Source organism: Scytonema sp. UIC 10036, from assembly GCF_009725235.1.
Genome location: NZ_WJFC01000018.1, coordinates 1 through 57671, shown reverse-complemented (window position 1 = coordinate 57671; position 57671 = coordinate 1). Strand labels below are relative to the sequence as shown.

General features: G+C 41.0%; 48 protein-coding genes and 5 pseudogenes (1 of these 53 running past the window's edge). 32 read left to right on the top strand and 21 right to left on the bottom strand.

Going from position 1 to position 57671, the window contains the following annotated elements:
* Nucleotides 1–469 carry the 3' portion of a Uma2 family endonuclease gene (locus tag F7734_RS11190; RefSeq protein ID WP_155744720.1) on the top strand. The gene continues 335 nt to the left of window position 1, outside the view, so 469 of the gene's 804 nt are visible here — the last part of the coding sequence; its start codon lies beyond the left edge, outside the window; the stop codon is at nt 467–469.
* A 276-nt stretch (nt 470–745) separates the two neighbouring features.
* Here the strand turns inward: F7734_RS11190 and F7734_RS11185 are convergent, their stop codons facing one another.
* The 3 genes from F7734_RS11185 to F7734_RS11175 all read right to left on the bottom strand — a co-directional run bounded on the left by F7734_RS11185 (nt 746) and on the right by F7734_RS11175 (nt 7567).
* Nucleotides 746–4744 carry a DUF2157 domain-containing protein gene (locus F7734_RS11185; protein ID WP_155744719.1) on the bottom strand — a complete coding sequence of 1333 codons (3999 nt, stop codon included), beginning with the start codon at nt 4742–4744 and terminating at the stop codon, nt 746–748.
* Between the two features lie 213 nt (nt 4745–4957).
* Entirely contained in the window at nt 4958–5482 is a 525-nt protein-coding gene (locus F7734_RS11180) for a DUF937 domain-containing protein (protein WP_155744718.1), read from the bottom strand.
* A 387-nt stretch (nt 5483–5869) separates the two neighbouring features.
* Entirely contained in the window at nt 5870–7567 is a 1698-nt protein-coding gene (locus F7734_RS11175) for a HAMP domain-containing sensor histidine kinase (protein ID WP_155744717.1), read from the bottom strand.
* A gap of 207 nt (nt 7568–7774) precedes the next feature.
* On the opposite strand from F7734_RS11175, the gene F7734_RS11170 reads away from it, so the two are divergent.
* The 3 genes from F7734_RS11170 to F7734_RS11160 all read left to right on the top strand — a co-directional run bounded on the left by F7734_RS11170 (nt 7775) and on the right by F7734_RS11160 (nt 12207).
* Nucleotides 7775–9295, top strand: coding sequence for a GTP-binding protein (locus F7734_RS11170; protein WP_155744716.1), 1521 nt, complete (start codon nt 7775–7777; stop codon nt 9293–9295).
* 63 nt (nt 9296–9358) lie between these two features.
* Nucleotides 9359–10159, top strand: coding sequence for a DUF4058 family protein (locus F7734_RS11165; RefSeq protein WP_347566166.1), 801 nt, complete (start codon nt 9359–9361; stop codon nt 10157–10159).
* A 245-nt stretch (nt 10160–10404) separates the two neighbouring features.
* Entirely contained in the window at nt 10405–12207 is a 1803-nt protein-coding gene (locus F7734_RS11160) for a protein kinase (RefSeq protein ID WP_155744715.1), read from the top strand.
* Nucleotides 12208–12258: 51 nt separating this feature from the next.
* On the opposite strand, the gene F7734_RS11155 is transcribed toward F7734_RS11160, so the two are convergent.
* Entirely contained in the window at nt 12259–14379 is a 2121-nt protein-coding gene (locus tag F7734_RS11155) for a serine/threonine-protein kinase (protein WP_155744743.1), read from the bottom strand.
* A gap of 101 nt (nt 14380–14480) precedes the next feature.
* Here F7734_RS11155 and F7734_RS11150 point away from each other — a divergent pair, with 101 nt between their 5' ends.
* Nucleotides 14481–15200, top strand: a complete 720-nt coding sequence (locus tag F7734_RS11150; RefSeq protein WP_155744714.1) for a rhomboid family intramembrane serine protease — start codon at nt 14481–14483, stop codon at nt 15198–15200.
* 47 nt (nt 15201–15247) lie between these two features.
* Here F7734_RS11150 and F7734_RS11145 read toward each other — a convergent pair whose 3' ends face one another.
* Nucleotides 15248–15781 carry a pentapeptide repeat-containing protein gene (locus tag F7734_RS11145; protein WP_155744713.1) on the bottom strand — a complete coding sequence of 178 codons (534 nt, stop codon included), beginning with the start codon at nt 15779–15781 and terminating at the stop codon, nt 15248–15250.
* Between the two features lie 353 nt (nt 15782–16134).
* Between F7734_RS11145 and F7734_RS11140 the strand changes: the two genes are divergently transcribed.
* The 6 genes from F7734_RS11140 (at nt 16135) to F7734_RS11125 (ending at nt 26158) form a co-directional block, all read left to right on the top strand.
* Entirely contained in the window at nt 16135–16944 is an 810-nt protein-coding gene (locus F7734_RS11140) for an SDR family oxidoreductase (protein ID WP_155744712.1), read from the top strand.
* Between the two features lie 570 nt (nt 16945–17514).
* Nucleotides 17515–17646: a hypothetical protein gene (locus F7734_RS65205; RefSeq protein WP_279239694.1), complete on the top strand. Its 132-nt coding sequence runs from the start codon at nt 17515–17517 to the stop codon at nt 17644–17646.
* Nucleotides 17625–17777 (top strand): hypothetical protein, encoded by a 153-nt coding sequence (locus tag F7734_RS60640; protein WP_166481843.1) that lies wholly within the window; start codon nt 17625–17627, stop codon nt 17775–17777. Before F7734_RS65205 ends, F7734_RS60640 begins: the two co-directional genes overlap by 22 nt.
* A 915-nt stretch (nt 17778–18692) precedes the next feature.
* Nucleotides 18693–24557 carry a DUF4433 domain-containing protein gene (locus tag F7734_RS11135; RefSeq protein ID WP_155744711.1) on the top strand — a complete coding sequence of 1955 codons (5865 nt, stop codon included), beginning with the start codon at nt 18693–18695 and terminating at the stop codon, nt 24555–24557.
* Nucleotides 24538–25218, top strand: coding sequence for a macro domain-containing protein (locus F7734_RS11130; RefSeq protein ID WP_155744710.1), 681 nt, complete (start codon nt 24538–24540; stop codon nt 25216–25218). Before F7734_RS11135 ends, F7734_RS11130 begins: the two co-directional genes overlap by 20 nt.
* Before the next feature lie 274 nt (nt 25219–25492).
* Complete coding sequence (locus F7734_RS11125) at nt 25493–26158, top strand: helix-turn-helix transcriptional regulator (protein WP_155744709.1); 666 nt, start codon at nt 25493–25495, stop codon at nt 26156–26158.
* Nucleotides 26159–26706: 548 nt separating this feature from the next.
* Here F7734_RS11125 and F7734_RS63330 read toward each other — a convergent pair.
* The 10 genes from F7734_RS63330 to F7734_RS11075 all read right to left on the bottom strand — a co-directional run bounded on the left by F7734_RS63330 (nt 26707) and on the right by F7734_RS11075 (nt 34110).
* Nucleotides 26707–27288, bottom strand: coding sequence for an SH3 domain-containing protein (locus F7734_RS63330; RefSeq protein WP_243146809.1), 582 nt, complete (start codon nt 27286–27288; stop codon nt 26707–26709).
* Between the two features lie 130 nt (nt 27289–27418).
* The gene (locus F7734_RS11115) at nt 27419–27610 is read right to left on the bottom strand and encodes a plasmid stabilization protein (RefSeq protein WP_155744708.1); all 192 of its coding nucleotides are present in this window, start codon (nt 27608–27610) and stop codon (nt 27419–27421) included.
* On the bottom strand, nt 27607–27822 hold the full coding sequence (locus tag F7734_RS11110) for a hypothetical protein (protein ID WP_155744707.1): 216 nt from the start codon (nt 27820–27822) through the stop codon (nt 27607–27609). Before F7734_RS11110 ends, F7734_RS11115 begins: the two co-directional genes overlap by 4 nt.
* 264 nt (nt 27823–28086) lie before the next feature.
* Nucleotides 28087–28569, bottom strand: a complete 483-nt coding sequence (locus F7734_RS61855; RefSeq protein ID WP_207714074.1) for a hypothetical protein — start codon at nt 28567–28569, stop codon at nt 28087–28089.
* Between the two features lie 15 nt (nt 28570–28584).
* Nucleotides 28585–30267 (bottom strand): caspase family protein, encoded by a 1683-nt coding sequence (locus F7734_RS11105; protein WP_207714073.1) that lies wholly within the window; start codon nt 30265–30267, stop codon nt 28585–28587.
* A 116-nt stretch (nt 30268–30383) separates the two neighbouring features.
* The gene (locus F7734_RS11100; protein WP_155744706.1) at nt 30384–31040 is read right to left on the bottom strand and encodes a hypothetical protein; all 657 of its coding nucleotides are present in this window, start codon (nt 31038–31040) and stop codon (nt 30384–30386) included.
* 504 nt (nt 31041–31544) lie between these two features.
* Complete coding sequence (locus F7734_RS63325; RefSeq protein ID WP_243146808.1) at nt 31545–31700, bottom strand: hypothetical protein; 156 nt, start codon at nt 31698–31700, stop codon at nt 31545–31547.
* 244 nt (nt 31701–31944) lie between these two features.
* Nucleotides 31945–32277, bottom strand: a complete 333-nt coding sequence (locus F7734_RS11090; RefSeq protein WP_155744705.1) for a hypothetical protein — start codon at nt 32275–32277, stop codon at nt 31945–31947.
* A gap of 12 nt (nt 32278–32289) precedes the next feature.
* Nucleotides 32290–32994 carry a cadmium resistance transporter gene (locus F7734_RS11085; protein ID WP_155744704.1) on the bottom strand — a complete coding sequence of 235 codons (705 nt, stop codon included), beginning with the start codon at nt 32992–32994 and terminating at the stop codon, nt 32290–32292.
* 456 nt (nt 32995–33450) lie between these two features.
* A complete protein-coding gene (locus F7734_RS11075) occupies nt 33451–34110 on the bottom strand; it encodes a DUF1003 domain-containing protein (RefSeq protein ID WP_155744702.1) in 660 nt (219 codons plus the stop codon).
* A 571-nt stretch (nt 34111–34681) separates the two neighbouring features.
* Here F7734_RS11075 and F7734_RS11070 point away from each other — a divergent pair.
* From F7734_RS11070 to F7734_RS66045, 6 genes and pseudogenes are all read left to right on the top strand, one after another.
* On the top strand, nt 34682–34882 hold the full coding sequence (locus tag F7734_RS11070; protein WP_207714072.1) for a hypothetical protein: 201 nt from the start codon (nt 34682–34684) through the stop codon (nt 34880–34882).
* A 274-nt stretch (nt 34883–35156) separates the two neighbouring features.
* Nucleotides 35157–36044 (top strand): Uma2 family endonuclease, encoded by an 888-nt coding sequence (locus tag F7734_RS11065; protein WP_155744701.1) that lies wholly within the window; start codon nt 35157–35159, stop codon nt 36042–36044.
* Nucleotides 36045–36367: 323 nt separating this feature from the next.
* Nucleotides 36368–37616 (top strand): annotated as a pseudogene (locus F7734_RS11060) (ISAs1 family transposase); the annotation flags it as partial.
* A 90-nt stretch (nt 37617–37706) separates the two neighbouring features.
* Nucleotides 37707–37910 (top strand): annotated as a pseudogene (locus tag F7734_RS66055) (four helix bundle protein); the annotation flags it as partial.
* Nucleotides 37855–37983 (top strand): four helix bundle protein, encoded by a 129-nt coding sequence (locus F7734_RS66050; RefSeq protein ID WP_347566165.1) that lies wholly within the window; start codon nt 37855–37857, stop codon nt 37981–37983. The pseudogene F7734_RS66055 and the gene F7734_RS66050, both read left to right, overlap by 56 nt.
* On the top strand, nt 37925–38119 hold the full coding sequence (locus F7734_RS66045; RefSeq protein ID WP_347566164.1) for a four helix bundle protein: 195 nt from the start codon (nt 37925–37927) through the stop codon (nt 38117–38119). Before F7734_RS66050 ends, F7734_RS66045 begins: the two co-directional genes overlap by 59 nt.
* A gap of 581 nt (nt 38120–38700) precedes the next feature.
* Here the strand turns inward: F7734_RS66045 and F7734_RS11050 are convergent.
* Nucleotides 38701–38838 carry a hypothetical protein gene (locus F7734_RS11050; RefSeq protein WP_155744700.1) on the bottom strand — a complete coding sequence of 46 codons (138 nt, stop codon included), beginning with the start codon at nt 38836–38838 and terminating at the stop codon, nt 38701–38703.
* A gap of 357 nt (nt 38839–39195) precedes the next feature.
* Entirely contained in the window at nt 39196–43242 is a 4047-nt protein-coding gene (locus tag F7734_RS11040) for a magnesium chelatase subunit H (RefSeq protein WP_155744698.1), read from the bottom strand.
* A gap of 441 nt (nt 43243–43683) precedes the next feature.
* Here F7734_RS11040 and F7734_RS11035 point away from each other — a divergent pair.
* From F7734_RS11035 to F7734_RS10990, 10 genes and pseudogenes are all read left to right on the top strand, one after another.
* Nucleotides 43684–44163, top strand: a pseudogene (locus tag F7734_RS11035) (lipid-A-disaccharide synthase); the annotation flags it as partial.
* A gap of 124 nt (nt 44164–44287) precedes the next feature.
* Nucleotides 44288–45622, top strand: coding sequence for a nitrogenase iron-molybdenum cofactor biosynthesis protein NifN (nifN, locus tag F7734_RS11030; protein WP_155744697.1), 1335 nt, complete (start codon nt 44288–44290; stop codon nt 45620–45622).
* Nucleotides 45623–45738: 116 nt separating this feature from the next.
* A complete protein-coding gene (gene nifX, locus F7734_RS11025; protein ID WP_155744696.1) occupies nt 45739–46152 on the top strand; it encodes a nitrogen fixation protein NifX in 414 nt (137 codons plus the stop codon).
* Complete coding sequence (locus F7734_RS11020) at nt 46149–46625, top strand: NifX-associated nitrogen fixation protein (RefSeq protein WP_155744695.1); 477 nt, start codon at nt 46149–46151, stop codon at nt 46623–46625. Before nifX ends, F7734_RS11020 begins: the two co-directional genes overlap by 4 nt.
* A 329-nt stretch (nt 46626–46954) precedes the next feature.
* Entirely contained in the window at nt 46955–47179 is a 225-nt protein-coding gene (locus F7734_RS11015) for a CCE_0567 family metalloprotein (RefSeq protein ID WP_155744694.1), read from the top strand.
* Nucleotides 47176–47493 (top strand): nitrogenase-stabilizing/protective protein NifW, encoded by a 318-nt coding sequence (gene nifW, locus F7734_RS11010; protein ID WP_155744693.1) that lies wholly within the window; start codon nt 47176–47178, stop codon nt 47491–47493. Before F7734_RS11015 ends, nifW begins: the two co-directional genes overlap by 4 nt.
* A gap of 10 nt (nt 47494–47503) precedes the next feature.
* A complete protein-coding gene (locus F7734_RS11005; protein WP_166481842.1) occupies nt 47504–48295 on the top strand; it encodes a HesA/MoeB/ThiF family protein in 792 nt (263 codons plus the stop codon).
* Nucleotides 48296–48395: 100 nt separating this feature from the next.
* On the top strand, nt 48396–48767 hold the full coding sequence (locus F7734_RS11000) for an iron-sulfur cluster assembly accessory protein (RefSeq protein WP_155744692.1): 372 nt from the start codon (nt 48396–48398) through the stop codon (nt 48765–48767).
* Nucleotides 48768–48862: 95 nt separating this feature from the next.
* On the top strand, nt 48863–49162 hold the full coding sequence (locus tag F7734_RS10995) for a 2Fe-2S iron-sulfur cluster-binding protein (RefSeq protein WP_038073675.1): 300 nt from the start codon (nt 48863–48865) through the stop codon (nt 49160–49162).
* Between the two features lie 738 nt (nt 49163–49900).
* A complete protein-coding gene (locus F7734_RS10990; RefSeq protein WP_155744691.1) occupies nt 49901–50554 on the top strand; it encodes a class I SAM-dependent methyltransferase in 654 nt (217 codons plus the stop codon).
* A 134-nt stretch (nt 50555–50688) separates the two neighbouring features.
* Here F7734_RS10990 and F7734_RS10985 read toward each other — a convergent pair whose 3' ends face one another.
* A complete protein-coding gene (locus F7734_RS10985) occupies nt 50689–51456 on the bottom strand; it encodes a DUF4142 domain-containing protein (protein ID WP_243146807.1) in 768 nt (255 codons plus the stop codon).
* A gap of 376 nt (nt 51457–51832) precedes the next feature.
* Between F7734_RS10985 and F7734_RS10980 the strand changes: the two are divergent.
* From F7734_RS10980 to F7734_RS10965, 5 genes and pseudogenes are all read left to right on the top strand, one after another.
* Nucleotides 51833–52104: pseudogene (locus tag F7734_RS10980) on the top strand (ankyrin repeat domain-containing protein); the annotation flags it as partial.
* A pseudogene (locus tag F7734_RS10975) lies at nt 52079–52345 on the top strand (SagB/ThcOx family dehydrogenase); the annotation flags it as partial. The pseudogenes F7734_RS10980 and F7734_RS10975, both read left to right, overlap by 26 nt.
* Nucleotides 52346–52675: 330 nt before the next feature.
* The gene (locus F7734_RS66040) at nt 52676–53275 is read left to right on the top strand and encodes a hypothetical protein (RefSeq protein ID WP_347566163.1); all 600 of its coding nucleotides are present in this window, start codon (nt 52676–52678) and stop codon (nt 53273–53275) included.
* Between the two features lie 66 nt (nt 53276–53341).
* Nucleotides 53342–53554 (top strand): hypothetical protein, encoded by a 213-nt coding sequence (locus F7734_RS66035; protein WP_347566162.1) that lies wholly within the window; start codon nt 53342–53344, stop codon nt 53552–53554.
* The gene (locus tag F7734_RS10965; protein ID WP_155744690.1) at nt 53523–53894 is read left to right on the top strand and encodes a hypothetical protein; all 372 of its coding nucleotides are present in this window, start codon (nt 53523–53525) and stop codon (nt 53892–53894) included. The genes F7734_RS66035 and F7734_RS10965 overlap by 32 nt, the downstream gene beginning before the upstream one ends.
* A 237-nt stretch (nt 53895–54131) precedes the next feature.
* Here F7734_RS10965 and F7734_RS10960 read toward each other — a convergent pair whose 3' ends face one another.
* The 3 genes from F7734_RS10960 to F7734_RS10950 all read right to left on the bottom strand — a co-directional run bounded on the left by F7734_RS10960 (nt 54132) and on the right by F7734_RS10950 (nt 57370).
* Nucleotides 54132–55775, bottom strand: a complete 1644-nt coding sequence (locus F7734_RS10960; protein ID WP_243146806.1) for a fasciclin domain-containing protein — start codon at nt 55773–55775, stop codon at nt 54132–54134.
* 235 nt (nt 55776–56010) lie between these two features.
* Nucleotides 56011–56757 carry a DUF4386 domain-containing protein gene (locus F7734_RS10955; RefSeq protein WP_243146805.1) on the bottom strand — a complete coding sequence of 249 codons (747 nt, stop codon included), beginning with the start codon at nt 56755–56757 and terminating at the stop codon, nt 56011–56013.
* Nucleotides 56758–56902: 145 nt separating this feature from the next.
* The gene (locus F7734_RS10950; protein ID WP_155744688.1) at nt 56903–57370 is read right to left on the bottom strand and encodes a hydrogenase maturation protease; all 468 of its coding nucleotides are present in this window, start codon (nt 57368–57370) and stop codon (nt 56903–56905) included.
* Between the last annotated feature and the right edge of the window lie 301 nt (nt 57371–57671).

Below are 57671 nucleotides of genomic sequence, written 5' to 3'. Positions count from 1 at the left end.
CGATGTGATTATTGAGTTGCTCTCACCTAGCACAGCACACGTAGACCGTGAGGAAAAGAAGCACTTGTATGAGCGTACATTCCACACAGCAAACTACTTCATCTTCGATCCGTTTGACTCCCAATCCCTAAAAGGTTGGCAATTAGACAACAAGCAGCGTTATCAACCACTAGAGACTAATGAGTCAGGTTGGCTGTGGTGCGAAACTTTACAGCTATGGTTGGGGACATGGGAAGGGCAGATCCGTCGCGAACCCGCGCAAGGTACGTGTCACTGGTTGCGGTTGTTTGACCAACAAAAGAACTTAATCTTGCTACCAGAAGAAATAGCGGAGCAAGAGCAGCAACGAGCCGAGCAAGAGCGACAACGAGCCGAGCAAGAGCAGCAACGAGCCGAGCAAGAGCAGCAACGAGCCGAACGCCTAGCAGCACGATTGCGGGAGTTAGGAGAAGATCCAGATGCCATCTAGATTTTCCCTGTAAAACATATATTGATATAGAGTTAACAATGTGAACGATCGCCAAAAGTCTTTAGAGGTGGACAGTAGCAACCTAGCCCTGTTAAGGTGGCTCAGAAAATTTTGATTCAGGTGACAATTCCTCATCTTCGCTCTCTGCGCTCTCTGCGCCTCTGCGGTTAAATAAATGACTTTTGAACCGCAGAGTACGCAGAGAGCACAGAGGTAAGAGGAGAGAGAGCAATTGATTTCTTGAAGTTTTTATTCACCTTGACCCACACAGTGATATCATTCCCATGCTTGTAATTGCTCGCTAGCATTGCGAAGTAAAGAATTTAGTTGTTCGCGACGAGTTTCAAAATTAGCAGCAATGGTTAGGAGTGCAATTCCAACAAGCAAGCCAACAACCCATTTGAAGAATGAATATTGCAAACTCAACAGCACGAGTTGATAGAAGCTTGTGATAAAAAAGGCAGTCACTCCAACATAAAGAAAAGCTCTAACGCGCAATGCCAATCCTGCAAAGATAGCAATGAGACTGAAAATTCCAGGTATGAATGGCGCATTCCGCTCAAAAACAACTGCCCAACCACAAATGATACCGCAACCCAGAAGCCTCAGAAAATGACGGGAAGATTTCTTGCTTGGTAATTTTAAACTGGGGTCAAATTGAGCTATGTACAGCAGTGATAAACCAATAGGTGTAACATACCACAAAGCACCAGTGAAATTCAGGGCTAAAAACCAACGGAACAATGCCCAATTTCCTAAAACTAAACTGATGTATGTCAAGCGGAACTTATTACCCGTTTTGGCAACAATGGCATAAAAACTTGCAGCAACGATTAAACTTATCGGGAAAACTTCTACTCTAGTTTGCCATAAAAATATCAGTGGTAGGAAGTATGCCGATCTACGCCAAGGAGTTTGCTCCCACCCCCAAGTTTCCCAAGGCAAAATGTATATAAAGTAAGCAATGACGGATGCGATCGCACCTTGCCATGGCAGCAACTGTTTCTCTAGCAATTCTATTATTGGAGTTTCTGGTAAAAAAGCCCTCAGACAAGCAATTTGGACTAAACCGAGATAAACCCAGATGGAGGATAAAGGGATTGCTTTTCTGTCAGTACTTTCCGACTGAGTTCTACCTTGAAAAATGGCATAACGGATTAAAAATAACCCCGTTCCCAAACCGAGAGTCTTGGCTTCTACAGTGCTAAAGCAAGCAGCAACTAACAAACTACTGCTAACAAACCAGTGAATGTGAGCCACAACATCGAGTTCTTGACTTGTTAAACGCAAGTAATTCAACAGCCAAGGTGAAAGAACGCGATAGGTGTACATAATACCAGTCCCCAGAACAGACATGGCAATGAAACCATCCCCATAGGCTCCGGACGATGCTTGTAAGAGTTGGTATAACAAAAGTTCGTATGCTGAAACCGAAACTCCAATAAGCCCCAAGTAAACCAATGGTTTGTATTTTTGGTGGCGTCTCCCCACACCAATAGCAATCAAAGCCACAGCAAAGGATGATAAACCAGTCCAGTTAGTCAAGGTTTGCGATCGCAGCAGCACACCAAAAATCCCATAGACTAAAGGCAAAATATGCCAACGGTTTGGTAGTTTTGCAACTTGGTGTCGCCTTTGCCAAAACTCCCCTAAAAGTTGAGTCATCAAACCCAAGGCAACATTGGCGATTGCAATCTGGATAAGAGAATGTTCGCCAAAACCAAGTAACTCGGCAATGAATAATTCCAAACACCAACCAATGCCATAAAATCCCCAATCATTAGGTTGCCGCCAAGTGCGATATACAATTGCTGATAACGCGATCGCACTGGAAATTAAATACAAAAATCCTGGCTCAACGAGGTTTTGGTAGACTAACAGGGAGTGAGTACTCAATAACAATAACTCAGCACTGCACAGCACAATCGCCCACCCATCAAATGCGAGCGCGTAAATTTGTGGCAAGGTTGAAGCAGCCACGGAGGCTTCTTCATTCTCTGTATTTCTCTGATTTTCTGTATCTTTATTACTAAACAAACTCCGCAATATCCACAGGATAGTAAGAATCGCTGCCCCTACCAAGAACCCACCTTGAGATGATAGTCTTGGAAAACCAGGTACACCTTCCCATAAGAAGGCTGCGATCGCACTCAACCCATACCCTACAGTCATTACCGCCCATGGGACTTGTCGCAAATAATAGGTATTGACAAACATCAAACCAGTGGCAACAGCCAAACCAATTAACCGACCCCCAGCTATAGGCAAAGTGAGTAACTGAACAAGCCCTAAAGCACCAATACTCAACCAAATATTAGAAGTGGAACGCCATGCAACCCGGATGTTCGTTTTATACCCCCAACTTGCAAGGCTTGTCAATGTCATTGGAGTCGCCAGCCAAATAAGACTCCACTTTTCACTGCCATTACCAGAACCAATCCAGGCTAGATTTGCATTTCCCCAAAATAGAATGTAGCTGAGCACTGCTAACCCAATACCCATGTGCCAAGCACTGCGCCGCCAAATGTTATCCCCCGGACTCAATAACCACTCTGCGATCGCAATAACTAACAAAAGACTTGCCCAGACTTCCTGAGTTAAACCGGGCAATATGCGATCGACTATCGAGCAAATCGTCAGTACAAGAGCCACCTGAGTCATGTACACCAAATAATCTCTTGTACGAGGATGTCTTTGACTAACTTTCCATAAAGTTATTGTGGATAAAACTAAATTGACAGAACGCAATGTAGGATTTGCCAAACTAACCACAGTCAGTAGAATCCCAAATAGCAATGCTAGCAGTTCCGCAAAATGAGCCAATTTCACCTTTTTGGCACGGTAAAATCTACGTGCCAATAGCAACATAACAATGACATAGGGAAATAACGCAACACTCAATAATTCCCAAGGAGCATTCCGGGAACCTACCAGTTGAGTTGCCAGAGTCACAAGACTTTGCTGGAAATTTTCAGGTACTAACCGCCAACCCAACCAAATCGTCTCCAGTCCAATAACGAAAATGGCTGCCACATCTGCTCTGACACCACCACGTTGCAAGCGACGGTTGAAAAACCACAAACCCAAGAAACTCACTGCTGTTGCTTGCCAAGGAAATGGTGAACCCACCGATACCAACCATCCCAGTAATAATAAGATACCGCCAACGGGTTCCAAGAGAGATGAGGGGTGCAGGGGTGCGGGGGTGCGGGGGGGATGTAACCAAGTCACTAACCAACCACAAATGCCTAGCGCTAATCCGAGTTGCTGAATATCGACTTTGGCAATGAAGAGTGCCCTTCCCAAGAGTACGATTAAGGCATAAATAATGATGGATGTATATAAATTGATACTTGCTTCTTTCTTTGGGGAAGGAGAAAGAACATCACTTTCTGATTTAACAGGAGGCGAAGTTGTTTCAGGGCTATCATCATAGAAGCGACTCCCTTGGCTTGGGGAGTTTTTCTGGTAATGAGCGCGATAAATACTCGCGATCGCTGTTCCTATAGTGGCAAAATATACGGCTACAATAGGAAACCCCAATAATTGCCAACCCCAGTGCAAGTACGACAGCCCTAAGATATTAAATAAAATTGCTTTTGAAATTTTCTTATTAGTTTCAAATACCCGATTGTGACTGGATAAGACGGTGACAGCTGTCAAGACAGTCGAGGCTATAGCAATGACAATCCAGTTCAGGGGATTTTGCCATAGTTGAAAACTATCCATTGCCCAGAAGTTTACTGGTACCAACAAAAGAGTCACAATCAGCAAAGCGCGAGTCGTCAAGCTTAAATTAGATTGTTTGCCAGTCCAAAAGCTAACTCCCCAAAAACTTAAAGTGTAAGCAAGCAAAACCCCATATTGCCCAGAGGAAGGAAACTTATCCCATTGGCTAGCAGCAAGTACCCCAGAGGACAATACAACTAAGAACATCCCTAAAAACAGCAGCCAACGGACGCTCAATTCTTCTCCCAGTGACTGTAACATTTGGGCAAGAATATTGGGTTTTTGAGGGAGTGGTTGTTTAGCTTCAGGTAGAGACGCTACACGTAACTTTCCTACATTATTATGGGCGACTGGTGGTTGTAGTTTCGGTAATGCCTGAGGTTGCGATACCACACGACAGACTAAGTGTTCCTGACAAATCTGCCGAACTTGAGCATCTGATATCAAACCTAAGTCCAGCCATATATCAAGCCCTTGCAGTAAATCGGGATGAGTAGATGGCAGTCGAAGTTCTATTTTAAGCGGAGGATCGAGGTTTGGTGACATAAGCAGCACGCTAGTGGCGCGACACTTACATCATCTTTTTGATTTAGGTAAATGCGCCACTATTTTGTGCCAGTTAATTCACTGAATGATGTAAATTTTTGCGATCGGCTGTCTATCGTCACTCTTTGCTCTGCGTTCTCCGTGCCTCTGCGGTTCAAAAGTTATTTATTGAACCACAGAGGCGCAGAGAACACACCAGAGAAGAGCAGAGGTTTACCTTCCTAGATATCGACTCGCCATTTGCATAGCGTCCATGATATCAACATCACCATCTCTGTCAGAATCAAGGAAAGAATTTAATACAGAATTCCCTCCAGCTTGGGGATTTTGAGCATTTGATCCCGATTTCAATAGATTTAGCACTAAAGGAACCAAAATTGGTAATAGTTGTTGAACCATACCAGCGTTTAAACCCGTGCGCTGAGAAACAGCATCTGCCACTTGCTGCTGTACAAAAGGAGGAAATAAAGAATCGACGGCTTGGGCGTTAGGGGAAGTACCACCGTATTCGTTCACAACATCTTGTGCTGCTTCATTGCCTTCTGTGTTTTGCTTTTCTTGTAACGCAGAACGCACGTAGTTCCCTACAATACCCAAAGCTGACTGCATTGTTGAGGAGTCTGTACCAGTACTGCCACTTATTTGCTGTACTGTGTTAATAATATTACCCAATTGACTGGTGTTACCTTGCTGATTGGGATTGTCAATTGCATTGATAATCTGGTCAAAAAGCCCCATAGGATCGTTTCTCCCTTGTTATGTGACCATCCAAAGAAAATTGTGACATGCAAGTTGTCTTTCACATCCATAGGCATTCTAAAGGAATTGTGAATATACGGTTGTCACTTGTCATTGGTCATTGGTCATTGGTCATTGGTATAATGGTATATTATGCACCTTTCTGTAACTCTGACTTGTAAGTGATTTTGCCACCATGTTTTTCCACTACAATCTGATGGGTAATGGCTAAACCTAACCTATAACCTGCGATCGCGAAAACATCCCCATAGTTGCGAACGACATTAAAATATTAATTATTTTTTAGCCTCACGCAAAGACGCAAAGACGCCAAGGTTTTTCTGTGCCTTTGCGCCTTTGCGCCTTTGCGAGCGATTTTCATAATAGTTATTTAGAATTCATTGGGAGAAAGACTGTAAACTCAGTTCCTTTATCTAACTCCGACTTACAAGTAATTTTGCCACCATGTTTTTCCACTACAATCTGATAAGTAATAGCTAAACCCAAACCTGTGCCAATACCTCTGGGTTTGGTAGTAAAAAATGTTTCAAAGATTTTGCTCTGATTTTCTAGCGAAATACCCGAACCATTATCTCCAATTCGCACAAAAACTAAATTTAAATCGCCCAATTCAGTCGTAATCGTAATTTCAGGCAAAAAATGAGGATTGTCTTTAGTTTTTTCCTCCAAAGCATCAATGGCATTAGATAATAAATTCATAAACACCTGATATAGCAACCCAGGATAACCTGGAATATGCGGAACATCTCCATAGTTACGCACAATATTAATGCCTTTTTTTAAGCGGTTTTGCAAAATTACGAGCGTGCTGTTCAAACAAACGTGTATATCTACAAATTGAATTTCTCCCTCATCTAATCGGGAAAAATCTTTTAAACTTATAGCGATTTCACGGGTTCTATCGGCACCAAATTCTATAGAACTCAATAGTTTTTGCAAATCGACTTCTAAAAATTCTAAATCTATCTCCTCCGCTAGTAATTGGACGGAAATTGGAGGGTTTGGTATTTCAGTTTTGTAAGTTTTTAACAGGGTAAGAATATCATCAGTATAGTTTTTTGCATGAACAAGATTACCAGAAATAAAATTAACAGGATTGATAATTTCATGAGCTACTCCTGCTAGCATCTTTCCCAAACTAATCATTTTTTCACTTTGAATGAGTCGAGCTTGAGTTTCTGCTTGTTGTTCATCCAAAAGTTTCTTGACTTGTTGAATTAGCTGGTTGAGAGAAATTGCTAATTCCCCTACTTCATCTTTTGTAATGACAGGTACTTGTAAATCAAAATTTGCTTCTTTGGTGACTTGTTTGGCAACTGCTGTCACTGCTTTTATGGGGTGAGCAATAGTACGACTTGTGTAGAGAGCCAAAACTGTAGCAAGTGCTGTAGAGAAGAGTATACTTCCAATGATAATTTGAGCTTGCAGTGTCGCTGCCTGATTTTGTGCGACATCAGCTTGTTCTTGATGCTCCTGAACTAATATAGTGAATTTTGTTAATTCATGAATAAATTCATTAAATCGAATGGCAGCAGGATTTTGATAAAATTGCCAAATGAGCGATCGCGCTTCCGACTCTTCTTGCAATTTTCCATTAGACACCAGTTGTTGAAGCAAAAGTTTAAACTGTTGAAAATATTCTGTGACTGTCATCTCGTGCTTTTCTAGAAAAGCGTGTAAATCCTTCTGAGAATTCGTTTGACTAAATTCTTGCAAGCGCTCGAGCAACTTTTCTGTTTCCGTTACATGAATCAATAACTTAGAGTTTTCTGCTTGCAAAATCTGGGGTTGTTTCAAAAGAGGTACAATTTCTTGCTGATGGCTTTGGATTTCTAAGAAAGCACCTTGCAGTTCACTTAACAATCCTCCTTCTTCATCTGCCATTATCATTTGATATCTAGCTTTTTGATAGTAGCGATTGCCAATTTCTAATCCTGCTATTGTCCCCAAAATAGCAATTCCCAGAGCTACAGCATATCCCACGACAATTTTTTGTCGAATACTGAGTCGGTGGAATGCTCGTTTCGCTAAGTTAGAATGGCTTGCTTGAGGTGTTGAAGTCATGCTGCACTCGATATTAATCTTTTTTAGCAATTAGTAGAGCAATAAAAACGAGGAACCACTCCGGAAGAATGATACGCTAAATTTTATACAAAATACCTGACTAGTTTAGCAAATTGTCATTCTAATATGCTGGGAAAAAATACGGAAATCATGCTCAAACCATTAAGATCGAAGCATGAAAATACTTATTAATAGCCCTTTTGCCTTATGCCTCTATCCCGTACAATCGCCTTGATTATTGGTATTATTATCATCCTCGGACTCAGCCTGTGGTTGATTAATTCTCTGATTCAGCTTTATTGGCAATTATCTTGGAGTTCTCCTTTGCTGGGTAACTTACTGTTGATATTAGTCGTTATCTGTATAGCAGCGTTAATCGCTGGATTTGTTTACTATATATTAGTGATTCAGACAGGAGAACAGCGCCAACGCCGCAAGCGCAGGCAGCAAGCAAATATCCAAGTTCCAGACGCCACACCCGAAGCCGCTTCTTCCACTTTACAAGCTGTGCGACAGCAGTTGGAGCAAGTTCAAGATGAAGTCACCCGCCAAGCTTTACTGAGCAAATCGCGAGAACTTGAAACAAATTTAGCCCGTGGTGAAATTCAAGTTGTGGTGTTTGGTACGGGGAGTGCTGGGAAAACCTCTTTAGTGAATGCAATTTTGGGACGCGTGGTTGGTAAGGTTGATGCTCCCATGGGAACCACTCAAGTTGGAGAAACTTACTGTTTGAGGCTAAAGGGATTAGAACGCAAAATTTTAATTACGGATACACCAGGGATTTTAGAAGCAGGGGTGGCGGGAACGGAAAGGGAACAGGTTGCACGAGAACTGGCAACAGAAGCAAATTTACTGTTATTTGTCGTAGATAATGATATTCGGCAGTCCGAATACGAACCGTTGCGTGCTCTGGCAGAAATTGGCAAGCGATCGCTTGTTGTCTTAAATAAAATAGACTTATATACAGATGAGGATAAAGAAGTTATTTTGGCACGTTTGCGGGAACGAGTGCGCGGATTTATTGCACCAAGTGATGTTGTGGCAATTTCTGCCAATCCTCAAGTGGTAGAGTTAGAAGAAGGCGGTATCTTTCAACCAGAACCCGAAATTCTACCATTACTTAAACGGATGGCAGCAATTTTGAGGGCAGAGGGTGAAGATTTGGTGGCTGATAATATCCTCCTGCAATCCCTACGCTTGGGTGAAGAAGCACGAAAAGTTATAGATGCCCAACGTCGCCGACAAGCTACTAAAATAGTGGAGCGATTTCAATGGATTGTTGCTGGTGTGGTTTCCGCGACACCTATACCAGTGGTTGATTTGCTGGCAACAGCTGCTGTTAATGCCCAAATGGTGGTAGAAATTGGGAGAGTTTACGGTTGTGATTTAAATTTGGAGCGAGGAAAGGAATTAGCTCTGTCTTTGGGGAAAACTCTTGCGAGTTTGGGAATAGTTAAAGGAGCGCTGCAGCTACTTTCTGTGGCATTACAGACAAATATTGGTACTTTTATTCTTGGTAGAGCCATTCAAGGCGTGACGGCGGCTTATCTGACGCGGATTGCAGGGAAAAGTTTTATTGAGTATTTTCGCAATGACCAAGATTGGGGTGATGGAGGTATAACTGAGGTTGTACAGCGTCAGTTCCAACTCAATCGTCGGGATGAATTTATGAAGTCGTTCATTCAAGAAGCGATCGCACGAGTTGTTAAACCAATGGCTAATGGCTAATTGCTAATTGCTAATGGCTAATGGCTAATTGCTAATGGCTAATGGAAGAATGACAAATGACAAATGACAGGAGTAATGATTATGCCTTCTCCATTTCCTGGAATGGACCCCTATTTAGAGCATCCTAGTTCTTGGCCCAACGTTCATCATCGACTGATTACTGCGATCGCTGATTCAATATCTCCTCAACTATTACCCAAATACCAAGTTCTGATTGAAGAGCGAATTTATCAAACTATTGGGGAAGATTCGCTCCTCGTTGGTATCCCTGATGCAGTTGTCAAGCCAACTCAGGCAACACCTATTGGTGTGAAGACGAATGTTGCTGTTTCTTTACCAACTCAACCACTAACAGTTATATTACCGTTGTCAGAGAAAGTGAGGCAAGGGCATTTAGAAATCCGAGATATAGCAACAAGTGAAGTGGTGACAGCGGTTGAAGTGCTCTCTCCAGCTAATAAACGATCGGGAGAAGGAAGAAGACAATACGAAACTAAGCGTCAAACTATATTAGAGAGTACGACTCATTTAGTGGAAATTGATTTGCTGCGGCATTGGGAACCTATGCTCGCTTTGGGTAATAATATTCAGACTCATTATCGAATTCTTGTCAGTCAAAGTTCTCGCCGTCCTATAGCCGATCTCTATGCCTTTAATTTGCCAAACCCCATTCCTAGTTTTAAATTGCCTTTACGTAGTGAGGATACAGAACCCTTAATTAATTTACAAGACTTATTGAATGGAGTCTACGATCGCTCGGGCTATGGTTTTGTGATTGATTACAGCCGCGAACCCGTACCGCCTTTAGCGGAGGTAGATGAAGCTTGGATTGATACATGGTTGCGGGAAAAAAAACTAAGGTAACTGATAAAACACGCTATTATTCTTTTTATACTCTAAATTTTTGTTATTATCCTTCAGTATCAGCTATATTCATTTCAATAATAGTAATACATAACACTATATTTTAGGATGATATCCGTAAAAATAGCTAATAGGTGTGTTATTGTTAAATTAGGGCTTTACTTTGTTCATTTATTTACACGGCATTCCGGAAACAGGGGGCAAAAATAGAAAACCTATATAAGCAGTGACTCAGTAGCTAGCTAATGACAAACTATATGATAGGCAAGGTACTACAAGGACGTTACCAAGTTGTCCAGAGCTTGGGGGCTGGGGTATTTGGTGAAACATACGTTGCTGTAGATATCGAAAATCCAGAGAACCCCAAATGCGTCGTTAAACAACTAAAAGTTACTAGCGCACAACCTAGTTACTTACAAATTCTTAGATTGCGGTTTCTAACAGAAACTGAAACACTAAAACATCTCGGACATCACAAGCAAATTCCCGAACTCCTAAGCTGTTTTGAGGAGAACGAACGGTTTTATTTAGTACAGGAGTTTATTGAAGGTCACTCAGTAACAGCAGAATTGCCGGTTAATCCAGAATTGGGTTATCTGTGGAATGAAAGCGAAGTTGCTGAATTTTTACAAGAAGTTTTGAGGATTTTGGATTTTGTTCACTCTCAAGGTGTCATTCACTGTGATGTCAAGCCAGAGAATTTAATCAGACGTGCTTGTGATGGTAAGCTGGTCTTGATTGATTTTGGATCGATTCAGCCGATTGATTTTGGGTCAGAGACAGTACTGCCCATATATAGAATACCTGTCACTTCGTTGGGCTACATTCCACCGGAGCAGTTCATCGGTCAGACGCAGCCTAATAGTGACATCTATGCTTTGGGTATGATTGCTGTACAGGCTTTGACAGGACAAACACCACTGCAATTAAAGATCGATCCCAGTACTCAAGAGATTGTTTGGCGTTCTAGCACTACCCCTGTGAGTGATTATCTGGCTGCAGTTATCAGCCAAATGATTCGCCACAACCACAAAAACCGCTATCAATCAGCCAGTGAAGTCTTGCGATCGCTGACTCAAATGCCAATTGACACTTGGGACTCGCAGACAGTTGTAGATGTAAAGTATAGAGTTTCAGATGCGGATGGCGATAGTCAACCAAGAGTCAGTACTAACAGCAGCTATTCTTCAGCGAAATCGTCTCCACTTTTAACGGGAATGAAGGTGGGGTTAGCAGCTAATTCTTTGGTTATGGGTTTTGGTGTTTATTCGATTATTTACAACACTCCCGCCTACTCAGAAACCGAAACTTTATACAAAGCAACCGAGGAATTTCAGTCGGGTGACTTGCAAGAAGCCATCGCTTTAGCTAAATCCATTCCCTCAAATAGTAATGTTTATCCTGAGGCACAAAGTAGTATTGATGAATGGGAAAAAGAATGGCAAACGGCTGACGCACAGTACAAAATAGCTGAAAAAGCCTTTCATGAAGCTCGCTGGGGTGATGTTCGTCGCGCCGCCTCTAAAATTCCTGATAATTTGTATTGGCAATCAAAAACTGACAAATTAGTCGAGCAAGCACAAGAACGCATTGAAGAACAAACAAAAGATTTACTATCTAAAGCTTATGAAAAGGCGAAATTAAAAGACTTTAGTACGGCGCTAAACTATCTCCGCCAAATTCCTAAAGAAACTTCTGAAGGAGCACTCGTTCAACAGAAGTTAGCTGAGTACAATCACAAGAAAGAAGTTAGAGCTTCTTATTTGTTACAAAAAGCTTATAACAAAGCTTCAGAACAGGATTTTGAAGGGGCTGTTCAATTTCTCCAACAGGTTCCTAAAGATACGCCGATCTATGCGACAGCTCAAGTTAAATTACTTGAGTATACACAAAAGCAACGCGCACAAGCTGAAGGTCAAAAGGTAGCTTCCTCAAAGTTAACGAACACTTCTTTAGATATGGTTCAGCCATTTATAAATAGTAGTTCCACAACAAGTTTACAAAATTTGGACCTGAGCAATGAGTTGCATGAAGTGAATATAAGATAGTCAATGGTCAAAAAAACTTTAGACTCTGTAGAGAGGACTAATGGCACATCTCTACTGTGGAGGTGGGCTGTTGGGCGTCTCTACAGTGTTTTGAATTGGTAATAATAACTGTTCGCGTGCTTGCTCGCGAGCATTGATTGCTGGCTGATAATCCGGCTTAAGTTTAAGGGCTTTGTTGTATGCTGAAATAGCATCTTGATAGAGTTTCAAGTTCAACAAAGCATTACCTTTGCTATACCAAGGTTCGTAATGGTTCGGTTCTTGAGTGATAGCTCGATTGTAAGACGCGATCGCATCTTGATATTTTTTCAATTTATACAATGAATTACCCCGCCCGTACCAAGCTTGATAGTTTCCGCGTCTGAATTGAACAGCTTTATCATAAGATATTACTGCTTCTTCATAACGTTGCATTTGATGAAAAGACCAAGCCCGCCCATACCAGGCTTGATAGTTACTGGGATTATATTTAATGACTTCCTCAAAAGAGTCTACAGCTTCTTGATAGCGTTGCAAACTGTTGAGTAAATTTCCTTTAGACAGCCAAGCCAAGTAGTCATTTGGTTTATATTGTACTGCTTTATCATAGGATGCGATCGCATCTTGATAGCGTCGTAAATTTGCCAAAACATTACCGCGACTGTACCAAGCGCGATCGTAAGCAGGTTTGAGTTCCGTGACATTATCATACGCCACAAGCGCCTCATCATAGCGTCTCAAATTATTGAGAACTAGCGCCTTATTATACCAAGCTTCATAATAGTCTTGCCTTAATTCAATAGCTTTATTATAAGAATCAATGGCTTGGTCATATTGTTTAATTTTTGTTAAAACCTCTCCTTTTTTATTCCAAATTTCCGGCTGATTCTTATCTAATAACAAAACTTTATCCAAAGAAGAAACAGATTCTTGATATCTTGTCAACTGACTCAAAGTAAAGCCACGACCGCGCCATGCTTCCAAATAATCTGGTTTCAGTTGAATAGCTTTATCGTAAGCAGCAAGTGCTTCCTGATATTCTTTTAACTCATATAATGTTTTTCCTTGACCATTCCATGCTTTAGCATAATCCGGTCTGAGTTCTAATGATCTGTCATAGGTTAAGAGAGCATCCTTGTAGCGTTGAAGATCGTAAAGTGTATTTGCTTGTTGATACAATTCTATAGCATTTGTAGAATTAATTGCATTAACCACATAAATAGAGCCTGCTGTGCCTGTGCCTATTAAAGTTACGGCTGCTAAAATTTTTAGGACTAAATTTTTTCGAGGTTTGCCACTCGTTTTTATCGGACTTTTTGCATTTTGTTGATTTCTTGAAGGTAAGCTCAATGCTATAGTTTGCGACTGAGATTTTTTTAACTCTTTCAGTGCTTGCAAAGCCACAGACGCTGAAGAATAGCGCTCTCGAAAATCATAGCGCACCATTTTATCTAAAACTTTTGCCAAATCTTCACTGACTGAGACGCATTCGCGCCATATAATTTCACAAGTGTCAGCGTCTTTATCCAATTCCTCAGGAGACAATCCAGTCAATGCTTGAATACCCAAGATTCCTACAGCATAGATATCGCTGCTAAATTTTGGGTTTCCCTGCGCTTGTTCGCTAGGAATATAGCCAGGAGTTCCAATAGCAACAGTAAATTTTGTGTGGTTATTGGGGCTAACCACTTGAGTAGCAATTTGTTTAACAGCACCAAAATCGATGAGGATTAATTTTCCATCAGAACGGCGTCTGAGGATGTTATAAGGATTGACATCGCGATGAATGACCTTTTGTTGGTGAACAAAGTCTAAAATTGTCAAAATTTCTTCTAAAATGGCAATGACTTGGTCTTGAGAGAGAGGTTTTTCGGGTACAATTTCATGGCTGAGATCCGTCCCTTCAATCAACTCTTGTACGAGATAGAACTCCTCATTCTCCTCAAAGTAAGCTAAAAGTTGGGGAATGCTGTCATGAGTCCCCAATCGAAACAACACTTGAGCTTCCGTATCAAATAAACGTCTCGCTGTTTCTAAAGTAACAGGGTCATTGGCTTGAGGTTTAAGTTTTTTAACAACACATTGCGGAGAACCGGGTAAATGGGTATCACTAGCGATAAAAGTTTCGCCAAATCCACCTCCTCCCAAGTGACTGATAATTTGGTATCTTCCAACCAGTGTGTTTCCTAACATTCGTTTTACCCAGCCTAATCCTGACGATTCTGATTCCAATATTGCCACAGCTAACCACCAAGCACTAACCACTAACTACGAACTACTAACCCAAAATCAGCATGATTCCTATTGGTGATAACGTTTTCTTTTTCGCACGCCGAAAGCCAGTCATTGTTTATCTGCTGATTGGCATTCATCTTGCTTTGTTTTTCTGGGAACTGAAACTAGAGTTAAGCGGTGAGTTGGGCACTTTTGTCAATACTTGGGGTATAGTACCCGCACAGATAAGTGGTGCGATCGCAGCAGGGCTATCTGGCAACCCAGCCGCTTGGATAGTTTTCCTGATGCGTGCGACTGCTTTGCTAACCGGAATGTTCCTGCACGGTAGTTTTAGTCAAATTTTAGGAAATTTAATATTTCTTTGGGTTTTTGGTAGAACCATTGAAAGTATTCTGGGATATGGAAGGTTCTTGCTACTTTACTTAGTGTCTGGTTTTTTAACTGGACTTTTACAAGTGTTAGTTGAACCTAGTTTAACAATACCATTGATTGGCGCAAATGGCGCTATTGCAGCTATTTTAGGAGCTTATGCTCTGAAATTTCCCCAAGGTAAAATTGACACTATTTTACCTTTATTGATAATTTTTATTCCCATACAACTACCAGCCTTTTTCTACCTATTTTGGTGGTTTGTGCAGCAATTATCGTATAGCATTGGCAGCTTAAATATTCCTGGTGGTGTCAATCCCTTAAGCATTGGTTACTGGGCACATGGTGCGGGAATAGTTATCGGTGCAGTTTTTATGAAGTTATTACCGCATAAACGTAACGGTTCGTAGTAGCGCTGTCTTCGCCGTCGAAGACAGCGCTACTACGAACTTATTCATCATGTTTGTTCTGAATCTAAAAGCGTTCCTTCTAAATTAGCTCTTTCCAAATTAGCTCCATTCAAATTAGCATCTTGAAGTTCCGCTTGACTTAAATTAGCATCTGTTAAGTCAGCAACAACTAGATCTGCTCCACTCAAATTTGCTTGCTCCAAATTTGCAGCCGTTAAATTCGCTTCATGTAAATCAGCCTCATTGAGAGTTGCAGTTATTAGGTTAGCAACGGTCAAGTCAGACTGAGTTAAGTTAGCATTATCGAGTATTGCTCCGTCTAGAATTGCCCCATCTAAGATGGCTCCGGTTAAATCGGCTCCACTCAAATTTGCTTGGGCTAAATTCGCTCCATTGAGATCTGCATTTGTCAGACTGGCTTGGCTGAGATTTGCCCCATTGAGATTGGCTCCATCTAGTAAAGCCCGATCTAAAATAACTTCACTGAGATTGGCTCCTTCAAGATTTGCCTCGCTCAGTTCGGCTTCTGTAAAATCTCTAACACCTGCTGCATATTGTGAGAGGAGTTCTGTTGCTTTCATGACTGTTACCTAACTCAAATGGCTCACAACTAATAATGATTTTCTAAAAGACTTTTACTATAAGTCTTTTTCATTAAAATGATACATTATCTTGAAAATACACCCGCAATTGTTCTAAAATACCAAAATTAGATTCTAAAATATTTCTATCTAAAGTCTGAAATAGATCTATCCTCTTCGATTTGTGAAATACAAGTAGGGTGGACAATTCCCACCACTGAGGCTTTTGGAGGGTAATATACACCCAACAGCACTTAAAATTTTTCACGAATCATCTAGGCTAGCTACAGTCTCTGCACGTAGACAGAGACAATAAAGGAGTACTTGAAAAATCAGGAAATGTTATTAATAAAATGACACAGTTATTAGACAAAGTTGTATGGATAACTGGTGCTTCTTCAGGTATAGGAGAAGCACTAACTTATGAGATAGCAAAACAAGGGGCTAAAATTATTTTGTCGTCACGCAGAGAAAATGAATTACATAGAGTCAAAAATAATTGTCTTGGAGAATCCGATAATTATAAAGTTCTTCCTCTTGATTTAAATAAAGCAGAAACATGGAAATCATCTGCCGAACAAGCCGAAAGCTTTTTTGGAAGAGTCGATATTCTCATTAATAATGGAGGAATTAGCCAGCGATCTCTTGCCACTAAAACCAGTATAGAGGTTGAAAGAGAAATTATGGAAGTCAATTTCTTTTCTGCGATCGCATTAACAAAATATATTTTGCCAGGAATGATAGCCAGACAATCGGGACATCTTATTGCTATCAGCAGTCTTGTGGGAAAATTTGGTACACCATTTCGTTCCACATATGCTGCTTCCAAACACGCATTGCATGGGTATTTTGATTCTTTAAGAGCAGAAGTTTGGAAAGAAAACATACAAGTTACGATAATTTGCCCTGGCTATATTCAAACCAATGTCTCGCTCAACGCATTAACAGAAACAGGAGATAAATATAATATAATGGACAAAAACCAAGCAAAAGGATTACCCGCTTCTCAATGTGCCAAAGCAATAGTCAAAGCTATTCAATCAAATAAAGAAGAAATTTATATTGGTGGTACAGAAATCGCCGGAGTGTATCTCAAGCGATTTTTTCCCAATTTATTGTCAAAAATTGTACGTCGAATCAAACCCTATCATAAGGGTTTTTAATAAGAACCTCAGCCTGTAGCAGCCTGTAGCAGATGAATCTGTACAGCATCCTTACTACATTTCTAACCTTAGAGGGGTTGGGTAATATCCTTGAACGGTTATCATTCCAGTAAAAGAATCTGTGGAAACCTAATACAATTGCTCAGCGACAGGAGAAGGTTAATGAAATTGTCAACCCTTCCCCAGAATTTTTTACTGGCGATTGTACTGCTATCAAGCACGTTAATGGTGTCAAGCAGTCAGACGCAAGCACAAAACTCCAACTCTCAACCCTCTCAACTTATAGCCTTTCTCCGTCTAATGAGGTACACCCCCCTTTCATCCCCCCTTGGTAAGGGGGGACAGAGGGGGGTAATTTTTGTACCTCACTAGGTTGGAATTTGCTGTAACTCAGTTTCTGCATCTCAAGCTCAAGTCACACGTAAAGATTTTAAAACAAATGTTAGAAGTGACAGGAGAAGGTGGCACTTCTTGCAGTGAAAGGTTGGGATTAAGTAAACTCAACTTCATGAAAGAATTGTAAATGAGATTTTAGCACTAGGAAAGAGCTATTTACCTTGCCATAGCAAAATGAGCGGCTTTCGAGCTATTGCTGCTCAGTTCGAGCGCAAATTAGAACTGATAGAACGGGCTTTCGATCTCAGTGCTGCAACTGCTGAAGATATTAAAGAGCTAAAAGCTTGGTTCTTAGAAATTGCTTAGAGCTAAAAATATCACAACACTTAGGTAATGAAGGTGTGGGTTCTACAGACCAAGCATGGCTGCTATCTACAGGAGTAGGGCGAAACTTGTCCTGCGTGTTTGAATTCTGCGATCGCACCTTCTACGTATAGCTCCAAACGAAACACTATTATAAATTACATTACTCTTTCTGTATTCAGGGCATCTGTACTTAGGGAAAAGTCAAGTTTTCGATCAAATAAACCTAATATTACGGTGAATGGTAAAGATTTGAAAAAGATTCTTTTTACTATGACGCCTACTTCGGGCTTTAGTTTGTCTCTAGTAGATTCCGAGGGATGACGTTTTTACAGCCTGACGGATAGCATATAACTTGATATATAACTCACTACTTATGTAGTAAATTTTCAGTGTTTTATTAAACCCACAACGGGTAAAGACTCTATTTCATTTAAAAACAACGTTAAGAGGTGCATCTATGATGGGACAGTGGATAGATTTTTAACTTTAGTTTGACATTAAGCATATACCTAATAAAAAGAGCAACAATGATTTATGGCAGGTTACAAAACTCCACCTGGAACAATTGTCAATAATATTAAAAGCCTTTTAAGAGAGAGGTAACTGTCTTAGCGATATATTAAGGACAGACTTATCCAGTCAAAAAGTTTCTCAAAGCATCATAGAGGAAATTATCGAGCAAATTAGCGATCCAGTAGCTGTTTTTAATAATCTGCAAAATACTCCGTTATTTTTGGGCTTCAATCTATGTCAGAGAAAAATCTATATTTACACGTACTTACGATTGCAAAAATTACATCAAAGAAATTTACTGTTTAAGGTTAAGGTAAACGGGCAAACATCGATTGCTAACGCTTTACAAGAAGCATTACCTAACTGTGAGTTGATTTTTATTAATGACAGACTTGCGAGAGCCTTAGAGAGACTTCCTTCTATGAACGGTATACCTAGGTGTGAATTTAAAAGCTGCTTGCAACTTCTGTCCACAAAACCAAATCTGGCAAGTTCTGAAAATCGAGTTAATCTTTTAAGGGAGTTAATAAATCATGTCTAAGGAACTGCGGTATTTGTTGCATGGAAATCAACAGAAGTATGAAGACATTACGACTTCTTTGTATATCACTTCCTCTGAAAGTACACTGTGGCAGAAAATCGGCGAGCAGGTTTTACAAAGAAAAGGAGAGGCTTGGCGCTTGCTCGATTCTATATTAGTTGAGCATATTCCTACAGCTAAACGTCAAAGTCTGGGGATTACGACTTTACAACCCGAACGAGTTGTTGATTTGATTCGAGAATTAGGTTCGGACTGTGTAGATGGTCATTTACTAGAACCATCCGAACGATATGAGTTATTGCGCCACATCAACCAAAGACCGACTAATGAAGACTTATGGAAGGCATTACAAGTACATGAAGCAACCAACGGGCAGCTTGTCCGCATTGAAGCAGATAAGATGTATTTGGAAAACCAAGGCTTTTCTCTTGATGAGCGACTTCAGAATTATGTCGTTTTGATTCGAGAGAACAAGCAAGAGATCGTTCAAGATTGGATTCCACGTTGGACTCCCCAAAGAGCGATCGCTACAATTTTCAAGCTCTCTAATCCTCACGAATACTGGGAATTGATTTTAGATGCACTGCAAAGGATGTCATCTCAAGAAAGAGAATCATGGAGGTCAAAGCTACAAAGTACAAGTTGGTTACCAGGTCGAGGTGGGGGAATCAGCCCACAAGATGTTATAAAATTGCCAGACAATCTAGAGAGACACGAGCAAGCGATCGCCACTTTAGATAGCACAAAAAATCCTGAAAGGATTCTGCCGAATTCCGTTCGGACTAGTAGCGCATATGCTTGGGTTACCCAGTTATTTACTTATTGGAATGTAGAAACTGTCATTAGAAAGGTATTGGCTCAAGCTGAGAAATCGCTCAACTATTGGAGCCGCTTCTCTGTTGTTATTTTAGACGCCATTCAAGATTTGGAAATTCAAAAAGACCTAGAGCAATTACTCAAGACAGAGAAATGGTTGTTCTTAGGAGACAAGCACATTGCACCAGAGCAAGTTATCGAGATACCCAAAGAACTCAAGCAGCATTTAACTGCCCTAGTTGATTTAAGCCCTGATGAGTATACGGAATATTCCCGGCTTCCAGTTGAAATCAAAAATCATGAGAACTTCAAAACATTAAGTAAGCTCTTTTGTCGGTGGTCTGAGAACGATATCATTTCTTTGATTTTGAAACAGCACCAGCCTCACGACTATCTGCATATTACTCTCGATATCTTAAATTATCTTTTCAGCAATTCTCGGCGTCTCAATACTAACAATGATAGTAGTCTTAGAAAAACTGCATGGCTTGCAGACGAACAAGGGAAAGCTGTATGTCCTCACAATGTTCTTTACTACTCATCCATAACATATGAAATTGAAGATTTACTTCTAGCAGTTCCTTCTACATACATTGCTTCTTCACAGTTAGCAACCTCAATCAGCGAGCATGAAAACTGCTGGCAATGGTTGACTCAAGAGTTATTTGTGACTCAAGATGAAGTTTTAGCCAGAGTTGGGGAATTGCTCAAACAGGCTCCAGAGTATCAACTAGGAGAATTTAAGCTTGACGAATATCTTCTAGAAGATGTCTATCAGGTATTTAACAAGCTTGATGTTAGTTTTTTATCAATATGCAATTTGGCTAAAAAAATTAATATAGAAAATTTTAAGAAATATCTACTGCCAAACTTACTAGGCAAGATTGATGAAAAAAAACTTGTGAAGTTATTTCTAACTCTTGCTTCTACCAGTTCTCAACCAGAGGAAAGCATTCTTAAGGTTTTCAATTGTTATCTTGAATTAGCTGTTAGGTACAATACGTTTCAACAGATTCTAGAAAAAATTCGTCTACTAAACCGTAACCGCCAATGGCAGGCTTCTGCCCAACTGACTTGGGGTAGTATGGACAATATCGATCCTGCTTCTGTTTTAGACAACACGCAAGCAGAAATTATAAGTTCTTATCTGAACTTGTTACCGAAAACCAATTTGACTGCCTTATCAACTTTAACATCAGCAGTAGAAGAAACAAATTATAGCGTGCTCAAAAAATACTTCCATGATTGGTATCGGCATTGCCCTTCAGAACCAATTGGTGCGTTTTTATGTTTGCTGTATGGTGGTGAAGGTAATGTCAAGCATCTCGCTCGCGGTTATTTGGGTAAACGAGATTTAGGCAATATACGTCAGAGGATTTTTGAAGATAAACCAATACCAAATCGTGTTTTTCGGATTCATGTAGGTCAAGCAAGCGATCGCGTCAGAGATGTACAATCTTTGTTAGGACAAACTTTTAAAGTTAGCCTTGCCAACACAAAACGTCCTTCCCATCTTTTCGTTAGTAAACTTGCACCTGATGTTACAGACTTAGAACTCATACCCATTCAACCTCAAGAGTTTGCTTCATCAGACTTAGTTCAACTATTGGAAGACTCTACAAGAGTACTGTTAAAAGATGTTTATAGATTAACTCCCTCTTCACTCGATGAGATTTGGGAGGATTTGCTTCTGTCAGATCAGCTTGATATTCAAGTTGCAAAAAACTTTTTGCTAGAAGGTGCTCCATACGTGATGAGGATGTTAGGGGTACACGAGCGGAGTCGTGCAATCAATAGCATCTTAACACGTTGGGATAGCTTGCGCCATTTGAGGGCAGAACTGAGACAGCAAAAAAAATCTACAGAGAAGAGCGAGCAGCAAATTGAAAATCTTATTTCTGAGCTATCCAATTTACTAGAAGGTGAGTCTTCTGACAGCGAGCAGTTGCGAGAGCAATTATGGCAGGCTGTGCGAGCAAAGATAGAACAGCAAGGCTACCGTTTGCAAAGTATTGCCTTTGAGTTATTTCAAAATGCAGATGACGCGGTAGTCGAATGGATGGAAATGTCAAGAACAAAGAACTTGGAGGAAAAGAGAAAGCAGTTTATTATAGTATGCTCTGAAAACAAGCTCTTATTTATCCATGCTGGTAGACCGATTGGTTGTTTTCAACATCATAACCATCCTGAAATACAATATCACGATAAGGGGTTCGATCGCGACTTAGAGAAAATGCTGACTTTCAACATTTCCGACAAAGGAGATGGTGTAACGGGCAAATTTGGGTTGGGCTTTAAAAGCATTTATCTTGCTTGCAGGCAACCTTGCGTGCTTAGTAAGAATTTAGGATTCTCTGTTGCAGGTGGGCTGATACCATCACGGCTTAATCACGAAAAAACTAACGAACTCAGAGAATACTTACAGCATTATATTGAGTTACCCGATGCAACGATTGTAGAATTAGCTCTTGAGCAGAAGAGATATGTCCAAGATGTAGTAAAAGATTTTCAAGAGCTTATTAGCATTTTATTAGTTTTTGCAAAAGGAATAAAAACTTGTAGATTTATTAACCAACAGCATCTAGAAGAGCGTTTATCTTGGAATCCATCTCCTGTCTTAAATGTTCCTGGAGTAGAAACAAGTAAATGTCGCAGGGCAAGTGACGATCGAGAATCAATACTGCTATGTTTTAAACTTCCGGGCGAAGACGCTTCGTTGCTTTTGGGTATTTTTGAGCAAAACGGTCGTCTCTATCCTGCGCTTCCTAAAGATACTCCAACTTTTTGGGTAACAGCACCCACACGAGAACAACTTTTCCTTGGTTTTGTATTGAATGCTGACTTAGATATTACTCCAGGGCGAGAAAGCTTAGTGAAATCATCTACTCGCAATCGGCACTTAGCACAACGTATAGGGCAGGGATTAGGAGAAGTTCTTCATAACCTTAAGCGTGCGAGTGAAGACAACTGGCAGGCACTGGCAGCAACATTGGGTATTCCAAATATTGATAAGTACGAGTTTTGGAGCTTCTTATGGAATACTTTGGCAGTTAGCTGGCAACAGAAAGACCAAAGCGAGGGAATTGACATTATCCGTAATATGTTGACAGGCGATCGCGCTATGGGTTATTTGATTACTCACTGTCAGTCTCTACCCAGTGGCTTGTACGGTTACCATCGTCAACTCATCTCGCTTGATAATGTTAAATATAGAGTCACAGGCAAACTCTTAGAGCAAAGTTGTTTTTTAAAAGTTGCGAACTGGTCTAATTTTCAACAACAGTATCAGGGTAACCTCATTGCGCGTGAGAGATGGGAAGAAGTCAAGAAACTTTTAGAAGCAGCTTTTGATGAACGGCGTTATACCGTCAGAGACTTGCAGCTACTCGACGTTTTGAAAAACGAAATAGGAATGGATGAACCAAAGGTGACACCATACAAGGCTAGTTATATTGGCGAACTTATTTCAAAAGAATTTTTTAATGGCTTCAGTATAACCTCAGAACTCAGTCATCTGCAAAGCTTTTTAGAAACAGTTCGCTTTTTATCTGAGGCTGGTACTTATCTACCATCTCAGAAATTGTTGGACAGCCAATCCAATACTATTGAGGAAAATTTGTTAGTTAGGTTTGCTCCAGACGATCGCATTCTTCACTCTGACTATAACGAGGCATCTCTCAATTTCTTTTATGCTTGTCGATTGAGGAGAGACAGTATTTCCAAAGATGAAATTGTTATGTGGGCGTTACAAGCACAAACTGACGAACAGCGCCAAGCGGTGTATATTTACCTTTTACGAGGAGAAAAACGAGAAGAAATAGCTCCTATTTTGTATTGTAATCGTGAAGGTTCCTGGTTTGGCAGCGAGCGACGGATAATAGACATCCTCGAATACATGGTATTGATAGTCATTGAACGAGAAAAAGTTCTTCTTTCTCCAGAACCTTCCAAAGAGACATCTAGAGAAAATGAAGAGATAGAGGAGTATAATCCTTTCTTAGAAATTCAATCAACTTGCACTCGTAATGATTTTTCTGTAGAGCGATCGCAACAAGAACAGGAAGCATTTGCGCGTGTGCTTCTAGACGGGCTTAATCGCCAATCTTCTTCTTGGAAGGGATATATTTATCACTTTACCCACATTGAGAATGCTGTTTCAATTCTTCAAGGTGAACGCTTGCTAGCAAGGAACAAGTGCAATAATTTTCGAGATTCGGCGGGCGCAAGCTTGATTGCCCATACTAGTAAAGATGTAAAAGATTTTGCACGCTTCTATTTTCGCCCCAAAACTCCTACTCAATGGCATAACGAATCACTAGGTAAGCGAAAAGGAAACATTTATGCTCTGTGTCCCGTACCAATTTTCTTCCGCGTAAATCTTGAACGAGTACTGGAAACACATGGTGGTAAATGTGGTATTAGTAATGGAAACCTTGCTGCTTCAGGCTCTCATTACGGCAATAGTGTAGATTTTTTGAAAGAGTATTTTGATTTTAATCACGTTTACTCTACATTACAGCAAGTTGGTAAAGACACTTATTTGAGAGCATCTCAACAAGAATTTATTATTCATCATTACCTTGACTTTACTAAGCTAAATTTAGAGGACATAAGCCTTATCTGTCGAAACACGCATGATAAGCAGCTTTTACTACATCTTATGGGTAGAGATTCCAAATACGCCCACAGAGTTTTTGAAGAAAAGGATATATTAGATAAAAATTTATTTTATCATGAAAATCCTCATATAAAAATTACAAATCATGGTCAATATTTTGAGGTGGAAATTGAGAAATATGGAAGTTCGGTCAATGCGATCGAGGGTGAATTATATCTTAAATTTACTCAAGAAACCCTGTTAAATCGTGAAATTAGTTCTAAATTTCATGACATCTCTAAAGTTTTGCTAGGGGAATCAACCTCTGTCACAGCTTTCCGTAATATTCAGCTACAATATAAGCCAAATACTCGGATGAGCGTTTATTTTAAAGAATATGGAAAAAATTGGTTAATATACACTAATGAGCCTCGAAATCATTAAGGGAAACTTATTTACCTCCAAGTGCCAAACAATTGTAAACACTATCAACTGTGTAGGAGTAATGGGAGCAGGTATCGCATTAGAATTTCGTTTGAGATATCCAGAAATGTATGAGCGTTATGTAGAACTTTGTAAGAAAAACCTCATTGATATTGGTAAGCTGTGGCTATATAAATCCGAGGAGCAATGGATTCTTAATTTTCCCACTAAAAAGCATTGGAAACAACCTTCAGAGGTGATATTTCTTGAATTAGGTTTGCAAAAATTTGTAGACACATATGTGGAAAAGGGAATTACCTCAATCGCTTTTCCACTTCTTGGAACTCAAAATGGAGGTATTCCTGAAGAAAAATCGCTAGAAGTTATGAAAAAATATCTTGAACAATGTGACCTACCTATCGAAATATACATCTACAATCCCGACTCACCCGATAACATCTTTACTGAAATCAAATCTACTTTCTTCTCACTTTCAGAAGAAGAGCTTACAGAAGTAACTGGTTTGGGAAAGGCTTACCTGAAAAAAGTTAAGAAGGTGATGGAAGATGAGCACATATGCAGCTTATCTAGATTTTTATCAACCAAGGGTATAGGGGTCACTACAGTAGAAAAGACTTTGTTAGTTCTAAAAAATAGAAAAATACAGGAAGGATTAAATTAATTTAATAAATACTAGTAAATGTATTGAATAATCTAGAGCACCGAATACATTAATCTTAAAAAAAGATGTTTTTCGTAAAGATGCTTCAAACAGTGCATCTCTATACTACTAACCAAATATCAAGCTTTACAGCAGTCGGGGAGCGTGTTATGGCGTGTCTGAAGCGAGATTCTCAACGACTCTAAACGATACCACAGACACGTTTGTCAAGTTAAACTTGACAATTTTTTTGATTGTGATGTAAAGTAATACTTGACAGCCGACCAATAAAGCCATGAAAAACCGACTGAAAGAACTTCGACAACTGCACCAGTGGTCGCAATCTGACCTCGCCAGAGAATTAGGAGTTAGTCGTCAGGCAGTCAATGGTTTTGAATCCGGCAAGTTCGATCCCAGCCTTGACATGGCTTTCAAAATTGCCAGCCTGTTCAATGTTGCTATCGAAGACGTTTTCATTTATGAGGCAAAGAATTCCATGCAAACACTAGCTGAACGAGTCAAAAACTTCTTTGGTTTCGAGTTCGGTTTTGAGCGGTTTACTGAAAAAGCAATCAATGCACTCAATTTTGCCAGAAATGAGGCAACGCGATCGCAGAACTCACAAGTTGAGCCAGAACACCTGCTTGCTGGCTTGTTAGCCGATCCAACGACAACAAGTGCTCGTTTACTTCGAGCCAATGGCTGCCTGGTTTCTATTGAAACCGATGAACATTCTTTTGAGATCCGTGAGAATACAAAATTCAGCCCACAAAGTAAATTCGTGCTAGAACTTGCCTTGCAAGTTGTTCGGCTTCAGGGTAAAAAGTCGATTGGGACTGAACACCTGTTGTGGGGTTTAACTCGGCTGGTGGAGACAGACAAAACTGCTTTGAGTGACTTGTTGAAGCGTTACGAAATCGATCTTGAAGCCCTAAATAAGCAACTTGCACAAACAGTTTAATTCAGAACCCCTTCCTAATATTCCTACTGCGGTGTGTTTTCATACAGTCAGAGAAAAATTATCAACTCTTATTTCTCTGTTCGCTGCCTGTTGATACGTCATGAAGAGCAAACGACAGTTCAAGACTTTCAGATTATTCTTCCGTGGTATGAAACCAGCCTGCTCCCTAATATTCCTACTAAGATAGTAGAGCCTCCGAAAACCACTGCACCCAAATAAAAACCCTATCAGCTTGTCGCGTCAAGGGGTAGTTTAGCAATTGTGTGGTAAGAGAGAAATAGTTCTCATTAAGTTATAGGTAGAAATCAAGCCTACTTATGCACCACAATGGGAGCATCCCGTTTTGGAACATTGCCCTCAGAATAGAATTCACCGACGGCAGGCGCTTCAACTCTGGGAACCAGAGCAACGCGCTGCCTCGGCTATACAAACCAAGTCCGCCTACGCGGACTTAGTCTGTATAAACGCGATTACGAACATCGCAGGCGTGTTTTTTCCAAATTGGGTGCTCGCCACCACAATAAGATGATGCGCTTTCATTTTTAAGCTCAGTCAATAGGTTCTTGAGTACAACGCAAATAACTTGAATTTACCCAACCCTGTAAACCCTTAACTCTGGCATTCGGACCTTGCTCAACTTCAACATAAGCCCAATTTCCTTGCTCTCGAATGACACGAACGGTGTTGCCATTGTTTAATCCGGCTTTTGATTTGCCTCCGGGAGAAAAGCGCACTGCAAGTTGTCCTGTTTGAATGCCCTTGACATCACACCAAGTTATCCACTTCAAGTCAACTATAGGTACAAGTTCGCTGCTAAAAATACGGCGATCGCCTTTAAGAATATTCAGACGCATATTTCCTTCTTGGTTCTCACGCCAGGACACTGCGTAAGTATATTCTCCATTAAACCAGAGCTTACCTCTGTATCCGTCATCACGTACAGATTGTGAGCCTTGAAGTTTGATGCAGCGATTGCGGCTGTCACATCCTTGATAAGAATCATCACTACCTAAAGTGATGGTAAATTCTCCTGCCTTGTATTTCGTTGTTTCTTGAGCAAGTCCAGGATTGACAATAGATGTTGCAGCAATTGCAAAAATGCTTGTGATGGCAGTTAATTTCAAATTCATAGTTGGAGTTGAGAAATATATAAGTTTATACCCCAACATAGAGCGTACTTCATGCTAAGATGAAGCCTTATAAAAGTTCCAACTATCTTGGAATCCTATTCTAGATATAAATAAAAGAGCAGTTTTAGAGTTAACTACAAGCAATTGATGATGACCAGATATTTGATAAATCGCCTTTGAGCTTGTGAGTATGTAAACTAGGATGAAAGGGATCTTCAGCTAACTGGCGTAATATTTGTTCAATTAGGGGTCTCAGATTTGGGTTTTTACGCATTAGACGTTTAAAAGCACGAAGCGATTTGGGAGTCCAACCGATTTTCATAATTGATCTAATTCTGCTAAAAATTGATCGACTGACCCAAATTTTACGTTTCCTTCAGCAAATTCTTGTTTAATTTCGCGAACTTCTTGGTATAAGTTAGTTCTTCGCCGTTCAAGTAGTCGTTTTTGCAGGATATCGAGCAAGATTTCTTGATCTTCTATTGGTAAACTTTCTACTGATTCAATAGCTTGTTGAAGTGCTGAGGTTTTCATAGCGCTCAAGGTGATTTAAGTTTGCTTCCTATTGTATTTTTATTTGTTGGGTATCATTCCCGTAGATTTTGACTGGGTTGAGTTGGATTCATAGGTTGGGTGGTATTTAATTGCTTTAATACCTGCAACCGAGAAGAGCGGCTACTAATGCCCCAAATATCTTAAAAATCACCATTTCAGTGGGTTCTTTTCGAGAAAATTTTTGGTATTATTGACTCCAGTATTTACTACTTCAGGACTTGTAGTTACAAAGTCAGATGTGTTTTATAGGGCTTGAAGCAGCGCCTGAGAGAGTGCGTTTAATCCTGCTGGCTTGGTAAAGTAACCGAAGCGATCGCAACCTACTTCTTGAATTTGTGGTTGTGGATTTCTTTCCATGTTGACGCTTTTCATACTTTGTACTGTAACGGCAATGTCATTAGGTTGACTGAAAAAGGGCACCGCTACGGCTTTATGAAATAATTTTTGCATGAGCCGTTCTAGGGAACTTGAAGTTTGGTTAGCTTCTGCTTTTAGGGCGGCGCGAATAACACATGTATTTCCAGCAATAATTGAGTACGGTATTTTGGGGTCAGGGCTAGCTGCTAATTTTTGCAAGAACTCAGAACCGGGATGCATCTGGTTTATGGAAATATTAACAGTTTCAATCCCATCGGCAAATTTGTTAATTGCCTTGAGCAACATCCCGATTGCTGGTGCTGCTGGATAAATTGGATTTCCTCGATTCACCCATGCTTCATCTCCCACTTGTCCGCTTGGTTGTCACCAAATTCCTCCTCCATCTAACAACTCAGCTGTGACTGCATAGCGATCGTTCAAATCAAGCAGGGCGCAATAAAGTGGTTCTTGAGTGGTATTTTTCAGCTTAATTTTGAATGTGGGCTGTCTCCACTTGCCATTTTCTTGTTGATATTCTAAGCGCATTTGAAGATCGGACAATGGTTGCCCATTTTGCTGGTAAATCAGCATTTCTACGGCATCGGGACGAATCCGGCTGGTGGCTGGGCTGGAAAGTTCAGCGATATTCATCCAACGGGTAATGTGTTCTAATCGCTGAATCGCCTGCAAACTGGTGGTGTTGGTGTAACCTGAAATAGAAGCAACTAAGGGACGGTCATCTGCTGGTCGTGTAATTAAATATTTACCATCACGGGCAAGTAATTTAAACTCGGCAGTTTCAGGTGTTGCTACTTCCCGGACGTAAAGTGAGGGTCGATCGCGTGCAGCAGTGAGCAGGGTGGCACGAGCTAATTCTACCCCTGCAAGTTCTCCTTCTAAGAGAACTCCTTTGGGTGGTAGAGGCAGACTGGTGACCACTGCTTTTAACGTCATTTCCGGATTTAAATCCCCGATGCCACTTATTCTTACTTGACTTAATTGCGGCATCACTTCCAAGATTGTTGCTTCACCTATTGCCGTTGACAATTGGCGAAGTTCCTCTGTGGGTGTGTCAAAGGGAAATAATGCAAGTATCGTTGTCTCATCCCCAACTGGTTGAGAAATGCCATGAACCGCACCGCCATCGATCGCCCAGCCGTAGTTTCGATCGTAAAAGACAGTAAAGTAGGGTGTACGGTGAGCGATCGCACCTCCCAAAAAAGGTTGGTCTAAGTCACTCAACTCCGTGGCTTCGATTTGTGGAGATTGTGCATCAACTTGACTGCGAACTAGGGCATTGGTACGCTTAAATAAATCTTTATAACTTAAGCTGCCATTGGCTTTCTTTAAGGTATCTAGTAAAAAGTAAGAAAATGCTCCCCTTGCTTCCCCATCCACGTAGTATTCTTTCGCTGTTTCACTATCCCGACAAGCAGCCAGGACGATATGTTTTCCTTTTGGGAAGTTCCAACCACTGGGATTGTTTTCCGGGCTAAGGGTAGGTGAAAGTTTATCGGCTTCACTCAAGGAGAAAATAAAACTATCCAACGGGCGCTTGCGTTTATCGGTAGAAGTTTTACGAATTGCTGTTTCTCCTTCTAGATCGCCACGGGTGCCAGAACCGGAGTGACAGCAGTCTAAAATGATGGCAACGTGGGTTTTTTCGGCTACCTCAGCGATTAGCTTTGCTAACTCCTTATCTGCCAAGTCCCACCCTCCCAAACAGCGACTGTCATAGCAGACTAAAGTTTCATCCAGTCGATCTGGCTCGATAGCCCAAAACTCTTGTGGTGCTTGCTCTTGGCTACCATGCCCTGCATAGTAAAAGAAGGCAACATCTTCGTTCCTGGCTTGACACAAATGCTGCCTAAAACCATCAATAACAGCCTGACGGGTAGCATCTTGATTTAAAAGCGTGCGAATATGAAGTTGATATCCATCTGTAGTGACCCGTCCTTGTAAATATTCTTGTACTGCCAGAATGTCGTTCACACAACCATTTAAAGGCGGAACAGGCTCAATGTATTCATCAATACCTACTAGCAGAGCATAGATACTACGGCTCATATATTATACTTGTTTATGCAAACGTGATACTAAACTCGCAATTCTAGATGATGGCAAATACGAAGCTATCAAGAGTGAAATTGAGTTCATTAACTGCGATCGTGTAAAGCTTTTTATCAGAAAAATCTCCGCTTGTAAAAGCGTCGATGGAACTCATAAGCAGCTCCAATTGCACCTACCCCAATTAGAGCAATGTTAGCACTAGCTTCTGGAACTCTCTGGGGAATTTGAAACGAACCCCTCAAGAAAGCTTTTCCTTTTAAGGGACCAGCAGTTGGATCTTGATCGAGTGACTCAGTTTCGGTAAAGCTGAATGTACCAGTAGCACCAATAAATCTACCAGAGCCACCAGTTATAGTTATGGTCCCAGAACCATTTAACGAGTTGGTTGTGAGGTCGATTGCAGCTGTAGCGTTACTACTTCCAAACAGCCGATCTTCACCACTTCCAAAGAACGAGTCGCTACCTATTTCACCCGTTAGACCAAATTGTGCTGGGTTGGAAACAAACGTGAATACGCCTGTAGCTGGATTAAACTGACTGTAGTTATTGATACTTGTGAAGTTAGTTAAACCATATGGGGCATTAGGATTAAAGCCTATGACAGTTGCTTTTGAGATAAGGGGCGTGAGGGGTTCAAGGGTAACTTCTGTATCATAGAACGTGTCAAACTCAAACGTGGTTTGAGCGATCGCTTTGGCTGTACTCGAAACAACACTCAGTAATGTTAGCACTACTGAAAAAAGCCATGTGGTATTTAAGCGGTATATCATCTACTAACCCCTATTCAAAGTTTTTAGATATGTACAATACTAAATAACGCTGTATAGTTTTTACCTAAAAAAATAGGATTTACTTGGCACTTTATACAATAGCATATTTAGCAAGAATGATAACATTTTTAGGGACAAAACGAGCAATACAGATTGAGCCGTAATGCGAAGCTTATCGCTTGCCTCACCTCTTCTCACTATTGCTTTTTACAAAATTTTATAAGTAGGTGTTGAAAATAAACCTAGTAAGGTAAGTAGTAGGAACCTCATCAAAGGCATCTGGGAACGCTCGTCTCAACTCCAGGTTATAAGACCGCACCACTTAAAAAGTGGTGCGGTCTGGATTTTTATAAAGATTTTCAAATTAATAAATTAAAAGTTATAAACTGTGAGGTTTTGCTAGATTTCAGGCATTGACCTGCCATCAGTTGACCTCGGTTTTATTTGTCTGTAAGTACCTACAAGATGAAATGCCGCTATTCCGTAATTCTGCGAAAATATTTTTCAACCTACCCCAACGGTCGATCGTACTCCAGTCTCATTGCGGCATTCTGCTCGTTTCGTCGCTGTTTCGATGATATTTTTTTGTAACTGTAATTGTGCGAATCGGGTCTGAAGTTCTTCGGGTGTATAGCCTGCTTGCTCTGGAGCATTTTGCACTCTCAACAGTTCATTCAGTCCCTGAGTAACCTCAGCATAGTCCGCACCCTTGGTGAAATTTTTACCCGCCCAAGAAGGCTGAGCGATCGCGCTTGTTCACGATAAACAAAACAGCAACAAGAACAACTTTGATAAACTGCATATTTTTCTCCTTTGTTTGACTTGAGTATGCGTTCTGACCAAAAATTACTTTCAGCTAGGAAATCGCGAATAACAAATAGTTTTAGTTGTTAATTTAATAAATTTAATTTATGAAATCTCCAGCCAATGTTTGAACTTTCTCTTGAAGAGTAGGGAACTTCTCCAGCTTGTTTGGATTCACCCAACGATTGATAAATTCGTTGTTTTTGCGGACTTTGATTTGTACTTGCTTGTTGCTTAACTTCACGACTTCAGCAGGAATTTTGTGAATCTCATTAAAGTCGGCACGAGCTTTGTAAAGCCAAATGACTTTCTGCCCCACTTGAAAATCATCAGCATTGTTACCTAAGGAAGGAGTTTTTGCCCAAGTGGGGAAAGCCATGACTAGGTTCAGTACAAGCACTAACACTACTAAAAAGACTCGAAAAAGTTTCATGTTTTTTAAGAATTACAAACTTTGTGCTTTGAATTTGGTATTTTGAATGATTTTGATAAGCCCCATTAAACTCAGGCAAATAGCGATTAAGGTCATTGGAGTTAGGGAGGCACTATCTAAAATAATAAACACACCCAAGCCTATCAAGACAAACGGTACAAGATTATTACCATAACGGTTTAGGAGATTGGCGATCGCTGGTTTGCAAGTAAGTTTGTACGTCAGAGTACACCAAACCCCAACCAGTAACAAGAAGACTGTAATAATGACCAACAGATCCCCAAAGGTAGAGTGAGCAAACAATGGCATATAAATGCTTACATTGTCACTGCCATTAGCGATGGTAATAGCTGCCACACTATAAGTTTGGGAAGAAAGGAACCCAGCAAAGGGAGAAGAATGAGACAACTCGGTTTCTGACCCACTTTCAGATGATGAATCGCTTTCTGGATTGAGCAGACGATTTAGCCCAATGGAGATCGGAACTAAACCTAGCAACCCAATCCATTGAGATGGGACTACTAAACCTCCCAAAAAACCCACTAGGCTGGCGATCGTGAGAGTACAAAAGCCCAGGTACTGACCAATGACGATATGCCGACGACGGAAAGTTGCATTTACCTGCGAGAATAACAGCGTCAAGATAACTAAATCATCCAAGTTTGTGGCTGTAAAAGCTGTAACTCCAGTAGGGATAGCTGTAACAAATGAGTACATTTCTATTTCTCCTTAATCTTCTTGCTAGTCATGTCTGAACTAGCTGTGGTTATATCTGCAAAGGCTTTTGTTTCAAGAGGCTCTGGGCATTGGCGATCGTCTCATACCATTTTGGATTTTAGATTTTAGATTTTGGATTGAGAAAGTCATGCCTATACTTGATTTCAACCAAGTATCTGTCGTATTTTTTGTTCAAATTGGTATCACTTTCATACTGTTTTCTGCCAGAAATGCCCTCAGCTGAACTATCTTCGTCAAGTGGAAAGGATATGATTTCACCCAAAAAACGGGCTGAATCAAAGCAAATATTCTTTTGTCTCAAAATCTTTAAGAGAGTCTAGAGCCTAACCTAAAAACGTATCAATTCGGTGTAACATAGCGACACTTGTAGCGATAAGCCGGGTACGGCTTGCGCTTCGCGATCGCAGCGATGACAACTGTACTAATGGCTCTCTCTTACCAACGAATCAACTCTTCAGCCACTTTGCGATCGTCCTCAATTTGTTGCTCAATACTCGAAAGCTTATTGTGGGAAGCTGACTTCAGGAATTTCTGATTGGTTTGAACATTATTTCCCGTGACTAAATGAACTTTAACCTCTTGAGATTCAGTGACTAAAGCGACTTTAATCTCATTCAAAGCTTGTTGTTGCTCTTTAATAATTTGTGTCAGTTCGTTTAACTTTTGAGCGTGGAATTCATCTAATTTCTCATGCAGCAGTTCAATATTTTGTCCGGCTCTAAGATTCACTAGGTGGTCAATTTCAGCATTTTTACGGTCAGTGTCAGATTGACGGTTTTGACTCATCAAGACGACAGGGGCTGTGTAGGCTGATGCAAAGGAAAACACTAAGTTTAGCATCATGAACGGTGATTCATCCCAGTGAGGCAATCCTGGTATAGAGTTCACACCAACCCATCCTGCTAAAATCGCACTTTGACCGATAAGAAATCCCCAAGATCCCACCTGTGCTGCTAATTTATCTGCAAGGCGCTGTCCCGGAGTCAATTCTTGAGTTGCTATATTTGGAGTGACTTGCTGTTTCTCAATCACAGAGGAATTGTTAGCGGCTTTTGTATCAACAGTGTTTGATAGTGTTTTCTTTGTCAGTTTCATCTTGCACCTCGGCGTTTTTCTTGTTTGTGTTTTGCCTGATGTCTCTTAATGTACGCCGCGCCAACGATAAGAGCAAATACTCTTTGTTTTCAAAACGATAGATAAAAGTAATGATACAACATTTTCTCAAATTCTTGCTAGAGGTCTCTTCTCAACACAATTTTGGGTGACTTGTTGAAACGTTACGGAATCGATCTTGAAACTCTAAATAAGCAACTGGCACAAACGGTTTACAAGATTGCACCCAAATAAAAACCCCATCAGCTTGTCGCGTCAAGGGTTAGTTTAGCTTGTGTGGTAAGAGAGAAATAGTTCTCATTAAGTTATAGGTAGAAATCAAGCTAACTTATGCACCACAATAAAAGTGAAAAAAGTAAGATAAAGTTAAGACTTGTTTGACGGCGCGATCGTTTTGCCAAAAAAGAGGTTGTTTTATGGGGTTTTGGGGTTTCAATTCCGAAGCTAGTGATTGGGTGTTGATAGTGTTAAAAGTTTCCTATCGAAAGAAGAACCTGAGAACGTGAATTTACCGAAGGGCCATTTTGACCCTTCGGAGAGCACAGCAAAAACTTTGGCTGAGCAACACAAAGTTGGCGAGCGTACTATCAAGAGAGATGCTCAATTCACTACCGCACTGGATATCATAGCTCAAGTGTTGGGGGAAGATCTCAAACACTCTATATTAACTCGTACCGCCGGACTGACCAAAAAAGACACTTTGTCGGTTGTACGGGTTGGCTTTGAATTAGCGATCGCGTTTCCCGAATGCTAAAATTGAACTGTTCGAGAACCATTTCTAGCGTAAAGTCACTATATACCATCGTAGTATTGCTCTTCCATAATCTACTTTTAACACAGTTGATCCATAAGGCTACTTACCCATAGATACCTTAGTGTAAATTTTGACATATCTAAAATCAGTACAAATAAACTAGTTACTTATGCTAATTTTTTAATTGAGGTGCCGAAGTATAAAGTGTGTGTAGATATTTGCCGCGTTTAGGATTGTTATATTTGGATAAATGGAAAAACGGAGGCTGAAAACTATGACTACAAGCATTGAGCGCACGGCAATACTCTCTCCTTTCCCAGACCATACTCAATTACCAGACGAAGACGGAACTTTTGTGAAGAATTTTCAGGAGCATCCTCAGAGTCTTATTTTAACAGACTCTATTGGCCCAGTCTTAGAAAAAATTCATCCTGATGGTCAATATGCTATTGGGCAAGATTGTGGAATCTATTGGAGAGAAACTGACCCCCCAGAAAAAGGTGCAGAGGCACCTGACTGGTTTTATGTTGGTGGTGTACCTCCTACTATTAATGGAGAAATTAGACGCTCCTACGTACTTAGGCTAGAGTATATCCGACCATTAATTGCTCTAGAATTTGCCAGTGGTGACGGTTCAGAAGAAAGAGATACGACTCCTTTATCTCGTAATAAAGAAGGCGAAATAATTAAACCAGGCAAGTTTTGGGTTTACGAACGTATTATTAATATACCTTATTATGGAATATACGAAATTAAAACGGGTAATCTAGAAGTTTACAAATTAGTAGGTGGTTCCTATCGTAAAATGCAACCAAATGTACAAGGACGTTACTTGATTGAGCCATTGGAAGTCGAATTAGGTTTATGGTCAGGAACTTATCAAAATCAAACCCAACTTTGGTTACGTTGGTGGGATACTTCAGGAAATATGCTATTAATTGGTAGCGAACGTGCTGAAATTGAACGGGAACGTGCCGAAACTGAGCGTGAGCGTGCCGAAACTGAGCGTGAGCGTGCCGAAACTGAGCGTGAGCGTGCTGAAGTAGCAGAAAATGCACAGCGAGATGCAATTCCCCGGCTACTTGGATTAGGATTATCTATTGAACAAATAGCCGAAGCGCTTTCATTGCCCATAGAAGAAGTCAGGTCTCGAATGCAATAATTATTACAGAAGAAAATATTCACCACTCAATGGCTCAATTGTTATGTACCAGTTGTAGTGAGTTTGCATATAACCGTTCAGGGGGGGTAGCAGGGAAAACGCATCTAAAAGGCAGGGGAAGCAGAGGAAGCAGGGGAAGCAGGGGAGGTTAATCGGCAAAAATATCAATTTTCAGAGAGTATAAACGAGAATACTTGTTACTTGTTGACAAATGTGACATACACATAGATTTTAGGATGATTTTCAAGTGTATCATTCAAATCAGGTAATAGAGAAGCCTTGTGGTACTCTATTATAAAAGGGTGCCTTTTTTAACAAGATATATGAAACTTCAACCCAAAATAAAAATTGTCGAGCATTTTGCGTGCGTTATCAGATCCGAGAGTAGATAGAACAAAACAGCATAAACTTATTGATATTATTACTATTGCCATTTGCGCTGTCATATGTGGAGCACTTATGGTGGGTAGCGATTGAAACTTATGGAAAAGCAAAATATAAATGGTTGCAACAGTTTTTAGAATTACCAAATGGAATTCCCTCCGGGTTCGCCAGTTCCCTACGGAGGGAGACCCTCCTTCAGGACTGGTCTCACCATCACATGATACTTTTGCGCTTAATTTTTTCTCGGCTCGACCCACAAGAGTTTCAAGAATGTTTTTTAAGTTGGATTCAATCTCTCAGTAAAATTCCGGAGGGAGAAGTTATAGCAATTGATGGAAAAACTTTAAGAGGGTCATATGATAAAGGGAAAGACAAAGCAGCTATCCATATGGTGAGTCCAGCCCTGTAGAAAGGTTTCCTTTCGTAGGGGACTGGCGAACCCGAAGGGTTAATGCTTGGGCCAGTGAAAATCGTTTAGTTTTAGGACAACGAAAGGTAGATAAAAAATCTAATGAAATCAAAGCAATTCCAGAGCTAATTAAAATATTAGATGTAGCTGGTTGTCTTGTAACAATTGATGCCATGGGTTGTCAAAAAGAAATAGTAAAATTAATTACTCATCAGCAAGGCGATTACATTATTACACTGAAAAAAAATCAAAAGAATCTATATAAAAATGTAGAGGAAATATTTAAAGACGCAATTGCAAATAAATTTGATGGATACAATCATAGCAGTTACCATACCCGTGAAAACAATCATGGAAGAGATGAAATACGTCATTACATAATGTTGTCAGATATAGTGACCAAGGTAGATCCAAATTATGAATGGGTTAATTTGAATAGTATAGGAATGGTTGAATCAATAAGAAGTGTGAATGGTAAAACTAGTGTAGAAACTCGTTATTTTATTTGTAGTTTGAGTAATGATGCAGAAAAACTAGGGAGATCAATACGTAATCATTGGGGAATTGAAAACTCTCTCCATTGGGGGAAGTGATGTTGCTGTCTTGTGAAGACGAATGTCGAATCCGAAAAGATAATGCGCCGTACTATTTTTGCGGTTCTTCGTCGTATAGCCGTTAATCTTTTAAGTCAAGAAAAGACTAAGAAGATAGGGATTAAAAACAAACAATTTTTAGCAGCAATGGACGACAAGTATTTGAACGAAGTTCTACAATTAGTGCTATTAAAAAAATCATTATTTATCCGCCAAACACTAGATGAATTTGTTATTCAAAAGTCAAATACTATTAACACTAATAGGCTCAATAAAATGACTAGAGAACCGATAAAAGACCATAAAGACTTGGGAATTTATAAAATTGCTTTTTCTGTAGCCATGGAAATTTTTGAGGTGTCCAAAAAGTTTCCTCCAGATGAAAGATTTGCTTTGACTGACCCTCCGGGTTCAGCAGTCGCTCATGGGGGAAACCCCCAAGACCGCGCTGCTTCACCAAATTCGCCGTTCTTCACGCTCGGTTTGTGCAAATCTTGCGGAAGCCTGGAGGAAACGGCGGTCTTGTTGCAGCTTTTATTGCCAAATTAAATGACTGTGAAGCCGAAGCTAACGAAGATAGGACTTGGCTGGATTTTGCCATTAAATGTGGTTACATAAATGCCGAAGCCGGACTTGAACTTTACGCTCGCACTCAACCAAGTTTTATCTGGTTTGGTAAACATGATTAACAATCCATCACCCTGGTTGATTAATCGTTAAACTCATAAAATTTGTCTAATAAGTTAGGTAAAAATTACCAACAGTTTTCTTTCCTCCCCTGCCTCAGAGCCTCCCCTGCTACCCCTGCCTGCCACCTTTACTTTGATTTTAGATACGTTTTCCCTGGGGGGGGTAGAAGGGCGAGCGCACTTCTCAAAGTTCTCGATATTTTTCTCGGTTTCACCAAGACATTGACGTTTTGATTTTGAAGTCATATTATGTAGCGATAAGTATTGTATTTCTAAGCAGTAATGCCAAGAAAGTTAGCCATTGTGGTTCTTGCGTACTTAGCGTGCTAAATCAATATCATAGTGCCAAGAAAGTAAAGCTCTAATTTCACGCATTGTGAAAATTCCTAAAGCCAAATCCACTTCGCTTTATTAACTTCAATTCTAATAACTTTTTTTCCGGCTTATCTATCAATAGAATCATTGTTTTCTTCCAAAAGATGTCATCAGCAAATGTTTATGTGGTGTGTGATGTTGAGAATGCGATCGCATGACAGCGCAAGCCGTACCCGGCTTATCGCGAAGCGCAAGCTGTACTCAGCTTATCGCCCCAACGCAACTAAGTTGGCAATTTGCTGTTCGCAAGGCGTTAAGCGATGGGTGTGAAACTCTCGAATAAAATTCGCTCGCTCGCCAAGAGTCTGCCCGTGCTGCTTGGACTCTAGTTTTTCAGCATTCATCTGGTGACTCCACTTCCAATACTGCAAGGGCTGAGAGAAATTGTAGGTTGGGTAGAGCACAAGCGTTACCCAACAAATGCCGTTGAAGAAGGCAGGAGACAGATTCCCTTCAGCATAGCTGCCTCCTGCCCTCTGCCTTTCTTGATAAATGTTGGGTTTCGTTTCTCAACCCAACCTACGTAATTGCGTGTTTTTATGCAAAACCTACGCAGTATTGACTCCACTTCACTTAGAGGTGCTTCATCCGCTGATTGGATTCACGTTATTCTATGCTTCTTTAAGCCTTAAAGATTTTGTCCCTATTTCTGTAAAGACTAGCATGGCTAGTCTCTACATCGTGGGTTACAAGGTTACACCCTACTCAATTCCCTCAATCCGGTCTTCAACCTCCTGGTACAACTCGCGCAACAAGTCTAAATTCTGCTCGCTCGTCTCCCAGTAACCGCGACCGTTTACTTCCAACAAAGTAGAAACCATTTTGCGGAATGAATGGGGGTTAAGATTCAGCAAACGCTTCCGCATTTCTTCATCTTTGATAAACGTGGTATTAACATCCTCATACACCCAGTTATCAACAGCACCTGCGGTTGCACTCCAACCCATTGTATTGACCAATCGCTTGGAGAGTTCTCGCACGCCTTCGTAACCGTGAGAAAGCATACCCTCGTACCACTTGGGATTTAACAACTTGGTACGAGTATCCAAACGTACAGTTTCTGATAAAGTGCGGACTTGTGCATTGGCTGTCGTCGTATCTGCAATATAGGATGCTGGTGTCTTCCCATCACCCCGCAAGCCACTAATAACCTTAGTAGGATCGGAATCAAAGTAATGAGAAACATCCGTCAAGCTAATCTCGGAAGAGTCGAGATTTTGGAAAGTCACTTGAGCAGTTTTCAAGGTCTTTTCAAAAATAGCTCTTGATTCTTCCATCGTACCGGGGTTATCGGCACTGAACGCAAAGGACTTGCGCTTGAGGTACATTTCCTGCAATTCAGCTTCGCTATCCCAAGTGCTGTTTTCTACTGCCAAGTTAATATTGGATGAGTAGGAACCAGAAGCATTGGAGAAGATGCGAGTTGCTGCTTGGCGCAGGTTAATACCCATTTCTTCAGCTTGTTCCAAGGCGTGCTTGCGAATAAAGTTCATTTCTACAGGTTCATCCGCTTCTGCTGCCATCTTAACCGCTTGATCTAGCAGGTTCATTTGGTTGATGAACAAGTCGCGGAAGACTCCAGAACAGTTAACAACCACGTCAATGCGGGGACGTCCCAACTCTTCTAAAGGTATCAATTCTAACTTGTTCACCCGTCCCAATGCATCGGGAACCGGTCGCACTCCCACCATCCACATAATTTGTGCTAGAGATTCACCGTAAGTTTTGATGTTATCGGTTCCCCAAAGCACGCAAGCGATGGTTTCGGGATATTGACCGCCATTTTCTGCCCTATTCCTTGCTAGCAAGCGATCTACAACAATTTTTGCTGACTGTACTGCAGCCGTTGTGGGGATAGCTTGGGGATCGAGGGCGTGGATGTTTTTCCCTGTAGGCAATACATCTGGGTTGCGGATGGGATCGCCACCGGGACCGGGAAGAATGTACTCACCTTCTAACCCTTGGAGCAATCCTCCCAATTCATTATCCGCGCAAACTTGTTGCAAGCAGAATTCCAAATACTCAAAGAGATTTTGGATTTTGGATTTTGGATTTTGGATTTGAGAATTAGGGTCTAAAATCGGAAATCCCAAATCCAAAATTGCCTGAACCCAAGGTTCTTTTTTGCCCATATTGAAGAAGTTGAGCTTGGAAACGCGGGAAACTCGTCCTTCTGCATCTGTTTGCTCTTTCACAAGGGCTGAAACAGCAGCACGGGTTGCTATTGTGATGTCTTGCAGCAACTGAACATCTTCTAAAACGCCTTTGTCGCTGTTTTGGTAAATCTCATCAATATTACGTCCCACGCTACTTGCAATAATACGAGGAAGACTGAGTACTTCGTCTTCAGGACGGTCTAGGCTGGCAATGTTAACGAGAGTTGCGATCGCTTCTTCTGCAGAAGGTGGTTTCCCTATCACGTGCAATCCACAGGGTAACAGTCGCGATTCAATCTCCATCAACTTACGATACACCAAGCCAACGATATTATCGCGTTCTTCACCGCTCATATCCTTGGCATCCATCTCTGGCAAAGCGATATCCTTATCCAAATTTACCATCCGGCATTTATCCATGATGGTGTTGACAATAGGAATACCTCGCCCGCTATCCTTAAGAGTTTGGTAAGAAGCAATCAACTCGCTGAGTTCTTTCAACCCCTTATACAAACCAGCATTTTCTGCAGGAGGAGTCAGATAAGAAATTGTTTCAGCGTAACTGCGGCGCTTGGCAATTGTTGCTTCACTGGGGTTATTAGCAGCATAGTAATAAAGATTGGGAATTGTTCCAATCAAGTTATCTGGATAACATTCTCCAGACATCCCCATTTGTTTCCCTGGCATAAATTCCAAGGAACCGTGAGTCCCAAAGTGCAGCACTGCATCTGCTTGCCAAATTTGCTCTAAGTAGGTGTAGTAAGCCGCAAAACCGTGGTGGGGACTTGCAGAACGGGAGAACAACAACCGCATTGGGTCCCCTTCATAACCAAAGGTGGGCTGAACTCCAATGAAAACGTTCCCAAATTGCTTACCATAAATCAGCAAGTTTTGACCGTCACTGTTGAGATGTCCTGGAGGTGGTCCCCAGTTTTCTTCCAATCTTTGGGAGTAAGGCGTGAGTGCTTCATACTCGCGAACCGACATCCGGTAAGCCACGTTAAGTTCGGGGCTGCTGTACTGGGCTTGAGCATCGTGGATGACTTGTTCCATCAACTCCTTAGCGTTTTCTGGCAAGTCTTGCACGTCATACCCGTTGTTCCTGAGTGCTTTCATCACCTCGTAAATGGAACCAAACACATCCAGGTATGCAGCCGTTCCCACGTTCCCTTTATCCGGTGGGAAACTGAACACAGTGATGGCAACTTTCTTGGCTAATTTCGGTTTGCGGCGTAGATTAGCCCATTTGAGAGCACGTTGTGCAACTGCTTCAATGCGGTCTTGCAGTGCGATCGCTTTCCCTGTTGTGCCATCCCGTCCTGATAGAATTATCGGTTCAATTGCTCCATCTAATTCAGGAAGTGCAATTTGCAATGCTACCTGAATCGGGTGCAATCCCAAATCGCTATCTTGCCATTCTTCTGTAGTTTGGAAGACCAGAGGTAATGCCACCATGTAAGGACGGTTTAACCGTTTCAGCGCCTCAATTGCTTTAGGATGGTCTTGACGTGCAGGTCCACCGACTAAAGCAAAGCCCGTCAGGGATACAACAGCATCCACTAAGGGATGAGGACTTGGAGATTTCCCATTCCCCGATCCCCAGTCCCCAGTTCCCTTATCATAGAAAAATGCTTCTACTGGCTTGGAAAAGTCTAACCCTCCTGCAAACACTGGAACAACTCTTGCTCCCATTGCTTCGAGTTCTTGTACCATCGCTACATAGTGAGCATCATCACCAGTAACAAGGTGCGTGCGTTGCAAGACCAATCCAATACATGGTGCTAAGGGGTCTTTGAGATCGGGAGAAATATCCGGGCGGCTGCTGTACCAATTTAGATACTCCCTCACATCCTCATACATTGTGGTAGCAAGAGGATGCCAAATCCCCATATCTGGGTAAACCACTGGTGGTTGGTATTGTACAGACTTGTTGTTGCTAGTCTCAACACCTTTCAAAACGTACTTGTCAGCCAGCATGAGCAAGAAGTTTTCCAGATTATCTGGCGACCCTCCCAACCAGTACTGAAAGCTGAGCATAAAATTTCGGGCATCTTGTGCTTTATCCATTGGCAGGAACTTGAGTACCTGCGGCAATGTCCTCAGCAGTTTTAGCATTCCATCTTGGAAACCCGCGCCGGATTTTTCCTTGCGCTTTCGCATGAACTGTGCTATTGCACTTTTAGATTGCCCCAACTGTGCCAAGGAGAAGGTGCCCATTTTATTTAGGCGCATAACTTCAGGCATTGAGGGGAACACAACGGCTACATCCAGGCGATCGCGGTATGGTTCTACTGCTGTTACTAATTTCTGGGCTAAGTCTTCTATAAAAATCAGTGAGGCAATAAAGATATTGGCAGTTGCGATATCTTTTTTGAACTCCTCGTAGTTTTCTTTGTCGCGGAGTTCTTCGATTAAATAACCACTGATTTCAATCGCCAGATTGGGATTGTTTTCGTTAATCGCCCGAACCGCTTGTGACAATGCACTTTGGTACTGGGACTCTAACACGACATAGACCACCTTAATTAAGTGACGCCCCTGCAATTGGTTGGGGGCGATGTGTCTAATGGTGGACTTGACGTGAGTGAACATGCTTCCTAGGCTCCTTTGATGCGTGTTCTCTGACTGGAAGAACTTTTCGGCAAATTTGCCTATTGAGTCTTCTTCTGGTCGGCAATATGAGTTTTTTACCAGAAAAAGCTTACCCATAGGGCATTTTGTCGCCTATCTGACACAAAATGATATAAAAAATGAAATATTTTGTAAACTTGTTTGACAATTCTCCAAAGTATTCACTCACAATTTGTAAATAATTCGCAACAATTTTTTAGGGGGTAGGGGTTAGGGGTTAGGGGGTAGGAGTTCGGTACAGAATTTTAAACAGTTAACTGAACAAGGAACAAATATTTCCTTAAAAATGACAATGGTGGAATGTATAGAAGTTGCCCGACTGTAGTATTCTCACCCTCCTTCCTAGCTTCTGCATAGGAACAACAGCAGGAGAGAAACCCCTACCCCCTACCCCTACCCCTAATGACTGCCGATATTTTAATTCTTTCAAACGGACCTGGAGAAGTCACAACTTGGGTACGCCCAGTGGTGAAGCAATTGCGACAACAATTGGGAAATAACCGCGAACAAATTAGAATTTCCATCATCTTGTCACCTTGTCCCAACTCTAGTGGCAAAGAAGCAGAAATAGCTCGTTCTTTTCCCGAAGTAGATAGAGTGCAAGCCGCAGAACATTTTTGGAATTTTTTGCTTTGGGGAAAAACCTTTGAAAATTGGGAATGGCGCAAGTGCGGTGTTGTTGTTTTTTTGGGTGGGGATCAAATTTTCCCAGTTATTGTTGGCAGAAGATTGGGATACCGTACAGTTGTTTACGCCGAATGGGAAGCACGCTGGTATAACTGGATCGATCGTTTTGGAGTGATGAAGCCCGAAGTAGCAGCACGCATCCCTCAAAAATATACTCACAAGTTCACAGTCATCGGAGATTTGATGGCAGAAGCCCAGGTCATTGGGGACAAGGGGGACAGGGGGGACAAGGTAGAATGTTCTTCCTTGTCTACCCCATCTTCCTTGTCTACCCCATCTCCCTTGTCTACCCACTCCCCATCTCTAGAGGTTATCTAAAATGGCGATCGTTACTGTTACCAATTCCTCAGTTGCAGTGAATCCCTTAAAACTCAGCCAACCTTTGGGTGCTGCTTTAGCTTTGTTGGGCTTGAAGGGGATGATACCACTGTTCCACGGTTCCCAAGGCTGTACTGCTTTTGCTAAGTCTTTATTGGTGAAGCATTTCTCTGAGACAATTCCCCTATCTACAACAGCAATGTCGGAAGTCAGCACTATCTTGGGCGGAGAGGAAAATGTTGAACAAGCTATTCTGACTTTAGCAGAAAGATTGAAGCCAGATGTCATTGGTTTGTGTACTACTGCACTGACGGAAACCAGAGGGGATGATATGCCCCACATTCTTAAGGGTATTCGCAAACGTCACCCAGAATTAAATAGCTTACCAGTTGTCTTGGTTTCCTCTCCAGATTTTAAAGGTTCTTTGCAAGATGGATATGCTGCGGCTGTAGAGAGCATAGTCCGAGAACTTGCTCAAAAAAGTGACGAGCAAAATCCCCATCCCATGCAAATTGCGATTTTGCCAAGTTCTGCTTTTACTCCTGGGGATGTTGAGGAGATAAAAGAGATTGTCACTGCTTTTGGACTGAAACCCATTGTTGTACCGGATCTGGCTGCATCTTTGGATGGTCATTTGGAAGATTCTTATAGTGCAATTACAGCCAACGGTACAAGTTTAGCAGAATTGAGAGAAATTGGTAATTCTGCATTCACTTTAGCTTTAGGTGAAAGTATGCGGGGTGCAGCAAAAATTCTGCACGATCGCTTTAACATTCCCTATGAAGTTTTTGGCGAACTGACTGGATTAGAACCAGTTGATAACTTTTTACAAGCATTGGCAGATTTGAGTGGAACTGCGGTACCAGAAAAATACCGCCGCCAACGCCGTCAGTTGCAAGACGCCATGCTAGATACTCACTTTTTCTTTGGTTGCAAGCGAGTGTCTCTAGCACTAGAACCGGATTTACTCGGTTCAACGGTTTATTTTCTACAATCCATGGGTGCTGAAATTCACGCAGCCGTTACAACAACTCGTTCTCCCATGTTGGAAAAACTTCCTATCAATACAGTGACTGTAGGTGATTTGGAAGATTTTGAACAACTGGCTGTTGGTTCCGATTTGCTGATCGGAAATTCTCATACTGTTGCGATCGCAAAACGTTTGGGCGTTCCTGTTTACCGTCAAGGTATTCCCATTTTTGACCGTTTAGGTAATGGTTTGTATACCAAAGTAGGCTACCGAGGAACCATAGAGATTCTGTTTGATATTGCCAACATCTTTATGGAAGAGGAAGAAGCCAAAGCTCACCAGTTGAGAGAGTTAGTAACTTGCTAATGGCTAATGGCTAATGGCTAATGGCTAATGGCTAATGGCTAATGGCTAATGGCAAACAATTAACAATTAGCAATTAGCTATTAGCTATTAGCAAATATGATGAGAGGAGAATAAGGATGAAAGTAGCTTTTGCAACCAGCGATCGAATACATATTAATGCTCATTTTGGATGGTCAAAAGAGATTGATGTGTATGAAGTTTCAAAAGATGGATATGAGTTTCTAGAAACTCTCAAGTTTGATGGTCATCTCAAACAAGATGGAAATGAGGATAAACTCGGTCCAAAGCTTGATGCCTTAGTTGATTGCAAAATTGTTTATGTTTCTGCGATTGGTAGTACTGCGGCTGCTAAATTAATCAAAAAAGGAGTAACCCCAGTCAAAGCACATTCTGAGGAAGATGCGATCGCTGATGTTTTAAACAATTTAGTACAAACTTTAAACGGAAGCCCGCCACCTTGGTTGCGTAAAGCGCTACAAGAAAACCCCCAAACTTTTGAAAATGAATTAGAAGAGGAAGCTGCTGTATGAGTCTATCTAATAGTGTAAACGGAACTGCTGCAGCCGATATTTTAAACTCGCCTTTTCTCAAGGCAATAGTGCAGCAAATCCGAGGTCAAGACAGTTATGGAACTTTTCGCAATTGGTCAGATGACTTATTGCTCAAACCATATATTGTTAGCAAACAACAGAAACGGGAAATACCTGTTGATGGTGATGTTGACCCGATGACTGTATCGCGGATTATGATATTTTACCGTGCTATAGCTGCTCGTATTGAACAAGAAACTGGTTTGTTATCTCAAGTTGTCGTTGATTTAAGCCATGAAGGTTTTGGTTGGGCTTTAGTCTTTTCTGGTCGTCTTTTGTTAGTTGTTAAAACTTTACGAGATGCTCACCGTTTTGGCTTTGACTCATTAGAGAAATTGTCAGAAGAGGGAGAAAAGTTAGTTCAAAAAGGAGTTGAACTAGCGAAAATTTACCCTGAAGTCAGCAAAATCTAAGAATTTTGGATTTTGGATTTTGGATTTTGGATTTTGGATTTTGATCATTTGGTGATTGTCATAAATGGGTTAATTGGATATAACAATGATTTTTGGAAAACTTAGAAATAGGCAATAAGATTTTTAATTGATTTGTTTTTTCTAAAAACAACAACGAAAAAAGTTTTTTTGCAAGTCAATTAATTTTGTTGTTTAAGCTACAGTTGCTCCAAAATTTGTTGTTATTCCTTAATGCTCAACAGTAACTTAAAATTCAAATTCAAAAACTTACAATTCCAAATTAGATAATCCAAAATCCAAAATCCAAAATCCAAAATGAGGAGATGTCGATGGCTCAAACTGGTAATGAAACCACTAGTATTGAGGATTTAAAAACTCAAATAAAACGCCTCAATAGTAAGGCAGGTCAAATGAAAATGGACTTGCACGATCTAGCTGAAGGTTTGCCTACAGATTACCAACAACTGATGGATGTTGCAGCCGCCACTTATGAAATTTTTCGTCAATTAGATGAACTTAAGCAACAGCTAAAAAAACTGGAGCAGGGAAAATGACCTGGGATTATAGTAAATTCAAAGAAATTGTACAAGCAGAGGAATATTTTGAGTTTTTTGGACTGCCTTACGATCAAAAGATTGTTAATGTCAATCGCCTACATATTTTGAAAAAGTTTTCTCAATTGATTGGGGAAATTGATAATAATTATACTGACCTCAACGATCTGGAACGGTTAAGTAAATATTGTGAGGCGCTAAAACAAGCTTATCAGGTATTTCTCTCTTCAACACCTCAAGAACAAAAGCTGTTCAAAGTGTTTAATGAGAAGCCCAAAAATGTAGTTACGCTGACAGAAATCACTTCTGATTAGGAGGTAAAAAGTGATAAACCTAACGCCTACCGAATTAGAACGCTATCGTCGCCAAATGATGCTTCCTAATTTTGGAGAAACAGCACAGAAGCGCCTCAAGTCAGCGACAGTTCTAGTTACGGGTGTAGGAGGATTGGGCGGTACAGCGGCGCTATACCTTGCGGTAGCTGGCGTTGGGCGGCTGATTCTGGTTCGTGGTGGTGATCTGCGGCTTGACGACATGAATCGTCAGGTTCTTATGACTCATGATTGGGTAGGTAAGCCAAGAGTCTTCAAAGCAAAAGAAACTCTGGAAGCTATCAATCCTGATGTCGTCATAGAAGCAGTGCATGAATATGTCACTCCGGAAAATGTGGATTCCTTAGTACAATCAGCTGATATGGCTCTTGATTGCGCTCATAACTTTACAGAGCGCGATCTGCTAAATGAAGCTTGTGTGCGCTGGCGTAAGCCTATGGTGGAAGCAGCAATGGACGGAATGGAGGCATATCTCACAACGATTATTCCTGGTGTGACTCCTTGCTTGTCTTGCTTGTTCCCAGAAAAGCCTGATTGGGATAGGCGCGGTTTTTCAGTTCTGGGTGCTGTTTCCGGCACACTGGCTTGTTTAACTGCTTTAGAAGCTATCAAGTTGATCACTGGGTTAAGTCAGCCTCTGTTATCGCAATTGTTGACCATAGACTTAGCTCGGATGGAGTTTGCCAAACGCCGTTCTTATCGCGATCGCTCTTGTCCGGTCTGTGGTAACAATGCCCCTTGGCGATACTCACAATCTACGCCGATGGAATCATTAATGGGTTAATTGCTAATTGCTAATTGCTAACTGCTAATTGTCAATCTTCCATTAGCCATTAGCCATTAGCCATTAGCCATTAGCAACTAGCAATTCAGGAGAATATTCAATGACTGTGACTTTGACAGAAAAAGCAGAATTTCACCTGCGGGCATTACTGCGAGGTTCTAATCCCGAAACAACTACGCCAACTAAAGGCATCCGCATCTCTGTCAAAGACGGTGGTTGCAGTGGCTATGAGTATGCAATGGAAATCACAAGTTCGCCGCGACCAGATGATGTAGTAAGCCAAGAAGGTAAAGTGCTTATTTATGTTGATGCCAAAAGTGCGCCGCTGTTGCAAGGAATGATTGTTGATTTTGTGGATGGGGTGATGGAAAGCGGCTTTAAATTTATCAACCCCAATGCCACAGAAACTTGCGGTTGTGGAAAGTCCTTTAAAACAGCTGACTGCTCATCCGCAGGTACACCCTGTAAATAATTCGTAATTATGAATTATGAATTATGAATTATGAATTGGCAAACACCCTTGAAGCCATAAAACCATTATGTACCGAGTGTGCGAGGATTTGGAAAATGGCTACATATCAAGTTAGACTGATCAACAAGAAAGAAAATCTCGACACTACAATTGAAGTCGATGAAGAGACTACTATCTTAGACGCAGCAGGAGAACAAGGTATTGATTTGCCTTTCTCTTGTCACTCAGGTGCTTGCTCTAGCTGCGTTGGAAAAGTTGTTGAAGGTGAAATCGACCAATCTGACCAAACATTCTTGGACGACGAGCAAGTAGGACAAGGGTTTGCTCTGCTTTGTGTAACCTACCCACGTTCTAACTGCACAATTAAGACTCACCAAGAACCTTACTTGGTATAGATCTCAATACTACGTAGGTTTTGCTTAAAAATCCGAAAATACGTAGGTTGGGGAGCCAGCCCTGATAGCGAAGCGTGGCGCGAATGCGCCATAGGAGGGTTTCCCTCCGCACCTTTACTGGCGTTTGAGGAACGAAACCCAACATTTACAAGCATTTGTTGGGTTTCACACACGGGTTTACCCCTACTACAAAAACTCGAGACCCCTTGCAGTATTGGTATAGATCTCAGACTTGCGCCTCTCCCACTCTCGCTCTCAACAGCAGGGTGGGAGAGTTTTTAGTAATCAGTGACCAGTGACCGGTGACCAACGATTGGTGACCGGTTAAAAGAGTATAAAAAGGAAGAAGGAAAAAGGTAAAATGATTACCTTTTTCCTTACGCCTTTGTCTAAATGCTCATCTCACATCCAAATAGGAAATTTGTTTTTTGCTAGCTTGGAGATTGCTAACCCTTATACTGTATTTTTTACTTTTTTATTCTAGCAAATTAATACTAACTCTCTACCATGATTATCGTCTTCCGTAAATCTACTAGAATAGCTAATAAAGTATTTCTGTAATTTCACGTAAAATCTTGTTGTTCGTAACGATTCAGCGATCGGATTACACAGCTTTTCCTATCTGTAACCTAGTTTTAGAAAAGTGGTATAATTTGCTTGCTACTAATATTTGTTCAACTAGAAAATATTTATACAATAAAAATTTAAACTTTATTTATACGGAATTCCTGGTTGCTTATGTTAGACTCAAACAACGATCGCTCTCAAGAAGTTTTTGAGCGCCGATGGTCTGTTTATTATGACGCTGTTGTGGGTCGTCCTCCCCGAGATACCTTACTGACAGCTCTTGCAAACTTTGAATTGGAAAGGGTTGAAGATAGCAGAAAAGATACTCGTGCATCACAATTTGCAGTCGATCTGGGTTGTGGGGAAGGAAGAGATACAGTAGAACTTTTGCGTCGGGGCTGGCGAGTTTTAGCTATTGATGGTCAAACGGAAGCAATTACTAGATTGTTGAATCGTCCGGATACCGATCGCAAACTTTTAGAAACCCGCGTAAGCCGCTTTGAATATGTGAGTTTACCAGAATCAGTAAATATGGTAAACGCCAGTTTTTCGCTACCGTTTTGTTCTCCGGAACATTTCCCTGAGTTATGGGAAAAAATAACTTTATCCTTGAGATCTAGAGGACGATTTTGCGGCCAATTGTTTGGCGATCGCGATTCTTGGGCAGTTTTTCCAACGCTTACCCACCACACGCGCCAACAAGTGGAAGTGTTACTGCAACCTTTTGAAATAGAGATGCTTGACGAAGAAGAGCACCCTGGAAAAACTGCTATTGGAGAAGATAAATATTGGCATCTTTTTCAAATTGTTGCTCGGAAAAAATGAAAGCAGTCGCTGAAGAACTTTCCAAGAAATGAATTACCGATACTGTGGTGTATTTTGTGGTGCGAGCGTCCTTACCCGTCTCTAAACTAATACCAAGTAAGATACCTGCACCACAACAGAAGAACTTAGAAATTTCAACGCCCTGTATCTGGTGCCGGACTAGTCGTTCCCGTGCCTGGAGTTCTCGTCCCCGGAGTATTTGTAGTAGGCGTATTTGTACCGGGTGTATTCCTGTTAGGAGAAGTTCCGGAACTGGAACCTGAATCACCTGCATTTCCTACCATACTCTGTGCCATCTTTAAATGCTCGGCAACAACTGGTGCAACTTTATTAGCAAAGGCTTTTAACTCAGCGTCAGTGCCGTTACTAATGTAGTTTTGGTAATTAGCTAAAGTTTTAGTGTGAGCTGTTACCTGTCCTTGCATATATGCTTGGTCAAAATTTGTACCACTCGCATTTGTAAGTTGCGTCAATAAAGCTCTATTGGCATCACCTAGAGTTGTTGGTAGTTTGTAACCCTTTTGTTGAGCTATTTTTGTCAATTGTTGGCTCGAATTTGTATGCTCTTTAATCATTCGCTGTGCAAAGTTTCTCACCTCAGGGCTTTTTGCACGTTGAAGAGCTAGTTGGCTTGTTTGGATCTCTAACAAGTCACTTTGCCTTGCCTGGGTGGCAAATTCCTGGTTTATGTTAGCTTGGGAACCAGTACGATTTGTAGACCCAGGAGCAGGGCTTGTCGTACCTGGAGTCTTCTGAGCAAGGATGAACTGCTCGGAATTCTTAAAAGTATCCGAGTTAGTATTGGCTTGTCCTATAGTAGGAAAAACGATAATAGCACTTATGCCAGCGACTCCCAGACAGCTGCCAACAAAATTTTTGATGAATTGTGTTCGATTGTGCATAGTTTTTACCATTAAGTAGGTGTTGGCTTTCTGAATGAAAAGGTATCCATTATTGTTGTTGAAATCTTCTACCTTTGGAGTAGCTTTACTTTATGTCTGTGGAATGAATTATTGAGCGTTAAACATATCACTGATTGGTTCATTTCGGATAGAAAATTCTTTTTTTTTATAAGTCAGCTATATTATATAATTAATTGATAAATTTTGAAAATTATCCCGAAATCTATAATATATGTCGCATTTATTAAGAGGCAACAAGTATTCTCGTTCGTACTTTCTTAAAATTGATATTTTGACCGATTAACCTCCCCTGCTTCCCCTGCCTTTTAGATGCGTTTGCCCTGGGGGTGTACCTTATAAGACTGAGAAAGGCTATAATGCTTTGTGGTTTGCTTGTTTTGGCGATCGCTATCAATTAATCGAGTTGTTACTATCTGTAAAAATTGATATTAACAATCAAAATGATAACGGTGCAACTGTCTTAATGTATGCAGCCTCAGCCGGAAAGACTGAAATTGTCAAGTTGCTTTTGACACATAATCCCAATCTAGAGCTAAAGAATTTAATGATTATAAAGCAATAGATTTTGCCAGTAATGTAGACGTTTTAAGAATTTTGAAAAATGCCAGCCAGCAAAACAGTAGGTAAGAATTACCACAACGCTACAAAACACTTATATGTTTCGGTGCTGACAAATCCAAACTATGTGGATGCCTCTACCCAACCTTATCCGATTCATTCATTTATTTGGCTAACAAGTCCCATAACTTTTGAGAAAAATTGTCAAGATAGCCCCTATAGGTTGCGCGTCAATCCATCAGCAGGTGCTCTTTATCCTACTGAGATTTATGTCCAAATTCGGGGAATTGAAGGGATAGTTGACGCAATACTGCAAGGGATCTCGGAAATTGTAGGTTGAGTAAACCCGTGGGGAAACCCAACAAATGTCTGTCAATGTTGGGTTTCGTTCCTCAAACGCCACTTCACTCAACTCTGGAAACCAGAGCATGTGAGTGGCTCCCCAACCTACGTGTTTTTGTATTTTTAGGCTTAAGGGACAAGTATTGATAGTTGACGGAATCTACCATCTTGAAGTTGCCAATTGTTGTCTAAGTCTTATTTATGAATTAATTGATGATGGATTAGAAAGTTATATTTCACCGAATAATAGTATCAATGGATTCATTTTTTTTATCAGTTGCGTTTATTATAGGTCTAGTTGGAAATATCAAGACAGAGGTGTGAGGTACAGATTCTAGATAGCGGTCATCATTTAGGTGCTATTGCAGCCTCAGCTTACTTTCACAACAAAGATATCCAACTTATTTTTGATTTTGATAAACTCGCTCTCAATTTAGACTTAGGCTTTGAGAATAAAGAGTTTATTACAGCTTGTGCCATTTCTGGTGGTTTTCAAGCAAAAAAAGTCAGACGCCTCAGGCTAAAAGTTCCTTTTGTCTGTGGAACTGATTCTTTTGATATAGAAACTGAAGATGGCTATATAGAAACGGCTTCGCAGGTAAGTCCCCAAAAGCAACTTGAATACCCGCAGTTCAGCTTTGACAAGGAAAAGTTTTTCCAAACACTTTGGAACAGGCGTTCTTGCCGACGCTTTCTTAAAGGATCTATCTCTGCAAGCGTTTTCTGTAGTATTTTGCAGGAAGTGGAAAAAGCAATACCAACAGAAAGTTTTGAGGAGATAGAAATTTATTCTGCTGTTAACAGAGTTGAAGGAATATTGCCCGGTTTATACTACCGAAATCACAGAATTAAAGAAGGTGATTTTAGTGACAGGGTAGGATACTTGTGCGTAAACTAAGCTCTTGCCAAAGATAGTGCTGTAACTTTGTTTCTTGTATCTGATTACAGTAACTATCAAACTGCAATGCAAATTGCAGGTTTTTCAGGGCAAAGAGTATATTTATTTAGCAATTATTGGGGAGTTCAGTGTAGTGGTATTGGCGCTTTCTATGATGACGAAACAAGCAATTTCTTAGAAACGAAGAAAGATATTCTCTACACGTTGGTAATTGGTCAATCAATGAAACAATCAAGGAACAAGGAAGATGAAGAGAAGGCATTTCTACCACGAGGATGATTCACATCCTGTTCAATTAACATCAGCAGATATTATTTTACGTCAGCAACTGGAATATTCTATAAGTCGATATTTTTATGAAGGATGCGATCGCACCATCCAAGATTTATTAGCTGCTTGTAGGTGGTATGTCACTACTCAGGCAACTGGGTTGACCTTAGTTATCGAATGTACCGATCAAATCACAAATTGGCGGATTTTGCAACAGCTAACAAATATGGCAGAATTACTACACAAAGTTGTTAGCAGTGCTAAAATTCGCGTTTGCCCGCCAAAAGGACAGGGAATGCCTTTTGAAATGAGAGTTGACGAGCTATCCGTTTACCGGAATAGGGCATGAAGTGGTTAGTGGTTAGTGGTTAGTGGTTAGTGGTTAGTGGTTAGTGGTTAGTGGTTAGTGGTAGTGGTTAGTGGTTAGTGGTTAGTGGTTAGTGGTTAGTGGTTAGTGGTTAGTGGTTAGTGGTTAATAGATAGTAGCTCAAACTATAGATATAACAACCAACAACCAACAACTAACAACCAACAACTAACAACCAACAACCAACAACCAACAACCAACAACTAATAACTAACCAAATTAGAAGCGGAAATTATAACCAATTCCCAGTACAATCCCCACATCAGTATCATCCAGAAAGGCTGCATTAACAGCACCTGTTAATGTAAATCGACGACCTAAAGGCACGTCCACACCGCCAGAGAGGAGGAAACCAACATCAGCGTCATCGCTAGTTTCAATAGCAACACCAGCTCCTATGTAAGGAGCTATACCAAAGGTGTTGTTGAAGGCATCCGTGGAGCGCTGGGCAAAGTCGAAGGAAATAGGAACTAAAACAACAGTATCATCTCCAATAACTGCTGATGGTCTGACAGAGATGAATCGTGTCAGCCCAATTTTGCTGACAACTGCAAAGTTACCTTCAGCAAGTGCTGAATCGCCACCCAAACCAATATTGCCACCAACTCCAATGTAACTAGAAACACCGCGAGTTGCTCTACCTGGTGTAATATCGTCTCCTCCATTCCGTGGCTTTTGACCTAAGCTGACATTAGATGGGATGAGTACTTGGTTGATAGGATAAATAACACCATTGCTTGCTTGAACACCAGACTGAAGAACACTCGCGTTGTTGACTGTGATTTGATTGGTATTTGTATTAACTTTGAGATTTAAGGTTTGACCTTCGGCGGTTTCTATGTTTCCACTCTTGAGTTCATTGGTTGCGATCGCACCAGGAACCACGTGGTATCTTAAAATTCGGAGCAGCGTTTCTCTGTTTTCTGGCTGTTGTAACTGCTGTAAAGTGGTTTGAGGCACAGCAGCAAATGCCTCATCTGTTGGAGCAAAAACAGTGTAAGGACCTTGTTGTTGTAAAGTATCAGCTAAACCTGCTGTCTTTAATAAAGAAGTCAGAACTGTAAAGGAACCGCTAGCCCCAGCCAAGGACACAATATCTTGGTTGTTTGGTGTACTATCACCAGCCGTCCTACCCACGATATAACTAGCAGCTGCCACATTGCCAGGAATGGGTTGTAACTGTCCCAATCTAACCAAAGCTTGATATATATGTGCTGCGGCTTCCGCACGAGTTAGGGCTGTAAGAGGATTGAGCACATTTACATTTGGATAGTTGACCACAAGATTAGCTTGTGTTGCACTTGCGACACCACTTAGAGCATAACTGGGAATAGTACTGGCATCTGTATAGTAAGTTGTAAGAACTTGCTCTGTTGAAGTACTGCTTGCTGTTAAACCAAGACCACTTGCCAGAGAAATAATTGCTTGTACCTTAGGAATTCGCTCGTTTGGCACAAACAAGTTTCCTGGGTAGCCTGACATAAATCCAGTTTCATATGCTTCTTGAATTGCAGAAGCAGCCCAGTAAGCAGAACGCACGTCTCTAAACCCGCCTTGGGGTAACTGCCGAACCTGGTTTTGGTTGAAAGCTTTTTGAATCATTGCCGCGAATTCAGCACGAGTGACGGGCTGATCCGGTCTGTAGGTGCCATCAGGAAAGCCAACAATGATGTCCCTTGCTGCTAGGGCTTGAATAAATGGCTGCGCCCAGTAATTCGAGCCAACATCAGGGAAGTTCGTGTTCTGAGCTACAGTTGGAGCACCGATCTGCGCTGAAACTGGAGCAGAAATCAAATTGGGAGCCACGGCTACAGTTGCCACTCCGAGGGCAATTAGGGCGGCACTTCTTGCTGTCAAATGCATCTTTTTATACATACCTTTATAAGTTAGTTAAGAGTGATAGCGGTAAAAAATGCACCAATGGAGCTGATATCCTCAAAAAAAGAGAATTTTTAGACTAAATTCTTTACATAGCTTGATATATCTCTTTAACAAACAACTTAGCATCTATCTTAAGCAAGGATTTCCTGTGTGATGGGTATTACAAATCCTTTTTTCCTCTCGTTCCTGGGCTGCAGCCCAGGAACGAGGTGAGGGGTCAGACCCACCATTCGCTAAATTTTTCCACAGCTAATCGACGTTTATTAACTCTTAATAAAGAAACTCCTACCACGATGAGCCAAACTTCCCAAAGCATAAATCCGATTGAAGCTGTTTTGAACACTGGTGTTGAAGGGATTACTGTAGCAAACATCTCGCTTTGTCCCAGAATCCACAAGGGAACTGTCATGATTCCCATCCAACCAACCCGACGCTTGAACAAGGGCGAGCGCAACATTGCGACACTAACGCCTAATGTCCAACCTACTAGCAGTATTTGTCCTAGATGCTCGCCAATCACCACACCGCCATATTGATGAACTGCTTGGTAAACGACAACAACTGCTGCACGGGTTGTGTCACTTGCAGATGGATCGACATATAATTTAGCTAATAAGGGAATAACAAACACCCAACGCATTAGCCCGATGGACTGTAGCGTCCCGGAAATCACCCCCATTAGGGTAGCGGTGGATAGATACGGCGTGCTTTCGGACGCCAACACTTTTTCAAGAAGGGTACTAGCAGGGATGAATAACAATGCGATCGCAGCAAAGAAAAACCACGTTAAGATCAGTCCAGTTCCACCGGCATGAAACTGAGTTAGAACGTAGTCGGTAGGTTTGCGTAGGATATCGTCATACTCAAAGTTTTGAGTTAACAACCAGAAAGGCACATTGATGGAAAAGGAGAAAAGAATAAACAAAGCACCCGTTGTTCTAACAAGCTGCAAGCGATTCATCATCACTCTCTCTATTTTTTAGTACACAGCGTTTTGACTTACAGTTCCAAGGTATGCTTTCTGATAGTGTTTAAATTGACCTGTTGCGCCAAGTCATTGACTCCTTACGCCTTTCTGGAAAACTGTGGGGTGACTTTTCCTAAACGTTTTACTGCGATCGCTGAATCGTAGAAATAATTTCTTGAAAAACGATCTCAGCAGAAGATTTGACTGCAGAACTTAACTCAAAACCAAAATCAAGATTTTCTGCTTCTATTAAATAAACTGTGACTTCTTCGGGAAAATCTTCTTTGAAAATTTTCCTACCTGCAGCCAACGCATTGTCCCAACGAAAATCATGTAAGTTATAGCTGGGTTCGGGTAACGCTTCAAGTTCTTCTCCTGGAACTTTAAAAATCGCACCCGGTTCTGAACCCGTTGAGCTAGCATCCAGAATCATTAATTTTTTGCTACCTCTTGCTTGAAACATCACTTCCATTCCTGCTGTACCGCAATCATAAACTCTCACTTGAGGATGGGGATGTTGGCTCAGATATTGCTGTAGCTTTTGAGCAATAATTACACCTACAGCATCATCGCTACGATTCAGATTTCCGCAACCTATAATGGTAAACATTAAAAAATATTAAACTAGCATTTCGTTTTTGCCGATCGCCAGCCATGAAGTGGATGGGCATTACCGACGATATATGATGGCTAGATTATTTATACGCTAACTATTAGCTACAATCAGAGCAAGCTTGAAAAAATTTTAGTATGATAGCCCCCTACAACCGCCCAAAATGAACCTTAGAGGATGTTTGAAAAGTGGTTGGCTGTGATTTTTCTTGCATTATTACCCCCCTTAATCCCCCCTTAGAAAGGGGGGAAATTGAATTTCCAATTCCCTCCCCTTTCCAAGGGGAGGGTTAGGGTGG

What these genes read in the sequence shown, in the direction of transcription:
- F7734_RS10985 (WP_243146807.1), bottom strand. Translation starts at nt 51,456, where the DNA reads ATGCACAATCGAACACAATTCATCAAAAATTTTGTTGGCAGCTGTCTG.
- F7734_RS10950 (WP_155744688.1), bottom strand. Translation starts at nt 57,370, where the DNA reads ATGTTTACCATTATAGGTTGCGGAAATCTGAATCGTAGCGATGATGCT.
- F7734_RS11160 (WP_155744715.1), top strand. Translation starts at nt 10,405, where the DNA reads ATGACAAACTATATGATAGGCAAGGTACTACAAGGACGTTACCAAGTT.
- F7734_RS11110 (WP_155744707.1), bottom strand. Translation starts at nt 27,822, where the DNA reads ATGAAAACCTCAGCACTTCAACAAGCTATTGAATCAGTAGAAAGTTTA.
- F7734_RS10995 (WP_038073675.1), top strand. Translation starts at nt 48,863, where the DNA reads ATGGCTACATATCAAGTTAGACTGATCAACAAGAAAGAAAATCTCGAC.
- F7734_RS66035 (WP_347566162.1), top strand. Translation starts at nt 53,342, where the DNA reads ATGCAAATTGCAGGTTTTTCAGGGCAAAGAGTATATTTATTTAGCAAT.
- F7734_RS66050 (WP_347566165.1), top strand. Translation starts at nt 37,855, where the DNA reads ATGGGGGAAACCCCCAAGACCGCGCTGCTTCACCAAATTCGCCGTTCT.
- F7734_RS10990 (WP_155744691.1), top strand. Translation starts at nt 49,901, where the DNA reads ATGTTAGACTCAAACAACGATCGCTCTCAAGAAGTTTTTGAGCGCCGA.
- nifN (WP_155744697.1), top strand. Translation starts at nt 44,288, where the DNA reads ATGGCGATCGTTACTGTTACCAATTCCTCAGTTGCAGTGAATCCCTTA.
- F7734_RS11175 (WP_155744717.1), bottom strand. Translation starts at nt 7,567, where the DNA reads ATGACTTCAACACCTCAAGCAAGCCATTCTAACTTAGCGAAACGAGCA.
- F7734_RS11140 (WP_155744712.1), top strand. Translation starts at nt 16,135, where the DNA reads ATGACACAGTTATTAGACAAAGTTGTATGGATAACTGGTGCTTCTTCA.
- nifX (WP_155744696.1), top strand. Translation starts at nt 45,739, where the DNA reads ATGAAAGTAGCTTTTGCAACCAGCGATCGAATACATATTAATGCTCAT.
- F7734_RS11065 (WP_155744701.1), top strand. Translation starts at nt 35,157, where the DNA reads ATGACTACAAGCATTGAGCGCACGGCAATACTCTCTCCTTTCCCAGAC.
- F7734_RS11020 (WP_155744695.1), top strand. Translation starts at nt 46,149, where the DNA reads ATGAGTCTATCTAATAGTGTAAACGGAACTGCTGCAGCCGATATTTTA.
- F7734_RS10965 (WP_155744690.1), top strand. Translation starts at nt 53,523, where the DNA reads ATGAAGAGAAGGCATTTCTACCACGAGGATGATTCACATCCTGTTCAA.
- F7734_RS63330 (WP_243146809.1), bottom strand. Translation starts at nt 27,288, where the DNA reads ATGAATTTGAAATTAACTGCCATCACAAGCATTTTTGCAATTGCTGCA.
- F7734_RS11145 (WP_155744713.1), bottom strand. Translation starts at nt 15,781, where the DNA reads ATGAAAGCAACAGAACTCCTCTCACAATATGCAGCAGGTGTTAGAGAT.
- F7734_RS11135 (WP_155744711.1), top strand. Translation starts at nt 18,693, where the DNA reads ATGTCTAAGGAACTGCGGTATTTGTTGCATGGAAATCAACAGAAGTAT.
- F7734_RS11015 (WP_155744694.1), top strand. Translation starts at nt 46,955, where the DNA reads ATGGCTCAAACTGGTAATGAAACCACTAGTATTGAGGATTTAAAAACT.
- F7734_RS65205 (WP_279239694.1), top strand. Translation starts at nt 17,515, where the DNA reads ATGAGCGGCTTTCGAGCTATTGCTGCTCAGTTCGAGCGCAAATTAGAA.
- F7734_RS11170 (WP_155744716.1), top strand. Translation starts at nt 7,775, where the DNA reads ATGCCTCTATCCCGTACAATCGCCTTGATTATTGGTATTATTATCATC.
- F7734_RS11085 (WP_155744704.1), bottom strand. Translation starts at nt 32,994, where the DNA reads ATGTACTCATTTGTTACAGCTATCCCTACTGGAGTTACAGCTTTTACA.
- F7734_RS11100 (WP_155744706.1), bottom strand. Translation starts at nt 31,040, where the DNA reads ATGATATACCGCTTAAATACCACATGGCTTTTTTCAGTAGTGCTAACA.
- F7734_RS11105 (WP_207714073.1), bottom strand. Translation starts at nt 30,267, where the DNA reads ATGAGCCGTAGTATCTATGCTCTGCTAGTAGGTATTGATGAATACATT.
- F7734_RS11090 (WP_155744705.1), bottom strand. Translation starts at nt 32,277, where the DNA reads ATGAAACTTTTTCGAGTCTTTTTAGTAGTGTTAGTGCTTGTACTGAAC.
- F7734_RS10960 (WP_243146806.1), bottom strand. Translation starts at nt 55,775, where the DNA reads ATGCATTTGACAGCAAGAAGTGCCGCCCTAATTGCCCTCGGAGTGGCA.
- F7734_RS11115 (WP_155744708.1), bottom strand. Translation starts at nt 27,610, where the DNA reads ATGAAAATCGGTTGGACTCCCAAATCGCTTCGTGCTTTTAAACGTCTA.
- F7734_RS11125 (WP_155744709.1), top strand. Translation starts at nt 25,493, where the DNA reads ATGAAAAACCGACTGAAAGAACTTCGACAACTGCACCAGTGGTCGCAA.
- F7734_RS11130 (WP_155744710.1), top strand. Translation starts at nt 24,538, where the DNA reads ATGAGCCTCGAAATCATTAAGGGAAACTTATTTACCTCCAAGTGCCAA.
- F7734_RS10955 (WP_243146805.1), bottom strand. Translation starts at nt 56,757, where the DNA reads ATGATGAATCGCTTGCAGCTTGTTAGAACAACGGGTGCTTTGTTTATT.
- F7734_RS11075 (WP_155744702.1), bottom strand. Translation starts at nt 34,110, where the DNA reads ATGAAACTGACAAAGAAAACACTATCAAACACTGTTGATACAAAAGCC.
- F7734_RS11155 (WP_155744743.1), bottom strand. Translation starts at nt 14,379, where the DNA reads ATGTTAGGAAACACACTGGTTGGAAGATACCAAATTATCAGTCACTTG.
- F7734_RS11040 (WP_155744698.1), bottom strand. Translation starts at nt 43,242, where the DNA reads ATGTTCACTCACGTCAAGTCCACCATTAGACACATCGCCCCCAACCAA.
- F7734_RS11180 (WP_155744718.1), bottom strand. Translation starts at nt 5,482, where the DNA reads ATGGGGCTTTTTGACCAGATTATCAATGCAATTGACAATCCCAATCAG.
- F7734_RS11150 (WP_155744714.1), top strand. Translation starts at nt 14,481, where the DNA reads ATGATTCCTATTGGTGATAACGTTTTCTTTTTCGCACGCCGAAAGCCA.
- F7734_RS11000 (WP_155744692.1), top strand. Translation starts at nt 48,396, where the DNA reads ATGACTGTGACTTTGACAGAAAAAGCAGAATTTCACCTGCGGGCATTA.
- F7734_RS11050 (WP_155744700.1), bottom strand. Translation starts at nt 38,838, where the DNA reads ATGAATGCTGAAAAACTAGAGTCCAAGCAGCACGGGCAGACTCTTGGC.
- F7734_RS11185 (WP_155744719.1), bottom strand. Translation starts at nt 4,744, where the DNA reads ATGTCACCAAACCTCGATCCTCCGCTTAAAATAGAACTTCGACTGCCA.
- nifW (WP_155744693.1), top strand. Translation starts at nt 47,176, where the DNA reads ATGACCTGGGATTATAGTAAATTCAAAGAAATTGTACAAGCAGAGGAA.
- F7734_RS11165 (WP_347566166.1), top strand. Translation starts at nt 9,359, where the DNA reads ATGACAGGAGTAATGATTATGCCTTCTCCATTTCCTGGAATGGACCCC.